We start from the raw sequence: 57,548 nt of genomic DNA, 5'->3' as shown, positions 1-57,548 counted from the left end.
CTGCAGATCGTCCCCGTCGGCAGCGACACCGCGGTGAGCGTTACGCAGATTCTTACCTTCGCCAATATTGGCTCGACGGGCATTTTCGCCGGGGTGCTGATTGGGCTAATCTCGGCGGAGATCTTTATCGCCATCTCCCGGCTAAAAGCGCTGCACATTTCGCTGGGGGATAATGTCCCTCCGGCGGTGAGCAAATCCTTTACCGCGCTCATTCCCACCATCATTACGCTCTCGCTGTTCGCGGTGCTTGCGGCCTTGCTGGCAAACGTGCTGCACACCGATTTGATTCACCTGATCACCACTTTTATCCAGCAGCCGCTGCGGCTGATTAATACCAGCTTGCCGGGAACGCTCTTTATCTACAGCTTTGGCAACTTCCTGTTTACGCTTGGCATTCATCAGTCAGTGGTTAACAGTGTGATTCTGGAACCCTTCCTGCTGATTAATACCAATGAAAATATGCTGGCCTTCGCCAATGGACAGCCCATCCCGCATATCATCAACAGTATCTTTGTCCCCACCTTCGGCATGGTGGGGGGGACCGGGAGCACCCTCTCACTGCTGATCGCCATCTTTATCTTCTCGCGTCAGCAGTCGGCGAAACAGGTGGCTCGCCTGTCGCTGGCGCCGGGGCTGTTTAACATTAATGAACCGGTGATATTCGGCCTGCCCATTGTCTTCAACCTGCCGCTGATGATCCCCTTTGTGCTTCTTCCGGCGCTGGGGATCTGGTTTGCCTGGCTCTGCACCACGCTGGGATTTATGTCGCGCTGTGTTGTCATGATCCCCTGGACCACGCCACCCATACTCAGCGCCTGGCTGGCCACGGCCGGCGACTGGCGAGCGGTAGTGGTACAGTTGGCAATCATCGTATTTGGTGTATTCTTCTACCTGCCTTTCCTCAAGGTTGCCGAGCGAGTGGCATTGAAAAACAGTGAGATAGCGAACTAAACATAAGGAAACGGCGATGGCGGCGAAGTACATCACCATAGCGCGGGAAATTAAAAAACGCATTATTAGTCAGCAGTATGCCGCCAACGAACCGCTGCCCGACCAGTTTGCGCTGGCTGCGGAGTTCAGCTCCAGCCGCATGACCATCCAGCAGGCAATGCGTCAGCTTATTGTCGAAGGGCTGGTCTATACCCGGCAGGGGCAAGGCACTTTTATCCGCAAGAATTTTCTACAGCTCTCTCAGTGGGATCTCTCCGGCAGCGACTACTTTGGCGCCACCAAAACCTGGGAGCATCTTGGTACGGTCTCCAGTCAGGTCGTCCATTTCGAACTGCGCTTTCCCAACGAAAAAGAGCAGGCCTCACTGATGATAAACGCCGATGCCCCGGTGTATGACTTTATCCGCCTGCGCCTGCTTAATGGCGAGCCGATGTCGCTGGACGCTACCGTCATGCCGCTCAACCTGGTGCCGGGGCTGAACAAAAGCCATCTCGAAAGCTCGGTGTTCCGCTACGTGCAGGAGACGCTGGGGCTAAAAATCATGGGGTCATATCGGGTCGTCAGAGCCCTGAAACCCAGCGCGCTGGATATGCAGCATCTGGTCTGCGAGCAGTCCGATCCGGTGCTGGAGGTGGAGCAGGTGATCTATCTGGAGGATGGCACGCCGCTGGAGTACGCCCACTGTCACTACCGGTACGACCACGGCGGGATTGTTATTGTGAATAACGGATAAAAAAAAGCGGGCCCCGGGCCCGCTTTTTTATGTCGCTGGTTTATCAGTTCAGGCGAACTGGCATACCGGAGCGGTTCTGAATAGCCTGGTCAACAACGGAGGCATCTACGTCAGCCTGGCTGGTGATCGCCTGCACGTTGCTCTTCAGGGTGATCGGCACGGTAACGTTGTTATCGATCTGATCTTCGCTGGTGGAGAGCGGGTTATGCACTTCCAGATAACGGCTGCCATCTGGCTCGGTGGTCGCTTTTACAGGTTCGTTGATGAACTGTACGCGGGTACCGACCGGCACGTTTTCGAACAGGAATTTGATATCGTCATTACGCAGACGCACACAGCCGTGGCTTACGCGCAGGCCGATACCAAAGTTGGCATTGGTGCCGTGAATAGCATAAAGGCGGCCAATGTAGAGCGCGTACAGACCCATCGGGTTATCCGGGCCAGCCGGAACAACAGCCGGCAGCGGCTCGCCAGCGGCAATATACTCCGCGTGCATCTTGGCGGTTGGCGTCCAGGTTGGGCCCGCTTTCTTACGCTCAACTTTGGTGGTCCAGTTCATTGGGGTGTCTTTACCCAACTGGCCGATACCGATTGGCAGAACGATGACGGTATTGGTCCCTTTCGGATAGTAGTAGAGACGCATTTCAGCACTGTTGATGATAATACCTTCATGCACGGTATCGGGCAGGATCAGCTGCTGAGGAATATTCAGCACAGTACCGCCTTTCGGCAGGTACGGATCGACGCCAGGGTTAGCTTCCATCATGTTGGAGAGACCCAACTGATATTCAGCAGCAAAATATTCCAGCGGCTGCGTGTTACCTTCTTCGATGGTCACAACCTGATTCTGACCGACCAGACGGCTACCGTCAGTGGGCAGAGGATAGGTGACAGCAGAAGCGGTCTTGCAAAACCCTACGACGGCAAACGCCGCTGCTAATAGCGATGTTAATTTCATATTCATGTTATGCGAGGTATCTGTGCCACTGTGGCATGTAGTTAAAAGGGCTGAATGGTATAGGGAGCGCATTATATGTCCATTACCCCATTCAGGGAATTCAGATGTGTACGAAATCACATTTTTTTCGACATTGTTAAAGTTTAGCGTCTCGTCGCAACATCGGGATCTCAATTCGGAATTGTGGCATAATGCCGCGTTTATCACACTTTTCGCAGGAATCTCCCCGTGTTAGTTACCAGCAACGTCACTATGCAGTTTGGCAGTAAGCCGCTGTTCGAAAATATTTCCGTCAAATTTGGCGGCGGCAACCGTTACGGCCTGATTGGTGCCAACGGTAGCGGCAAATCCACCTTCATGAAGATCCTCGGCAGCGATTTAGAGCCGACGCTGGGCAATGTCTCAATGGACCCCAACGAGCGCATCGGTAAGCTGCGTCAGGATCAGTTCGCCTTTGAAGAGTTCACCGTGCTCGACACCGTGATCATGGGACACGGAGAGCTGTGGGAAGTGAAGCAGGAGCGTGACCGTATCTACGCCCTGGCCGAAATGAGCGAAGAAGATGGCTACAAAGTGGCCGATCTGGAGACGCAGTATGGCGAAATGGACGGTTACTCTGCCGAAGCGCGCGCGGGTGAATTGCTGCTCGGCGTGGGCATTCCTGTAGAACAGCACTACGGCCCGATGAGCGAAGTCGCGCCAGGCTGGAAACTGCGTGTGCTGCTGGCACAGGCGCTGTTCTCTAACCCTGACATTCTGCTGCTCGATGAACCGACGAACAACCTGGACATCGATACCATCCGCTGGCTGGAGCAGACGCTGAACGACCGCGACAGCACCATGATCATTATTTCGCACGACCGTCACTTCCTGAATATGGTCTGTACGCACATGGCGGATCTGGACTACGGCGAGCTGCGCGTTTACCCGGGCAACTACGACGAGTATATGACGGCCGCAACCCAGGCGCGTGAACGTCTGCTGGCGGACAATGCCAAGAAGAAAGCGCAGATTGCGGACCTACAGTCCTTCGTTAGCCGCTTCAGCGCCAACGCCTCTAAATCGCGTCAGGCAACCTCGCGTGCCCGTCAGATTGACAAAATCAAGCTCGACGAAGTCAAAGCGTCAAGCCGTCAGAACCCGTTCATTCGCTTCGAACAGGACAAGAAACTGTTCCGTAACGCGCTGGAAGTGGAAGCCCTGGCTAAAGGCTTTGAAAACGGTCCGCTGTTTAAAAACTTTAACCTGCTGCTGGAAGTGGGCGAGAAAATTGCCATTCTGGGTGCCAACGGCGTGGGTAAATCTACCCTGTTGAAAACGCTGGTGGGCGAACTGCAGCCGGACAACGGCACCGTGAAGTGGTCCGAAAACGCGCAGATCGGTTACTACGCGCAGGACCACGAGTACGAGTTCGAAAACGACCTGACGGTCTTCGACTGGATGAGCCAGTGGAAGCAAGAAGGCGATGACGAGCAGGCGGTACGCAGCATTCTGGGGCGTCTGCTGTTCAGCCAGGACGACATCAAAAAGCCTGCCAAAGTGCTCTCCGGTGGTGAAAAAGGCCGCATGCTGTTCGGTAAGCTGATGATGGAAAAACCAAATATCCTGGTGATGGATGAACCTACCAACCACCTGGATATGGAATCTATCGAATCGCTGAACATGGCGCTGGAGATGTATCAGGGCACCCTGATCTTCGTCTCTCACGACCGTGAGTTCGTCAGCTCGCTGGCGACCCGCGTGATCGAGATTACCCCAGAGCGCGTGGTGGACTTCACCGGCAACTACGAAGATTACCTGCGCAGCAAAGGTATCGACGGCTAATTTCCCGTGGTCTTCCACGCTGCAGATGCGTTGGCTGCACCTGCTCACCCCGGTTACTTATTTATGTAAGCTTCCGGGGATCCACAGGTTTACCGCCTTCCTGCAGCGCGAAATACTCAGGGAAGGTGTCGTGCTTTTATTCCCGCTCCCTGCGGGAGAGGGGTAGGGTGAGGACATCAGACCGCACTACGACGTTACCTCTCTCTTCCCTCTCCCCGTGGGAGAGGGTTAGGGTGAGGGCATCAGACCGCACTACGATGTTACCTCTCTATTCCCTCTCCCTGTGGGAGAGGGTTAGGGTGAGGGCAACAAGCCGCACTACACCTCCCACTCACCCCCTTCGACACCGTTCACCCGCAGCTTACGTGTTTCCCCTGCCGGTAACGACACCTTCAGCACCTTCCACGCCGGGCGATAATCCCCCCGCGCATTCACCTTCAGATTAATGCTCGCCCCGTCGCAGACCATCTCCCATTCCACCCACAGCGCATTGCCCTGCTGATAACCCCAGCTCTCGCCGTCGTCCTCAAACAGCAGGCCAGACGTGGTACCCACGCCTTTTAACGGGAACAGCTTCAGCTCGCGAGCATCATCTTTTTCAGCATTCACGTGCGTGATGCGCTCGCTCAGCGGCAGACCGGCACCGGCACGCACCAGCAGCGGCAGCTTCTCCAGCGGCGCGTCGCGCACAATCCACTGGCCGCCAGCAAACCACTCGTGGGTATAAAAATCGTACCAGCCGGCTTCGTTATCCGGCAGCCAGAGGCGGCGCGCACGCTGCCCGGCTTCGACCACGCTTGCCACCAGCAGGTCGCGGCCCAGCAGGAAGTCGTCGCACTCTTCAAAGGTCTGCGCATCATGCTCATGATCGAGGAAAGTAGGACGCAGCATCGGTTCGTCGTCGGCATGCGCCTGCCAGAGCAGCGTATAGAGATAAGGCAGCAGGCGATAGCGCAGCTCAATTGCGCTGCGAATGGCCGGCGTCACGCCGGGATACATCCACGGCTCGTTAACGGTCTGGTCATCATTCCATGAATGGATGGTAAACCGCGGATGCATCACGCCGTTCTGTACCCAGCGCACAAACAGCTCGGCATCCGGCTTATCGCCAGAAAAACCGCCGACGTCATGCCCGACGTTAAAGAGCCCGGAGAGGCTCATCCCCAGCCCCATACGAATGTTATAGCGCAGGGTCTCCCAGTTGGTGCGGTTATCACCGCTCCAGGTCTGGACGTAGCGCTGCATCCCCGCGCAGCCGGAGCGGGAGATCAGGTACGGGCGTTTTTCCGGGGCGAAGCGCTGCTGCGCCTCCAGCGAGGCGCGCATCATCAGCAGCGGCATCACCGGGCGAATATGCTTGATGGCGATCGGCTGGCCGAAGCCATAGCAGCGCGCTTCGCCGTCCCAGACTTCATACTCGTTGTTATCGTTCCAGGTGGAGTCGATCCCCATCTCCAGCAACTGCGTGGTCACGCCTTCCTGCCACCACTGCACCGTCTGCGGGTTGGTAAAGTCGAGGTGCGAGCCTTCGTCATCCCAGAAGCTGGAACGTTCTGGCGCATTGGTTTCTGAATCACGAATGAACAGACCTCTTTCTGCCACCTCGTTATAGCGCGGGTGATCCTGTAGCAGGCACGGCTTGATGTTGGCCGCCAGTTTTAACCCGGCGTCGTGGAATGCCTGAGTCATCACCTTCGGCTGCGGCACTTTGTCATGGTTCCAGTTGAAGACGTAGCGCTTGCCGTTGATCGAGGTATAGCCGGACGAGAGCTGGAAGGAGTCGCACGGAATCGCGTGTTCTTCGCACAGGCGAATAAAGTGCATCAGCTGATTCTGCGCGTCCGGCGCGTCGGTATAGTGCATGGTCGATCCGCTGTAACCCAGGCTCCATTTCGGACCGAACAACGTCTTCCCGGTGAGGCGCACAAAGGCTTTGGTGACATCCAGCACCCGTTTCCCGGTAAACATGTAGTAATCGATGTCACCCGCTTCTGCCTGCCAGCGGCGGTAGGCGGTGTGGTAGTTATCAATTTCGTTGCCCAGATCCAGCCAGCAGCTGCTCAGGTTGTCGTAAAACAGGCCATAGCTCACGTCATCCCGGCGGGTGAGGGTGAACGGAATGTGTTTGTACAGTGGATCGGTGCTGGCGGCGTTGTAGCCCATCGCGTCGAGGTTACGCATCTCGTAGCGTTTACCGTTGCGCTGCAGATCGCCGGCTTTCTCGCCCAGGCCGTAAAAACGCTCATCCTTGCGGCGGCTCAGGTAGTGTGCCACGCCGTCGCCGTGGGCATTCAGCAGGTAGGCGCTGGTCGGACGGTCATTCACCAGCGGCTGCCACTCGCCCGCGTCATCGCAATAGTGCCACTCCAGCCACAGCGGCTGGTGGACCGTCACACGCAGCTGCTGGGTAGCAACCTTCAGCATGTCGCCCTGCTGCGTCAGCTGCCAGGCCGGGCAGGAGAAGCCGCTCAGATCGTCGCGATGGCGTCCTTCCCAGGGCACATCTTGCGCCGGGGCGATACTCCAGGTGCGGTCCAGCGCCAGTTCGCCTTTGCGCTTAATCAGCACGCGGAACAGGTTCTCTTCCAGCACATACAGACACAGCCGGTGCTGATTATCGACCAGCAGCTCAATATGGTTCGCCGACTCTGTTGCGACGGTCCAGTTTTTCAGGGTTTTCATATGCAATAGATCCACTATCAGGCGCGCTTGGCGCGACGTTCAGCAATAAATGCTACCAGGAAAACAGCGCCAATCAGGTCAAAGAAGCCCATGGCAATAAAGAGGGGGTTGAAGCCGATTTTGTCGGCGGTCACACCAATCAACAAAGAGAAGAAGAAGCTGGCGATCCATGCCGCCGAGCCGCGCATCCCGTTGACCGTCGCCATCTGGCCTTTATCAAACGACTCCACGACCAGTGCACTCAGCATGCAGGAGATGATCTGATGCCCGAAGCCGCCGATAGAGATCAGCACGATGGTGATATAGGGATCGCGGGTGATAGCCACCACGGCCAGCGAGATCATCAGAAATGCGCCGGTAACCGAGCTTGCCACCACGGAGTTGACGCGGGTGCAACCGAACAGGCGGGTGTAGAGGCGGGTCAGGTAGCCGCTTGCCACGCTGCCAAGGTCAGCGGCGAGGAACGGCAGCCAGGCAAACATCGCTATCTGCTTCAGGTCCATGCCGTGCTCTTTAGCGAGGTAGAGCGGCACCCAGAAGCTCAGCACAGCCCACGCCGGTTCCGCCATAAAGGCCGGGATGGCGATACCGTAGAAGCGTTTGTTCTTTGAGACGGTTTTCAGCGCAGTCAGGAAGGGCAGCTTCACCGCAGGTGGTTCGTTATCCTGCTTAATAAACGCCAGCTCATCTTTGCTCAGGTTCGGGTGCTGCTCCGGGTTGTGATAAAACGCCCACCAGAGGATCACCCACAACAGCGCCAGCACGCCGGTAAACATAAACGCCCCCTGCCAGCCAAAGGAGGCGTGGGCGAAGTAGATGATAGGCGGAGCCAGCATGGCGCCAATCGAGAAGCCTACCCCCGCCCAACCGGCGGCCACAGGACGTTCTGATTTTGGGAACCATTCGCCGATAGTTTTGGCGTTGGCTGGCGTCGCGGCTGCTTCCGAGGCACCCATAAAAAAGCGCAGGATCGCCAGGTGCAGCCAGCTACCGGCACCCGCATGGAAGATACACATCAGCGCCCAGATACCGGCGCAGACCATAAAGCCAATCTTCAGGCCAATCACGTCAATCAGCCAGCCGCACAAAGGCTGGAAAATGGTGTAGGCGATCTGGAAGGCACCCACGATCCAGGAGTATTGCTCGGTAGTGATCCCCAGGCTCTCTTTTAGCTCCGGAGCGAGAATGCCTAACGAGTTACGGGTGATGTAGTTGACGGTGACGCCCATTAAGAACAGTACCAGTACATACCAGCGCAGGTTCTTAATCACGCGACGGGTTTTGCTTGTCGCTACGGTGTTATTGATGTCCTGACTCATTTTACTCTCCACAAGACGGACGGTAGGGGACATAGGTTCAGGTGTCACACGGCGCTTTATGATGTTGATTGTTATCCGTTTACCAGTGCAAAGTTGCTATACAACTAGTATGGAAGTTGTGTGACAAGTTCACCTTAAGGGAGAAAATGAGAGGGCAATAGTGGATTTTGTGCAAAAATTCTCATTATTGACCGTAACCCTTTGGCATGATGGCCTCCAGGTCAGTTACAAACTGATAACAAGGCTATGAAAATTTTTTCATTTAGCAAATGGAGCCAGATCACAAAATGGATAAAAGGTTAAAAATCACCGAAATCGCCGCCCGCACGCAGCTCTCTATTAGCACAGTTTCACGGGTACTGGCGGGTAAAGCGAATACCAGCGAAAAAGCGCGTAACCGGGTGCTGGCGTGTGCGCGGGAGTTGGGGGTGATGGACGGTCTGGCGGCCGGGCGCCTGCTGCTGAATAGCCTTGTGGTCTTTGCGCCGCAGCGGGCGTTTGACGAGCGGTCCGATATCTTTTACTACCGGGTCATCCAGAGTGTAAGTAAAGGTCTGGCGTCGCATGATGTGCGCCTGCGTTACTGCGCCCTGGAGGAGAACGACAGCGATGCGCAGCTCTTTCTGACGCGAATGAATGAGACCGAGACCCAGGCCGCCATCTTGCTGGGTATCGACGATCCCCATATTCACGATCTGGCGGTGGACGTGGGTAAACCCTGCATGCTAATCAACTGTCGCGACCGCCATATGCGCTTGCCCGCCGTGGCACCCGACCACCGGGCAATTGGCGAACGGGCCGCTGAGTACCTGTTCGAAATGGGACACCGGGAGGTGCTAAACGTACTCTGTCTGCGGCGTTACACGATGGAGTTACGTCTGGCCGGGATACGCGATGCGTGGCAGTCTCACAACCTGACGTTCCGCGATAAACGCGATCTGCTGGTGGCGCCCAGCTTTAGCGCACGCGAAACAGAACAGCTCATCGGCGAGTGGCTCACGCAAATGCAGGGGAGGGATCTGCCCACCGCGTTTTTAGTGGGGGGGGATTTTATGGCGGCGGGCACCATCAGCGCCCTGCAAAAACAGGGGCTGCGGGTGCCGCAGGATATCTCGGTAATGAGCATTGACGGCTTCAATCTCGCCGCCATTCAGGATGTGCCGCTCACGGCGGTGCATGTTCCCCGCGATGAACTGGGAACCGAAGCGGTGCATATGCTTCAGCAGCGGCTGATGCGCCCGGAAGCACCGGTTGGCACTTTGCTGCTCAACGGCACGCTGGCCGTGCGGGAATCTGTCCGGCGGATACGTCAGGGGAAACGACGCACCGCCGTAGAACGTGAAGGACTTTACGATAACTAAGCCATGCCCAGCGCGCGCTTGCCGTGAATATTGAGATCGTTCAGGGTAAAGCGGTCTTGCCAGTCTGTTTCGTAATCTTCGCGTGGAAAATCTCCCGGTGATGCCCCGGTCTCCAGCGCGGCCTTAACTTTCTTCGCATAGGCGAGATTCTTTTCGCACATCGGCGCGGCCGGGATGTACATGACGTTGCCCCAGCCCTGCTGATTTTCTACCGGTGCGACGGCGTGGATCACATCGCAGTGCCACCAGACGGAATCGCCCGCTTCCAGCGCCGGTATGCTGGTCAGCGCCTCGATGAGCAGCGGATGCCACTTCTCTGAGATGGGCAGCACGCGACCCGGTGCGACACCGCAGAGTTCATCTTCCGGCACGTCGTCCAGCAGCGGACGCAGCAGAATGTAGGCCATTGCTTCCGGGATGGGGACCACGTGCAGCAGCCCCTGATCCGGGATCATGTCCGACAGCGCCGTCCAGCCCTGGAAGGTGCGGAACACAGAGCACTTGGTGGTGTTGTCCACGGTGTACTCCTCCACATCGGTGCGGTGCGCAGCGTTCCAGGGATCATACTCATCCACATTGCCATCAAATACGCGGGCAAAGGCCTGTTGATAGGCCGGCAGCAGCCAGCGCTCCAGCGCGCCGGAGTCGGTGTGCGCGCCCAGCCCTTTAGAGGTGGTTCCCGGTGGACGGCGGCGAATGCGATCCGGATAGATGACGCTTACGTCCGGGTTAAACCACTGCTTACCGTTGCTTTCGAATGTCCATAAACGGTTCAGGAATGACTGCACCTGCGCCATCTCTTCACTCTGGCGCGCCTGCATTTGCGCCTGAGACCAGTAGATCGGGTAAATCTCCGGGCGGGAGGCGGTGAGGGTGCCAAAGAAGTTATCCCCTGGCCCTTTGTACACCTCGTCGAAGTGATTACGATCCAGATAGTCGAGCATGGCATTATCCCATGCCAGCGCCTGCTCACGGGGGAAGTGGCCTTTAATCACTGCGCAGCCGCGGCGTTTCACTGCGGCACGCTGCGCCTCGCTAAGCGTCCCGTTTTTAACGTCGGCGAAGGGGATGACTGGCCAGACGGGAACGCCGCTCTTTTTCAACGCAGCGATCTCAGCCACGCGGTCGGCGATCTTAGCGTGCAGACGATCAAATACCGCCTGTACGTCGCCGATCTGTGCGCGCAGTTCACGCTTCATCTGACGGATTGCCGCTTTGTGGTCGGCGGGCAGGGTTTCACTGGTAAAGGTTAAGCTCATCACACCCTCTCTTTCTTTCATTCGAAAGTAAAAAACATTACAAGTGATACTTTAAGTTAAAAATAAGTTAATGCAAGTTGAAAAACTTGATCGGGTGCACAGGACGAGAATGAAGAGAAAGAGAAGACGTTTCGCCGGCAGGGCGCCGACGAAAGGGGAATCATTGACTGAACGGTGCGCTGTTATCGAGCACGGCCTGAATCACGTTCAGGGCACCCTGATGGTTATTGTCATCGGTCTGATAACGGGAAATCGCTTTGATCGCTTCCCCCGCATTGCCCATGGCGAAGGGGTAACCGACAAACTTCAGCATCTCGGCATCGTTGCCGCTGTCGCCGATAGCGACGCAGGCCTGCGGGGAGATAGCCCAGCGCTTCAGCAGGCGGCTAATGCCGTTCGCTTTATGCAGGCCAGGGATAATTAAATCCACAAAGCCAAAACCGCTGGTTACCGGTTTCATGATGCCGTCGAGAGAGACATGCAGCGCGTCGATCAGGTTCGGGATATCAGAGTCGGGCAGGTTCAGTGAGAATTTGAACAGCACATCGTCAATCTCGTGATAATCGCTGACGCGCTGGAGACGGTGGTAGTGCTTTGACATTAGCGCCACAAACGCGTCCGGGGCCTTATCGCTGACGTAAGCGCTCTGCAACCCGCAGGCCACGAAGTTCAGCTGTTGATCTTTCAGCAGTTCGCCAATCACGATCTGCGATTCATGACGGGTAAGCTCGCCGTGGAAAATCTGCTCGCCGTGATCAAAGACCAGCGCGCCGTTTTCCGCCACGAAAGAGATCTGCTCTTTGAGCTCCGGGAAGAAGGAGATGAGCTGGTAGTACTGGTTGCCGCTGGCGACAACGAACTCTATGCCACGGGCCTGAAGCTGTTCGAACTGTGCTTTGAAGCGGTCACGGTCGTACTGCTTGGCGTCATTGAGAAAAGTTCCGTCCATATCGGTGACGATAACTTTAACGGTCATAAATTGCGCTCCTGAATATTGCTGCGACCAGCAACATTCTAATAACAAGGTGACGGGGAGCACAAATTTAATTTCATTCGAAAGTCAAAAACACAACGGCAGCCGGAGCTGCCGCTTAGTGTTTTCTCCCTCTCCCCGTGGGAGAGGGCCGGGGTGAGGGCATCAGCGTGCGCACTTCCCTTCGCCCTCAGGGGAGAGAGGCCGCCGCGTTACAGCGTATGCTCCGTACGCGCAATGATATCGTCCTGGGCATCCGGCGACAGGGCGGTAAAGAACGCCGAATACCCCGCCACGCGCACCACCAGGTCGCGATACTGATCCGGATGTCTCTTCGCCTCCAGCAGCGTCTCGCGCGACACAATGTTGTACTGAATATGCCAGCCTTTATGTACCTCGAAGAAGGTGCGCAGCAGCACCATAAGCTTCTGGCGATCGCTGTCGTTATCAAGCGTGGCCGGGTTCAGCTTCTGGTTTAGCAGCACGCCGCCAAGGATCGCTTCGGTCGGTAACTTACCGACAGAGCCAATCACCGCCGTTGGGCCGAGGTGGTCGGTACCGGAAGCCGGGCTTGCCCCCTCCGCCAGCGGGGTATGCGCTTTACGCCCGTCCGGGGTGGCCATGGTGGCAGCGCCAAAGGGCACGTTCGCCGAGATGGACGAGGTCCCGGCATAGTACTTGCCGCCTATCGGACCGCGACCGTAGCGCGGATTGTGGTACTGCTTCAGTTCGTCGATATAAGTCTGGTATGCGCGCGTCAGCAGCAGATCCACGCTGTCGTCGTCATTGCCGTACTTCGGCGCGCCGTTGATAAGGCGCTGGCGCAGCTGTTCGTGCGTCAGCCCGTCGAAGTCGTCCGCCAGGGCGGCGGCAAGCTGCTGCTGCCCAAGGGTAGCCTGCTCGAAGACCAGTTTCTTCACCGCCGCCAGGCTGTTGCCGAGGTTCGCAATACCCACCTGCAGGCCCGAAACCCAGTCATATTTTGCGCCACCCTGCTTGATACTTTTCGCGCGCTCGATGCAGTCATCCACCAGCGCCGAGCAGAGAATATCGTGGACATTCTCTTCCAGCATGGTGTCCACCACGTACTCAATTTCGATAGATTTACGGGTGTAGTAACGTATCTGGCGATCCCAGGCGGCCATCACCTCGTCGAAATCGGTAAAGTTGCCGGCTGAGAGCGCCTTGACCTGGGGCAAGAACACCTTACCGCTGGTGGCGTCCCGGCCGCCTTCCATTGCCGCCAGCATTACGCGGGCGAAATTAATAAAGCTCATGCCGGTACAGCGGTAGCCCCATTTGCCGCCAACGGCGGTTTCGATACAGCCAATTGCCGCATAGTCGTAAGCATCCGCTTTTTCCACGCCGAGCTTGATAAACTCCGGAATGACGATTTCATCGTTGTTAAACGCCGGCATGCCAAAGCCGCAGCGGATCACCTGCACGCAGGCGTCGAGGAAGTCATTGCTCATGCCCGCGTGATAACGCACGCTGAGGTTTGGCTGGGTAGAGCGCAGACGGCCGCAGGATTCAAGAATCGCGTAGGAGAGCGGGTTCACCGCATCCATCGGTTCACCGTTGACCAGCTTCTGGCCGCCAATGGTCACGTTCTGATAGAGCGGACTCCCGGCCGAGGCTTTCGAGTGCGAGCCGGAGCGGATCTTGTTTACTTCCAGCAGTTTCAGCCAGCAGCTGTGCAGCAGCTCAATGGCGTGCTCGCGATCCAGACTCTGTTGCAGCTCCACGTCGCGACGGTAGAAGGGGTAGAGGTACTGGTCCATGCGGGCAAACGAGACCGAATGACCGTTTGACTCAATCTGCAGGATCAACTGGATGAAATAGCAGAGTTGCAGCGCCTGCCAGAAAGTCTCTGGCGGCTGGTGCGCAATCACATCGCAGTTTTCCGCCATCGCCAGCAGTTCATCGCGGCGGCTTTCGCGGGTTTCAGTGGCGGCCATCTCACGCGCCAGGGCGGCAAAGCGTTCAATATGCAGGCTGACCGCCTCCAGCACGATATCAATTGCCTTCAGGAACTGATCGCCGTGCAGGTCGTCAAGGCAGGTGAGGTTGATTCGCGAACGGCGTTCATCCACCTTATGGCGCAGACCATCCAGCCCTTTTTCCAGCAGCAGCGGGAAGTTCACCGCCAGGTGGGCATCGCCGGAGGTCATGTTACCTTCGGCCTTGATGATACCGCTCTCCAGTAACCCTTTTTGCTCATCGGTGAACATGCCGTAGCAGCGATCCTGCACCGTCTGACCACGCCACCACGGGCAGATCTCATGCAGCACGCGTTTGTTCTCATCGCTCACCGCAAAGCCTGCGCCAGGACGGTCGGCCAGGTCGTCGATCTCTTTCTCAATCCAGGCGACGGTATACTCCGGGAAGATGGGCGCGGCGCGGACTTCGCTCGCCTGGTTTCCGATAATCAGCTCATCGTGTTTGATCCAGATGGTCCGCTGCGCCAGATGGTGTGCCAGCGCCAGCGCGCGGCGCACCGGGATCGGTTTGTCCATATGCTGCTGGTACATCTCGGTATAGTGCTGAGCACGCTCGGTACAGACCGGCGGCTTGACGATATGAACCAGCGCGGTTTTATGGGCTTTAATGCGATCGCTCAGGGTAGTGAGATTCAGGGTCGTCATAACGTTATCCTCGTAGGGTCGCCGTTAACCCTTTCTGGCTGGCATACTGCTGTGCAAAGGCCAGTAAATCAGGGTTATCGAGCGGTTTATCAGGGGCAGAGTAGGGTTCGCCGAGCAGGCTGTACTTATTCATGCCCAGCGTGTGATAGGGTAAAAAATGGATATCGCGAACGTTGAGTTTGTCGGCGGCAAAATTAGTAATGGCGGTCACCGAGGCCTCATCGGCGTTAAAACCCGGGATCAGCGGTACGCGGATGGTAAGGGTTTTTCCCGCGGCGGCGAGCCGTTTCAGGTTGTCCAGTACGCGCTTCGCAGAGCCGTTGGTCCACTGTTTAAAGCGTGCGCTATCGACCTGTTTCAGGTCGGCCAGGAAGAGATCGACATAGGGTAATGAGGGTTCAATATTGTGCCAGGGAACATGCAGGCAGGTCTCCACGGCGGTGTGTATGCCTTGCTCCCGGCTGGCCTGAAACAACGCCTGCGCCAGCGCTGGGTTCATAAAAGGTTCGCCGCCGGAGAGAGTCATACCGCCGCCGCTGCGATCGTAAAAAGGCTTGTCGCGAACCACCCTGGCTATGATCTCCTCTACCGGCTGCGCTTCCCCGCAGACGGTGAGGGCCTGAGTTGGGCAGCAATCGGTCAGCGCGTTGAACGCGGCCTCATCCAGCTTTTCGCGATGAATGACCAGGCCATTTAACGCGCGTTCAATAACGTCTGGCGTCGCCTGCTGGCACAGCTCGCACGCCTCCATGCAAAGGCGCGCATCAAACAGCAGATCGCGGTGACGACGGCGGCTTTCAGGATTTTGACACCAGCGGCAGCTCAGGGAGCAGCCTTTCAGGAACACGACGGTACGGATACCGGGGCCGTCGTGGGTAGAGTAGCGCTGAATGTTGAAGATCATGATTATGCCTCTGGGTTGCGTATGAAGATTAAATTACTTTCGAATGAAAGTTATCTTGATGTGCGTCAACTCCAGGAAAGGTTTTGCCGTGCTAGGGTAAATGCAGATTCATTTTTGAGGACACTATCATGGAACTCTATCTCGACACTTCCGACGTCGCTGCCGTAAAAAGACTGGCGCGCGTCTTCCCGCTGGCGGGCGTGACCACGAACCCGAGCATCGTGGCGGCAGGAAAAACGCCGCTGGAGGTTCTGCTACCGGAACTGCACGACGCGCTGGGAGGCAAAGGGCGCTTATTTGCTCAGGTCATGGCATCACACGCGGAAGGGATGGTGGAAGAGGCCATTAAACTGCGCGGCATGATGGCGGACCTGGTAGTTAAAGTGCCGGTGACGGCAGAGGGGCTGGCGGCAATCAGGATGCTGAAAGCCGAGGGGATCCCGACGCTGGGTACCGCCGTGTATGGGGCAGCGCAGGGGATGTTATCTGCGCTGGCGGGAGCGGAATATGTCGCGCCGTATGTTAACCGCGTAGATGCGCAGGGCGGGGATGGGATCCAGACGGTGGTCGAACTTCAGCAACTGCTCACCCTGCATGCGCCGCAGGCGAAAGTGCTGGCGGCCAGTTTTAAAACGCCGCGCCAGGCGCTGGATTGCCTGCTGGCGGGCTGCGAATCGATTACCCTGCCGCTGGATGTGGCGCAGCAGTTGATTGCTTCTCCGGCGGTTGAGGCGGCGGTGGCGAAGTTCGAACACGACTGGCAGGAGGCGTTTGGCCGGACGTCGATTTGATTCTGTTGCCGGGTGGCGCTGGCGCTTATCCGGCCTACGGTTTTCTCCCTCTCCCTGTGGGAGAGGGCCGGGGTGAGGGGATCAGGCCACAACAAGGCTTAACCTCCGCACACCTCACATCCCGGGTTACGCATCAGCTTCATTTCGCGGAACTGGCAGGTCATGGCGTCATACATCACGATTTTTCCGGCGGCAGGCGTACCGTAGTGCGCCAGCACCTTGATCGCCTCCATCGCCTGCAGCGACCCGATGATACCGACCAGGGGGGCCATCACCCCCGCCTCCACGCAGGTGAGCGCGTTTTCACCGAACAGACGGCTCAGGCAGCGATAGCAGGGCTCACCCTCGGTCCAGGTGAAAACGCTGATTTGCCCTTCCATGCGAATGGCCGCGCCGGAGACCAGCGGCGTTTTGTGGGCGAAGCAGCCGGCGTTTAGCTGGTGGCGAATGGCGACGTTATCGGTGCAGTCGAGCACCAGATCGTGCCGGGCAATCAGGGCAGAGAGCGCTTCGTCATCCAGCATCGCGTCAAGGAGGGTGAACTGAACGTTGGGATTAATACGTGCCAGCGCCGCGTGGGCAGAGGCCACTTTGGGCTGGCCGAGCGTGGCGTCGCTGTGCAGCGTCTGGCGCTGCAGGTTTGAAACCGAGACAGTATCGAAGTCCAGCAGCGTCATCTGGCCAACCCCCGCCGCGGCCAGGTATTGCGCCGCCGCGCAGCCCAGGCCACCGAGTCCGACCACCAGCACGCTGGCCGCCTTCAGCGCTTCCTGACCCTCAAAGTCAAAACCGCGCAGCACAATCTGGCGGTTGTAACGCATCATCTCCTGGTCGCTCAGCTCAGCCGTCATATCAGCCTCCGAACAGGTGGTTAAAGCGTTCGACCTCAACCCATTCGCCCGCCTCTACGTTGCCGCGCTCACGCTCAAGCACGATAAAGCAGTTGCCCTGGCTGAAGGAGCTAAAGATATGCGACCCCTGATGCCCGGTGGAACTCACTTCCAGCTCGCCGTTTGCGTTGTGCGCCAGGATGCCGCGCTGGAAATCGAGGCGACCAGGGGATTTCTTGAGCCGCGTTGCGGTGCGTACCCGCTGGCGAACCGGCAGCGGACTGGCATTGCTGCCGGAGAGCTTCGCCAACAGCGGGATCACCAACTGATAGAAGGTGAGGGCGGCCGAAACCGGGTTGCCCGGCAGCCCGCAGAACCAGCTCTGTTGCAGTTTGCCGAAGGCGAAAGGTTTGCCCGGCTTGATCGCCAGCTTCCAGAAAGCAATCTCTCCCAGCTCGTCGAGTATGGTTTTGGTGTAATCCGCTTCGCCTACCGATACGCCGCCGGAGCTGATCACCACGTCTGCAACGCGGTCTGCTTCCATAAAGGTGGCGCGCAGTTTTTCCGGATCGTCCGGAATAATGCCGAGATTTATGACGTCACACCCGAGCTGCTCCAGCATCAGATGGACCGCCAGCCGGTTGGTGTCATAGATTTGACCCTCCTGCAGCGGCTGGCCCGGAAGCTGTAATTCATCGCCGGTGGAGAAGAGCGCCACGCGCACTTTGCGTACTACCGCCACCTCGGCGATACCGAGAGAGGCCAGCACCGGCAGCTCAGCCACCGTCAGCGTCGTCCCGGCGGCAAACACCGTTGCCCCGAGGGCGATATCTTCTCCGCTGCGGCGAATGTTCTGACCCGCTTTTACCGGCGCGGTAAAACGTACGCCGCTCTCCGTCTGCTCGGTCTCTTCCTGCATGACCACCGCGTCGCAGCCTTCCGGCACCGGCGCGCCGGTCATGATGCGAATACAGCTTCCTACTGGCCACTCGCCATGGAAGGGCTGCCCGGCAAAGGCTTTCCCGGCAACCGGAAGAGCGGTGCCTGCGGCCAGATCCGCCAGACGGACGGCGTAACCGTCCATCGCCGAGTTATCGAAACCCGGTACGTTCAGCGGCGAGACGATATCGGCTGCCGTTACGCGACCAAAACACTGCAACAGAGGCAGGGTTTCGGACGCCGTTAGCGGCGTCAAACGTTCAAGCATCTGCGTAAGTGCCGTCTCAAGCGGCATCAGTCCGGCGGTAAAATCCATAGGTAACTCCAGCGGGATGACAACGAAAGCGCCCATTATGGCAGAAAAGTGCCGCTAACTGTATGACACCATGGGCTTAGGCTTTACATCACTGTATCGTCTTTCTATATTCAAAAATTATCTGAAGCTCCATCAACGATAATGATATTTATAAAAAAAGCCGCGAACAGGTGATGTGAAATGAGCAAGGCAGTCATCGCAATTCATGGAGGCGCCGGGGCAATTACCCGATCGCAGCTAAGTATGGAGCAGGAGAGGTGCTATATCGAGGCGCTCTCCTCTATTGTGGAAACCGGCCAGCGGATGCTGGAAGCGGGAGAAAGCGCACTGGACGTGGTAACCGAAGCCGTGCGCCTGCTGGAGGAGTGCCCGCTGTTTAACGCCGGGATCGGGTCGGTTTTTACCCGCGATGAAACCCATGAGCTGGACGCCTGCGTGATGGATGGCGTCACCCTGAAAGCGGGGGCAGTGGCCGGCGTGAGCCGTCTGCGTAATCCGGTGCTGGCCGCACGACTGGTAATGGAGCAAAGCCCGCATGTCTTACTGGTGGGGGAAGGGGCGGAGAATTTTGCCTTTGTGCAGGGGATGGCGCCGGTTTCGCCCGAGCTCTTTTCAACGCCGGCGCGTTTCGAGCAACTGCTGGCCGCACGTGCCGAAGGTGAAACCCGTCTCGATCACCACGGCGCCCCGCTGGATGAGTCCACCAAAATGGGTACCGTCGGCGCCGTAGCGCTGGATAAAGCCGGCAACCTGGCGGCCGCCACCTCCACCGGGGGCATGACCAATAAACTGCCCGGCCGGGTGGGCGACAGCCCGCTCCCTGGCGCAGGGTGCTATGCCAATAACGCCAGCGTCGCCGTCTCCTGCACCGGTACGGGCGAAGTATTTATCCGCACGCTGGCGGCCTATGACATCGCGGCCTTAATGGATTACGGCGGCTTAAGCCTCGCAGAAGCCTGCGAACGGGTAGTGATGGAAAAACTGCCGGCGCTGGAGGGCAGCGGCGGGCTGATTGCGGTCGATCGTGAAGGTAACGTGGCGTTGCCGTTTAACAGCGAAGGCATGTACCGCGCCTGGGGCTACGCTGGCGATGCGCCATCGACCGGTATTTATCGTGAATAAGGGGGTATCAGGTGCCGCACAGTGATGAACTGGATCAGCAGCAGGTGCTGTCCGTTCGCAACCTGAATGTCGCGTTTCCTGAAGAGCGGCAGCTGATCCCGGCAGTTAAAAACCTCTCGTTAACGCTGAAACGCGGCGAGACGCTGGCCATTGTAGGGGAGTCGGGCTCGGGAAAATCGGTTTCCGCCCTCTCGTTAATGCGCCTGATTGAGCAGGCCGGCGGCGTGCTGACCTGCGACCAACTGCAGCTTCGCCGCCGTAATGGCCTGGTGAGCGATCTCGCCGGGCTGAGCCAGTCGCAGATGCGCGACGTGCGCGGTGCGGATATGGCCATGATTTTTCAGGAACCGATGACCTCTCTCAATCCGGTGTTCCCGGTCGGGGAACAGATTGCCGAGTCCATTCGCCTGCACCAGGGGCTGAATGGCGAGCAGGCGCTGGAAGAGGCCAGACGGATGTTAGAACAGGTGCGTATTCCGCAGGCGCAGACTATTCTCTCCCGCTATCCGCATCAGCTCTCTGGCGGTATGCGCCAGCGCGTGATGATCGCGATGGCTCTCTCGTGTCGCCCGGCGGTGCTCATTGCCGACGAGCCGACCACGGCGCTGGATGTCACCATTCAGGCGCAAATTCTGCAGCTGATTAAAGTGTTGCAGCAAGAGATGGCGATGGGGGTGATCTTCATCACCCACGATATGGGCGTGGTGGCCGATATTGCCGATCGCGTGCTGGTGATGTATCAGGGCGAGGCGGTGGAGACCGGCAGCGTAGAGCAAATTTTTCATGATCCTCAGCACCCTTATACCCGTGCCCTGCTGACAGCGGTACCGCGCCTTGGGGCGATGAACGGCAGCAATCTGCCACGCCGTTTTCCGCTGATTTCCCTGAAAAACGGAGGCCAGCAGGAGGCTGAAACCGAGCAGGACACCGTGATGCCAGGGGACCCCATTCTGCAGGTGCGCGATCTGGTAACCCGCTTCCCCCTGCGCGGAGGGCTCTTCAACCGCGTCAAACGCGAAGTGCACGCGGTCGAAAACGTGAGCTTCGATCTCTGGCCTGGCGAAACCTTATCGCTGGTGGGAGAGTCCGGCAGCGGCAAATCAACCACTGGCCGGGCATTGCTGCGGCTGGTGGAGGCGCAGGAGGGGACCATCACGTTCAACGGTGAGCGAATCGATACCCTGGAAGCGAGCAGGCTGCAGCCGCTGCGCCGGGATATTCAGTATATTTTTCAGGATCCCTACGCCTCGCTCGATCCCCGCCAGACGGTGGGCTATTCGATCATGGAGCCGCTGCGGGTGCATAAGATGCTTGAGGGGGAGGCCGCGCAGCGGCGGGTGGCCTGGCTGCTGGAGCGGGTGGGTCTTAAGCCCGAACATGCCTGGCGGTACCCACATGAGTTTTCAGGCGGACAGCGACAGCGAATCTGCATCGCGCGTGCGCTGGCGCTCAACCCGAAGGTGGTGATTGCCGACGAGGCGGTTTCGGCGCTGGATGTCTCTATTCGGGCGCAGATTATTAACCTGCTGCTCGACCTGCAGCGAGAGATGGGCATCGCTTTTCTCTTTATTTCGCATGACATGGCGGTCGTAGAGCGCATCAGCCACCGGGTGGCGGTGATGTATCTCGGACAGATTGTGGAGATTGGGCCGCGTCGGGCAGTGTTTGAAAATCCGCAGCACCCCTATACCCGCAAACTGATGGCGGCGGTGCCGGTGGCCGATCCGGCCCATCGTCGCCCGCAGCGGGTACTGCTGCAAGATGAGCTACCCGGCAATATTCGCAAGCGGGGAGAGTTCACCGAGCGGGTGACATTGCGCGAGGTGAGCCCCGGCCATTTTGTGGCGTTACCGCCGCAGGGTAATGCGGTTTCACGGTTATAACAGACGACAGACAGCAGGGAACAACAGGAGAATACCATGACCAAATTTGTTGCTCGCACATGGCTGTTAGCCGCGAGCGTAACGGCAGCGCTGGCTGCCGCGCCAGCCTGGGCGGCTAAAGATGTAGTGGTGGCCGTGGCCTCCAATTTTACGACGCTTGATCCCTATGACGCTAACGACACCCTGTCGCAGGCGGTAGCGAAGTCGTTTTATCAGGGGTTGTTTGGCCTGGATAAAGAGATGAAGCTAAAAAACGTCCTGGCAGAGGGCTATACCGTCTCTGACGACGGGCTGGTCTACACCATCAAGCTGCGCAGCGGCGTGAAGTTTCAGGACGGCACTGATTTTAACGCTGAGGCGGTGAAGGCGAACCTCGATCGCGCCAGCGATCCGGCTAACAGCCTGAAGCGCTACAACCTGTACAAGAATATCGCCAGCACCGAGGCGGTGGATGCCACCACGGTGAAAATCACCCTTAAAGAGCCGTTCTCAGCCTTTATCAATATTCTGGCGCACCCGGCGACGGCGATGATCTCTCCGGCCGCGCTGAAGAAATATGGCAAAGAGATCGGTTTTCACCCGGTGGGTACCGGCCCGTATGAGCTGGACACCTGGAACCAGACCGATTTCGTGAAGGTGAAGAAATTCGCCGGATACTGGCAGAAAGGGCTACCGAAGCTGGACACCATTACCTGGCGTCCGGTGGTGGATAACAACACCCGTGCGGCGATGCTGCAAACCGGTGAAGCGCAGTTTGCTTTCCCGATCCCTTATGAGCAGGCGGCGATCCTCGCAAAAAACAGCAAACTGGCGCTGGTGGCCAGCCCGTCAATCATGCAGCGCTATATCAGCATGAACGTGACGCAAAAGCCGTTCGACAACCCCAAAGTGCGTGAAGCCATCAACTATGCCATCAACCGTCAGGCGTTGGTGAAGGTCGCCTTTGCCGGTTATGCCACGCCGGCAACCGGCGTGCTGCCTCCGTCGATCGCCTTTTCCCAAAGCTATCAGCCCTGGCCATACGATCCGGCAAAAGCGCGGGAGCTGCTGAAAGAGGCCGGTTATCCGAACGGCTTTAGCACCACCCTCTGGTCCTCGCATAATCACAGTACCGCGCAGAAGGTGTTGCAGTTTACTCAGCAGCAGCTGGCGCAGGTGGGCATTAAAGTCCAGGTTACCGCCATGGACGCCGGACAGCGTGCGGCAGAAGTGGAAGGTAAAGGGCAGAAAGAGAGCGGCGTGAGAATGTTCTACACCGGCTGGTCTGCTTCTACCGGCGAGGCTGACTGGGCGTTATCACCGCTGTTTGCTTCACAAAACTGGCCGCCGACCCTCTTCAATACGGCGTTTTACAGTAATCCGCAGGTGGATAAAGATCTGACCGATGCGCTGAAAACGACCAACGCAGAAGAGAAAGCCCGCCTCTACAAGGATGCGCAGGATACCATCTGGAAAGAGTCGCCTTGGGTACCGCTGGTGGTAGAGAAACTGGTCTCGGCGCATAACAAGGCGCTGACCGGGTTCTATATCATGCCGGATACCGGGTTTAGCTTTGACGACGCCGATTTAAAATAAAGCACTCACTCCTGCGGGCGTTGCGCCCGCAGGATGAGAGGAATGTGCATGCTGAATTATGTGATTAAACGCTTGCTGGGTCTGCTGCCTACGCTACTGATCGTGGCGGTACTGGTCTTTTTATTCGTGCATATCCTGCCGGGCGATCCGGCGCGATTGATTGCCGGACCCGAGGCAGATGCCACGGTGATTGACCTGGTGCGTAAACAGCTGGGGCTGGATCAACCGCTGTATGTGCAGTTCTGGCACTACATGGTGAATGTACTGCAGGGGGATTTTGGCACCTCGATGGTGTCACGGCGTCCGGTTGTCGACGAGATTGCCAGCCGCTTTATGCCCACCTTCTGGCTGACTATCACCAGCATGCTGTGGGCGATGCTATTCGGGCTGGGCGCCGGTATTGTCGCTGCCGTCTGGCGTAACCGCTGGCCAGACAGGCTGGGAATGGCGCTGGCAGTCACCGGTATCTCGTTTCCGGCGTTTGCGCTGGGGATGCTGTTGATGCAGATTTTCTCCGTTGAGTTGGGCTGGTTGCCTACCGTGGGCGCCGATACCTGGAAACATTACGTTCTGCCTTCCGTTACGCTCGGGGCAGCGGTAGCGGCGGTGATGGCGCGCTTTACCCGCGCCTCGTTCGTCGATGTCCTTAACGAAGACTATATGCGTACAGCGCGGGCCAAAGGGGTAAGCGAAAAGTGGGTTATCCTCAAGCACGGACTGCGCAACGCCATGATCCCGGTGGTGACCATGATGGGGCTGCAGTTCGGCTTCCTGCTGGGCGGCTCAATTGTGGTTGAAAAAGTCTTCAACTGGCCAGGGTTAGGACGCCTGCTGGTCGATTCGGTGGAGATGCGTGACTACCCGGTGATTCAGGCGGAAGTGCTGCTCTTTTCCCTGGAGTTTATCCTCATTAACTTAGTGGTGGACGTGCTCTACGCCGCCATTAATCCGGCTATCAGGTACAAATAAGATGCGATTGTTAAACTGGCGCCGACAGGCCGTTCTGAACGCAATGCCTGGGCTGAAGCCAGACCGGATCCGCACCCCGTGGTTTGAATTCTGGCGTCGTTTTCGCCGCCAGCCGGTGGCGATGATCGCCGGGCTGTTTGTGCTGCTGCTGATTGCCGTGGCGGTGCTGGCGCCGTGGATTGCCCCTTTCGATGCGGAAAACTACTTCGATTACGATCGCCTTAACGATGGTCCGTCGATGATGCATTGGTTCGGTGTGGATTCGCTCGGGCGCGATATTTTTAGCCGCGTGCTGCTCGGGGCGCAGATCTCTCTGGCAGCGGGGGTCTTCGCGGTACTGATTGGCGCGGCGATCGGCACCGTACTGGGGCTGCTGGCAGGGTATTACGAAGGCTGGTGGGATCGGCTCATCATGCGCATTTGCGACGTGTTGTTTGCTTTCCCCGGCATTCTGCTGGCGATTGCGGTGGTGGCGGTGATGGGCAGCGGTATGGCTAATGTCATTATTGCCGTGGCGGTATTCTCCATACCGGCCTTTGCCCGACTGGTGCGCGGTAATACGCTGGTATTGAAGCAGCAGACATTTATCGAATCGGCGCGCAGCATGGGCGCCAGCGATGCCAATATCCTCTTCAATCACATCCTGCCGGGCACCGTCTCGTCGATCGTGGTCTACTTCACCATGCGTATCGGGGTATCGATTATCTCGGCGGCCAGCTTGTCGTTCCTCGGACTGGGTGCGCAACCGCCTACCCCGGAGTGGGGGGCGATGCTGAATGAAGCGCGGGCAGATATGGTGATTGCGCCCCACGTTGCGCTCTTCCCCAGTATGGCTATTTTTCTCACCGTGCTGGCGTTCAACCTGCTGGGCGATGGGCTGCGCGACGCGCTGGATCCGAGGATTAAGGGTTAATCTGTAAGTAAAATGCGGGATTTGTGCCAGGCTAAATACTTTTCACTGTAATGAAAGGAGACCCGTTATGAAAATCTGGATCGTGCTTAGCCTCGCGGCAGCGGTAAGTTGCTCTGTTATGGCCTCGAAAGGGGGATTTGAATCCCAGCCCCAGACGCAGGTTGCCGACACGCGCTAAGCCTTCAGTTAACGTCAGTCTCTGTACGAAAAAGCCATCCCGTCGGGATGGCTTTTTGTTTATTTATCGACGCCGAAGCCTTGCTTCACAATCGCCTGCAGCACATCCGGGAAGTAGATATGCTTGTAATAACCGCTCACGCTTTCGCTCCAGGTTTCACCGTCGGGGCGGTTGATGGCCTGCCAGTGCGCCGTCATCTGTTGGTTATACTGCGCGATCTTCTCTTCCAGTCCTGCGGTAACGTAAGCTTCATCGTGACGGAAGGTCTCGAGCGGAAGTCGTGGCTTGTGATGGGAGGGAACATCAACATGGCCAATCACCACGCCCGCCACCGGGAAGGTGTGTTCTGGCAGTTCGAGCAGATCAATCAATGCCTGCGGACGCAGACGGATACCGCCAATAGGGACAATACCCAGCCCTTCAGAGCGAGCCGCCGCCATGACTGAGCCCAGCGCGATGCCTACGTCGGTTGCGCCAGCGACGAGGCTCTCGATACTCTGATGTGCCACCTGTTCGTGGCCTGCCAGCTGCATGCCCACCTGCGTTTTATACATATCCAGCACGAAGGTGATAAACACCGGCGCTTTAGCTATCCACGGCTGGCCGCCCGCAATCTGGGCAATTTGCGCACGTTTTTGCGCATCGCGCGTCACGACAACGGAAACCTGCTGGGAATGTACGGAAGTGGGCGCACGGTATGCGGTGCTGATAATGCGCTCGAGCGTGGCGTCATCAACGGCCTGGTCGGTGAAGCTGCGTTCGCTTTTATGGTCGTTAAAGAGATCGATAATCGTATTCATAGTGTCTCCGGTGTGAAGAGCAAGAGACTACCAGCCCGCTGAGGTTTTCCCTTTAACACTCTTTGCGGTATGCAGGCCCAGCCCTCCCCGCAGGGAGGGCTGGGGTTACCAGTTACGGCAGTTTATAAGCAATCACATAGTCGCCGCGATCCGGCGAGTTACGTGCGCCGCCTGCGGTGATCAGCAGATACTGCTTACCGTCTACCGGCGATTTATAGCTGATAGGGGTGCTCTGGCTGCCAACCGGCAGACGGGCTTTCCACACCTCTTTACCGTTGGCGGTATCGAACGCACGCAGGTAGTAATCCTGCGTTGATGCGATAAATACCAGACCTCCCTGGGTCGCCAGGGTACCACCAATGGTTGGCATGCCGATGGGGATTGGCAGCCCCATCTTCACGCCAAACGGACCGGTGTCCTTCACGGTACCTACCGGCACCTGCCAGGCGATCTTCTGGGTTTTCAGGTCGACAGCGGTCAGGGTACCGAACGGCGGTTTCTGGCACGGGATCTCAATAGGCGACATAAAACGTACTTTGGCGTTAATGGCGTAAGGCGTGCCCGCCAGCGGCACCGGACGGCTGATGGCGGCCGCTTCGTTACCGTCGTTTTTCGCGCCCTGAATTTCAGGGGAGGCCGGGATCAGTTGCACTTCCAGCCCGACGCGCATGTCATTAATAAAGAGATATTGGTTCACCGGATCGAGAGACAATCCGCCCCAGTTCATTCCCCCCAGAGAGCCTGGCAAGTTCAGGGAGGGGTCATCACCCGGCGGCGTGAACAGGCCGTTGTAACGCTTCGATTTAAACTGAATACGGCACAGCAGCTGATCGAACGGCGTGGCGCCCCACATGTCAGACTCTTTCAGCACATCCGCGCCGATGGACGGCATGCCCACGGAGAAGGGCTGAGTCGGAGAGTAGTTCTCTTTCGGGATCTGGCCCTGGGTGACCTTACGCTCTTCAACTTTGGTCAGCGGCTTGCCGGTTGCGCGATCAAGCACAAACAGCTGCCCGGATTTGGTGCCGAAAATCAGCGCCGGAGTGGTTTTACCTTCGCCGGTAGGGAAGTCAGAAAAGGTAGGCTGCATCGGGACATCAAAGTCCCACAGGTCGTTATGAACGGTCTGATAAACCCATTTCACCTTGCCGGTGCTGGCGTCGACGGCCACCATCGAGGCACCAAACTTACGATCCAGCGCGTTATGTTTCACGCCCCACAGATCAACCGCCGCGCTGCCGGTAGGCATAAATACGGTGTTGGACTGCGGATCGTAAGACATCGGCGCCCAGACGTTCGGGGTTGAGCGGGTGAACGTTTCGCCCGCAGCAGGCGCCTGCTGGTCATCCGGCTTACCGGGATCGAATGCCCAGCGCAGCTGGCCGGTGATCACGTCGAAGCCGCGCACCACACCGCCTGGCATATCGGTCGCCACGTTATCGGCCACACGGCCGCCCACCACGATGGTGGTTCCGGCCAACGTTGGGGCTGAGGTAGGGTAGTACTGACCGGTATCGGCACCTTTACCCATCTGCGCGCTTAAGCTCACGCGACCATGGTGACCAAAATCTTCGCAGAACGCGCCGGTGTCAGCATCCAGCGCAATTAGCTCTGGCGTCACGCTGTTCATGATAATACGGCGTTGACACTGGGCATCGGCATGCAGGGAGACGGTAGCAACCGGCGAGGAGTCTGGCAGCGTAGGCTGCTGCAGCGGGGCGTTGGCATCAAAGTACGCCAGGCCGCGACAACGCATCCACTTCTTCTGCGTGGCGTTGATTTCGGTTTTCCATAACGCTTTGCCGGTGGTTGCGTCTACGGCAATCACGTTGTTGTGCGGCGTACAGAGGAAGAGTTTATTGCCAATCTGCAGCGGGGTGTGCTGATCTTCAGCGCCGCCGCCGTTCGGGCTCAGCGGAATATCCCCCGTACGGTACGTCCAGGCCACCTGCAGATTTTTTACGTTATCACGGGTGATCTGGTCCAGGGCCACAAAGCGCGATGCGCCCGGCGTGTTGCCATAATTTGCCCAGTTAACCTGTTCTTCACCGGGTTTCACTTTCGTCAGCGGCAGTGTCGCGCCCGATGCGCTCACCGGATCGTGGGGAACAAACATGCCCCCAACGGTACCGGCGAAGGCCACCACCAGAACGGCGGTGATGGCGGCCGTCCCTTTCCAGCACGGCTTTTTGCCTGCCCGGCGTAACAGCAACGGCAAAGAGAGCGCCACCAGGATGGCGATACCGGTCAGGGTCAACAGGCGTGATACCAGCGGCCAGAAGTCGATGCCCACGTCCGCTAATGCCCAGATGAGGGTTCCTGCCAGAACCACAAAATAGAGAAGGGCACCGCTGAGGCGCTGGCGGACAATCTGGATAGCCGAGAGTATCAGGCCGCACCCGGCGATAAGGAAGTAAGGGCTCCCTTTTAAACTGACCAGTTCCCAGCCATACCAGACGAAGAAAAGCCCCATCGCCAGAATGATGAGACCTAAAACCCCTAACCAGGCCGCACCAGGTTTGGGAATATTTTGCACGGACATACTTTTACCCTGTTGGTTATAAAAAAGAGGGACCAAAAAAACGCGTGACACAAATGCTCATTGTGTGAGTGATTTTAATCAAAAGTGAGGTTTTATAATCGAAAGCGCGAAATTGTACAACAGTGAAATAACAATGTGGTTACCAGAATTCGCTTTCATTCAAAAGTTTCGCCGCTGTTTACCTACCGTTTAAGCTGGCAGTATCATGGCCCTCTCTTTGGCACAGCAGGAACAGAAAACGATGGTGAAGGTACGCGAAGCGAAGGCGGAAGATTACGCAGCATGGTTATCGCTCTGGAAGGGCTATCTGGCGTTTTACGGATCTGAGCTGGATGACGCCGTGACGCTGGCGACCTGGCGTCGAGTACTTTCCGCTGAGTCGGGCATGATCTGCCGGATCGCCGAAAGCGAAAGTCGGGTAGTGGGGTTCGCTATTTGCGTGCTGCATGAAGGCACCTGGGTCACTACACCGCTGTGCTATCTGGAAGATCTCTATGTTGATGCGTCAATGCGCGGTCAGGGTGCGGGCAGGGCATTGATCGAGGCAATCATTGACGAAGCGCGGGAAAAAGGGTGGTCGAAGGTCTACTGGGTCACGCGAGAGGGTAATCCGGCGAGGGCGCTGTACGACAAGCTGGCCACGGTGGATGACTACGTGCGCTACCGGATAACGATTTAAGAGTGATTAATGGCCCTCTCCCGGCAGGAGAGGGCAAGAACAAGGGTTAAACCCGGCTACCCCACAGGTCATACTCGTCCGCGTTTTCAACTTTAACGCGAATAATATCACCCGGTTTCACCTTCGTTTCACCGTTCAGATAGACCGCACCGTCGATTTCCGGTGCATCGGCCATGCTGCGGCCAATGGCACCTTCTTCGTCCACTTCGTCAATGATGACCATGATTTCGCGGCCCACTTTCTCCTGCAGGCGCTCGGCAGAGATCTGCTGTTGCAACTGCATAAAGCGATTCCAGCGCTCCTCTTTCACCTCTTCCGGCACCTGATCCGCCAGCTCGTTAGCCGTTGCGCCTTCGACCGGGCTGTACTTGAAGCAGCCTACGCGATCCAGACGGGCCTCTTTCAGGAAGTCGAGCAGCATCTGGAAATCTTCTTCGGTTTCACCCGGGAAGCCCACGATAAAGGTCGAGCGCAGGGTCAGTTCCGGACAGATTTCGCGCCACTGTTTGATGCGCGCCAGCTGACGGTCAACGGAGCCAGGGCGTTTCATCAGCTTCAGGATACGCGGGCTGGCGTGCTGCAGCGGAATATCCAGATACGGCAGGATTTTGCCTTCGGCCATCAGCGGGATCACGTCATCGACGTGCGGGTAAGGATAGACATAGTGCAGACGCGTCCAGATACCCAGTTTTGCCAGCTGTTCGCACAGACCCACCATGCTGGTCTTCACCGGCTCGCCGTTATGGAAGCCCGAACGGTGCTTCACATCCACGCCGTAGGCGGAGGTATCCTGCGAGATCACCAGCAGCTCTTTCACGCCCGCATCGGCCAGACGCTTCGCTTCCGCCAGCACTTCGCCAATCGGGCGGCTCACCAGATCGCCACGCATGGACGGGATGATGCAGAACGTGCAGCGGTGGTTGCAGCCTTCGGAAATCTTCAGGTAGGCGTAGTGACGCGGGGTCAGCTTCACCCCCTGTTCCGGCACCAGGCTCAGGAACGGGTTGTGCTTCGGTTTCGGCACGTAGTGGTGAACGTGCTCCAGCACCTGCTCATAGCTGTGCGGCCCGGTGATCTCCAGAACCTTTGGATGCACTTCGCGGATCTGGTCCACTTTGGCGCCCAGGCAGCCGGTCACGATCACTTTGCCGTTTTCGGTCAGGGCTTCACCGATGGCTTCGAGGGATTCCTGCACGGCGCTGTCAATGAAGCCACAGGTATTCACGATAACCATATCGGCATTGTCATAGCTCGGCACCACATCATAGCCTTCGGTACGAAGCTCAGTGAGGATGCGTTCTGAATCCACCAGGTTTTTTGGGCAGCCCAGGGAGACGAAGCCGATTTTCGGCGGGTGGCTAACATTGCTCATAGATTAAAAAGTAGTCAGTTATAGGATTCTCAGGGCAGGGATTGTACAGCGTTCCACAGGCTATTTATAGCGATCTGTGCAGGCTGCTTATCGGCCAGGTTGTAACATTGTAAATAATGTTAATCCGTTAATATTTATTGACCTGAAACATTAATTTGTACAAAAAACAGCCATAATCTAACTGGGTACATAGCTGACAAAGGGGGGAAAAGCATGTCCGTTGACAGACTCAAACGCGATCTTCTGAGCAAACTGATTAACGCCCGCATCGATCTGGACACCTATTTGACGCTAAGGAAAGCGAAAGGGTATATGTCAGTCAGCGAAAGCGACCATCTGCGAGATAACTTCTTCGAACTTTGTAATTACATGCGTGAGAAAGCGCCTCTTTTGCGTGAGCACTGCAGCGCTGAGGAGCAGGCGGTACTGTACCGCGCTGCGCAGTCGCTCTCCGCCGTAGGCGTTTGCATGATGACCGGGGGACACGACTGCCCCACTTTTATCGCCGTTAACGCAGAGAAGCTGGAAGTCTGTTTGACAGATTTAACCCGCTGTATTCAGTCTCTGAAGACGCAGCAACCGCTCAATCAGAATTAAGCCCCGGGGGAGGCCACTCCCCCTTATGTTTAAGTTTATGTAAAAGTGTTAACGCCCCTGCGCTATCTGGCTAATCTTTAAGCCATACGTCGAAAAGGAGTGCGTTATGCGTCGATCTTCGCTTATTTTCCTGCCATTCATGCTGGTCTCCACCGCTGTGCTTGCCGCGCCTGCTGAAGTGAAAGTGGATGTGCTGCAAAACAAACTCGATCACCCCTGGTCGCTCGCTTTCTTGCCCCAGAATCAGGGCATGTTAATCACCCTGAAGGATGGTCAGCTTAAACGCTGGCAGGCCGGAAAAGGCCTCTCCGACCCGATTGTTGGCGTGCCTGACGTCTGGGCTAATGGGCAGGGCGGCCTGCTGGATGTGGTGCTGGCGCCGGACTTCGAAAGCTCGCGCCGGGTGTGGCTCAGCTATGCCGAGGCCGGGAGCGACGGTAAAGCCGGAACCGCCGTAGGCTACGGGCGCTTAAGCGACGATTTCTCTCGTCTGGAGGCCTTTAAGGTGGTCTTCCGCCAGCAGCCGAAGCTCTCGACGGGCAACCACTTTGGCGGCAGGCTGGTCTTTGATGGCAAAGGCTATCTCTTTATCGGTCTGGGCGAGAACAACCAGCGTCCCACGGCGCAAGAGCTGGATAAATTGCAGGGTAAGGTTGTGCGGCTCACCGACGAGGGCGAGATCCCCAATGACAACCCCTTCGTAAATACCTCGGGTGCGCGTCCGGAGATCTGGTCTTACGGTATCCGCAACCCGCAGGGCATGGCGATGAACCCCTGGAGCGACACGCTATGGCTCAATGAGCATGGCCCGCGCGGCGGCGATGAGATCAACATTCCAGAGAGGGGTAAAAACTACGGCTGGCCGCTGGCGACCCACGGTATTAATTACAGCGGCCTGAAGATCCCCGAGGCGAAGGGTGAGCACGTCGAGGGTACTGAGCCGCCGCTGTTTGTCTGGAAAAAATCCCCGGCCCTGAGCGGGATGGCTTTCTACAACAGCGATGTTTTCCCGCAATGGAAAAACAAACTCTTTATTGGTGCGCTGAAAGAGAAAGACGTGATTGTCATGACGGTGAATGGCAACAAGGTCACGGAAGAGGGGCGGATTCTGGGGGAGAGGGATCAACGCATTCGTGATGTGCGGGTCGGCCCGGACGGCTACCTATATGTGCTGACGGATGAAACGGACGGGCAACTGCTGAAAGTCAGCCCGTCCGGTACCTGATTAGCTCACCGGGATCATGACCACTTTACGGTAGGCGGGTCGTTCACTCAGGGCGGCCATCCAGCGTTCGAGGTGGGGGCGCGGCGTCCAGCTAAGGCCGATGTTGGTCAGGTTCCAGACGAAAGGCGCGACGGCAATATCCCCCAGACCGAAGGCGTCACCGGAGAGCCATGGCCCGGCGGCCAGCGTCTCATCCAGCATGGCAAACAGTCCTTCGAGGGTCTGCTTCGCCGCCTCAATGGCAGCGTGGTCGCGCTCAGCTTCTGGCGTTCTCACCAGCCCCATCAGCACCACCCGGTGTGCAGGGGAGAGGGTCTGGTTGGCCCAGTCCATCCATTTCTCGCCGATCGCGCGGTCGGCCGGGGCATCAATCCATAGCCGGTTAAGCCCATACTGTGCGGCCAGATAGCGGACGATGGTGTTTGACTCCCACAGCGTGACGTGGGTTTCGTCGTCTCGCAGCAGCGGCACCAGCCCGTTTGGGTTCATCGCCAGGTACTCCGCCTCCTGATTCACGCCATACTGCAAACCGGCCATGATCTGGTTGAACGGTAAATCGAGCTCCTCCAGCGTCCAGAGCACTTTTTTGACGTTGGTTGAGTTATTTCTGCCCCACAGCGTAATCATAATCACCCCTTTAAATGACAAACAACCGGCGGTTGCGATTCAATGTCCAGGGGGCATAGAGTGAGATAATCCAAACAATTACGCAACAAAAGAGAAAAAAATCGACAGCGTCAAAGCGTATCGGGGGGTTATTGCATAAACTTTAAAAACTTTACCAGGATTTGGTTTTATTGAACGCATTAGTACGTTATTACTCATCGTTTCTTGCGACGCGGTGACGTGGCGTGATTTTTGAATGGAAACTCGGGTGGCATTATGACGCGAAAAACAACTTCTCTGCGCAGTCTGGCGGCAGGCTCAGCGCTTCTTTTTCTTTTTGCACCCACGCTCTATGCAGCAGAACAGGCGGCACCGGAAGCCCCGCCGGTGGATGCTCGCGCGTGGATCCTGATGGATTACGCCAGCGGCAAAGTGCTGGCAGAAGGGAATGCAGATGAAAAACTCGACCCGGCCAGCCTGACAAAAATCATGACCAGCTATGTCGTTGGTCAGGCGTTGAAAGCAGGAAAGATCAAGCTGACCGATATGGTCACCATCGGTAAAGACGCCTGGGCCACCGGTAACCCGGCGCTTCGCGGCTCGTCGGTCATGTTCCTGAAGCCGGGCGACCAGGTGGCGGTCTCGGATCTGAATAAAGGCGTCATTATCCAGTCGGGCAACGATGCCTGCATCGCGCTGGCGGATTACGTGGCGGGCAGCCAGGATTCGTTTATTGGTCTGATGAACGGCTATGCGCAAAAGCTCGGCTTAACCAATACCACCTTTAAAACCGTGCACGGCCTTGATGCCCCAGGGCAGTTCAGTACCGCCCGCGATATGGCGCTGCTGGGTAAGGCGCTGATTCACGACGTGCCGGAAGAGTATGCCATCCATAAAGAGAAAGAGTTTACCTTCAACAAGATCCGCCAGCCGAACCGCAACCGCCTGCTCTGGAGCAGCAATATCAATGTCGACGGGATGAAAACCGGTACGACCGCCGGTGCCGGGTATAACCTGGTGGCCTCGGCAACGCAGGGGGATATGCGCCTGATCTCGGTGGTGCTGGGCACCAAAACCGACCGCATCCGCTTTAATGAATCGGAAAAACTGCTGACGTGGGGCTTCCGCTTCTTCGAAACGGTCACCCCGATTAAGCCGGATGCGACGTTCGTTAGCCAGCGCGTCTGGTTCGGCGACAAAAGCGAAGTGAACCTTGGTGCCGGTGACGCCGGTTCGGTGACCATCCCACGTGGTCAGCTTAAAAATCTGAAAGCCAGCTTCACCCTGACCGATCCTCAGTTGACCGCCCCGCTGAAAAAGGGCCAGGTGGTAGGCACTATCGATTTCCAGCTGAACGGGAAATCTATCGAGCAGCGCCCGCTTATCGTGATGGAAGCGGTGGAAGAGGGCGGTTTCTTTAGCCGGATGTGGGATTTCGTCATGATGAAATTCCACCAGTGGTTTGGCAGCTGGTTCTCTTAAGCAAACGCAAACGGCAACCCGAAGGTTGCCGTTTTCATATCTACTGTTCTTAAGTGGGCGAAGGATTAATACATCAGCTTAATCTGCTGCGCCTTCGCCAGCGCCACCATCTCATCGTCCGGACGGCAATTACTGACAATCACGTCAAATTGCCCTAAATCCCCCATCCGCGCCGGGCGTACTTTGCCAAATTTACTGTGGTCGGCCACCAGAACATGCTGCTGCGCCATACTCAGCGCCCAGTGTTTCACCGGTAACTCATCCAGATTGAAGCAGGTCGCCCCGTGACGGGGATGCAGGCCTGCCGCGGAGTAGAAGGCGATATCCGGACAGAGGTTGTTTAAGGTGTCATGCAGATTCAGCGGTTTGAAAATCGCATTACTGGCATGGAACTCGCCGCCGCAGAGAATCACCCGGCACGCCGGTTTTTCCTGAAGCGCGAGAAAAGTATTCAGCGAGTAGCAGACCCCGGTAAAAGGCAGGGCGTTGTCGATAGCGTCGATAATCCAGGGGGTGGTCGTACCGCAGTCGAAAAAGAGCGTCTGATGAGGCTGCACCAGGGTGGCGGCCAGCCGCGCCGCCTTGCGCTTCTCTTCTACCAGCCGGGTCTTCTGGTCACTCAGTAAGTAGTGGCTGGCGCTGCGTGGCTCCAGCACGATATAGCCACCGAGAAGCACAACCGGACCGCTCTCACTATTAAGATCGCGCCGCACCGTCATCTCCGAGACGCCAAGCAGGGCGGCGGCCTCTTTCAGATGCAGTTTATCGCTGCGCTTGAGTGCGTTAATCAGTTGAGCCAGACGTTCTTCGCGACGTGTTTCCATAGGTCCTCGGCAGTTGGTAAGCCCCCGCTACGCTGGGGGCTCAAGTGTAACCTGCCGAACGAGGGTTAGTCACGTATCCAGCCTTTACGGATGGGGAGGGCGAAACAGATGCGGTACAGCTGAGAGAGGGCGCGATAAAGCGTCTCGCCAAAAAGGTTCCACAGGATCTGCGCGCTGAGGCAGCCCATCATCCCCACCATCAGTCCGCCGAGCATATCCAGCGGCCAGTGAACGCCGAGGTAGACGCGAGACCAGGCGATAGCGAGGGCCACCGCCATCAAGATGATTCCGGACCAGAGGCGATGCCAGAGGACGAAGGCCAGGGCAAAGGTGAAGATCACCGTGCCATGGTCGCTCGGGAAAGAGTCATCGGCGGCATGGTGCAGGAAGTTATAGCCAATATGATCAACGAACGGACGATCGTGCGGGAAGGTGTGGCCCAGCCCCCAGGAGGCCAGCAAGCTCACGCCCAGCGCCATCGCAATCTTGATGACCAGTTGACGCTGGGCACCTACCTGTTTGCGGGGTCCCCACAGCCAGAGAATGACCACCAACGCCGGGACGATATTAATTAAGTCTTTTGCCACAAAGGTGGCGAAGTCGATCATCCACGCCGGCGAAGTGGGGGTGGCATTGATCCAGTAAAACAGTCCATAGTTCAGATTTTCTAACATACCCTCGTCACTCTTTTGCAAACCAGCGGGTCATCAGCGCATAGGCTGCCAGCTGGGAAAACCAAACCCACCAACCCGCCCACAGGTTGTGTGAGAAAAAATGTGCGCCACGCATCACCTGGCCGTACCCCATCACCAGCCCGAGCACCACCCCGAGTGCCATCATTCCCCAGGCGAGGCGGGGGCGATCGTGCCAGAAGGCAAAAAACAGCCCCATGACCATAAAGCCGCTCGACGAATGGCCGCCGGGGAAGCAGCGCCCGGGGCCGCTGTTCAACGGCGTGGTGCCAAATAGCGGAAACGAGACGGCATCACCGCCGTACTCCACCAGATCCCAGGGGCAGCTATGATGGCTAACCGCTTTCAGCGCGCCCACCACCAGCGTGCCCAGCCCCATCAGTAGCGCCCCGACGACCAGCTGCGGATTACGTCTCCAGACCCCGTAGAGCAGCGTGACGGCCGCCAGGGTGATGGTGAGATATTTCGCAAGCCGATGGTTAAGCACATCCAGCAAGACATTCTGCTTGAGCGGAAAGGTGTGCAACGCGGCGTCGTACCAGTAACCGGTCATTAGCCTGTCCAGGGTTTCATCCCGGCCTAACCAGCTAAAAAGCGCGGCCAGAATCAGTAGCGCAATAAGCTGATAACCATAAAAACGGTTCGGCAAGGGGTAAAGTCTTTTTGTCTTAGTTGTCTTTAACTTAGACAATTCTGAAGCCGGGGTAATCTGTGTCATAATAAAGGTCAATGACGGAAAAACCTCAAGCATACGGATGCCAACTTAAGGAAACCTTAAACGACAGCGAAATGTGCGCAATTTCGGCTGCGTCTGGTTAATTTGCTACCGCTGGGGCGGCCATTTCATTACACTCAGCGCGATTTTTATCTAAGAAAGAGACTCCATGTTAAACCGTTCTTCTTCCGGCAACCGTCTGGGTCGTCAGGCGTTGCTGTTTCCTCTGTGTCTGGTGCTGTACGAATTTTCGACCTATATCGGCAACGATATGATTCAGCCGGGTATGCTGGCGGTCGTCGAGCAGTACAACGCGGGGATTGAGTGGGTACCCACGTCCATGACCGCCTATCTGGCCGGCGGGATGTTTTTGCAGTGGCTACTGGGGCCGCTGTCGGATCGCATTGGCCGCCGCCCGGTGATGCTCACCGGGGTGGTCTGGTTTATTGTTACCTGTCTCGCCATCCTGCTGGCGCAGAACATTGAGCAGTTTACTTTCCTGCGTTTCTTGCAGGGGGTAAGCCTCTGCTTTATCGGTGCCGTGGGCTATGCCGCAATTCAGGAGTCGTTTGAGGAGGCGGTCTGTATCAAGATCACCGCGCTGATGGCGAACGTCGCGCTGATTGCGCCGCTGCTCGGTCCGCTGGTGGGCGCCGCCTGGGTCCACGTGGCGCCCTGGGAAGGGATGTTTATTCTGTTTGCGTTGCTGGCGGCCATCTCATTCTTTGGCCTCTGGAAAGCCATGCCCGAAACGGCGACCCGGCTGGGTGAGACGCTTTCCATGCGGGAGCTGGGACGCGACTATAAAGCGGTGATGAAAAATGTGCGCTTCGTGGCGGGGGCGCTGGCGACCGGCTTTGTTAGCCTGCCGCTGCTGGCGTGGATTGCCCAATCGCCGGTGATTATCATCAGCGGCGAGCAGCTCAGCAGCTATGAGTATGGTCAGCTGCAGGTACCGATCTTTGGCGCGCTGATTATCGGCAACCTGGTGCTGGCGCGGCTCACCTCGCGTCGTACCGTGCGTTCTCTCATCATTATGGGGGGATGGCCAATTATGCTGGGCCTGCTGCTGGCCGCAGTGGCAACGGTCGTTTCTTCGCACGCTTACCTGTGGATGACCGCCGGGCTAAGCCTCTATGCGTTCGGTATTGGCCTGGCCAACGCCGGGCTGGTTCGTCTGACCCTCTTCGCCAGCGACATGAGCAAGGGTACCGTCTCGGCGGCGATGGGAATGTTACAGATGCTGATCTTTACGGTGGGTATCGAGGTGAGTAAGCATGCGTTCAGCTTCGGTGGCAATGGTCTGTTCAGCCTCTTCAATCTGGCAAACGGTCTGCTGTGGCTGGTCCTGATGGTGATATTCCTGAAAGATAAACGGGTCGGAAACGCACTTCAGCCCGATTAACCAGCAGGCCGGGCGATGGCCCGGCCTGTCAGTAGTTAATTAAACGGCGCTTCGCGTTTTAACACTTTATCAATCACCTGCAGCACGCCCTCTTCGTTGTTGTGCGGCGCTTCAAAGCGGGCTACCGCTTTGATGTGATCCCCGGCGTTAGCCATCGCAAAACCAAAGCCTGCCTGTTTGAGCATCTCTACGTCATTCCCGCTATCGCCAAACGCCACCACTTCATGATCTTCAATGCCCCACAGCGCCTGCAGCAGGCGCAGGCCATTGGCTTTATGCACGCCGGGAATAATCAGGTCGATGCTGCCGTTGCCGGTATGAACGGGCACCATGATGTCGCCCAGTTCGTCGTGGATCAGCGCCTGAATGCGCGGGATCTCTTCATCCGAGACATTGAGGCCAAACTTGAAGAAAATGTCGTTGAAGTTATCGAAATTCTCTACCTTTTCCAGGCGGTGATAATATTTTGCCGCAATCTCGTGAAAGGCATCGCCATAGTGTTTCAGGGTGTAGGCGCTGTTCTTACCGCAGGCGATCACCTCTATCCCCGGCAGGGTGCAGAGATAGCGTGAGACGGTGGCGAAGTGCGATTGCGTCAATTCGCCGTTAAACACATCCTCCCCGGCATTCACTACCCAGCCGCCGTTTTCGGCGACAAAAGCGATCTCATGGGCAATCTCCGGGAAGAAAGAGATGAGCTGGTAATACTGATTGCCGCTGGCAACCACAAAACGTATTCCCTGTTCCTTCATTTGCGCGTACTGCTGCAAAAAGCGCTCGCGATTGTACTGCTTGCTATCGCTTAAAAAGGTGCCATCCATATCCACTGCAATCAGTTTGATGCTCATTATCCATTCTCCGTGGCAGATTCTGCCTGAGGCGCCGGTTTTGCCACCGCTCGCGCCACCAGCGCAGCAATAATCACTAACCCTAACACGACCAGCATTGCACTACGTAACCCGTAATGCTCGCCCAGGAATCCTAACAGCGGCGGGCCTACCAGAAACGCAAGGTAGCCGGTTGTCGCCACTACGCTGACGCGGGTTGGCGCATCCGGACCGGTATCGCTGGCCGCAGAGATAGTGAGCGGGAATCCCAGCGAGGCGCCCAGTCCCCAGAGGATCACCGAGACGCCGGCTACCCAGTCCACATCTACAAAGATAATCAGCGCGATGCCCAGGCCACCCAGCAGGGCGCTGGCGCGCACTACGCTGACGCGGCTGTAACGGTCGATGAACCAGCCGCCGGTGAAACGTCCTACGGTCATACCCAGCGTAAACCCGGCATAAATCAGCGAGCCGGAGGTAGGGCTAAAGCCGTGGCCGTCCACCATCAACAGCGGCAGCCAGTCGTTGGCAGACCCTTCGGCAAAGGCCATGGCCAGCACCACGACGCCAATCAACATCAGCTGAATATCGCGATAGAAGGGCAGCCCTTTTTCGCCCCCGCTGGACTCTTCGCCGGCATTTTTTCCGGTGCCGTCAGGAATGGCGGTTATGCCAAGCAGGATCGGCGCGATACAGACCAGCGCAGCAAAAAGAATGTGCAGATTTGCGGCCACGCCAGAGGCGGTGAGTGCCATGCCCACCCCTGCGCCCGCCAGGGTACCGAGACTGTAAAAACCGTGCATCATGGGCAATACCGTTTTGCCCATCTCGCGCTCGACCGCCGCCCCTTCAACGTTGATGGCCACTTCCGCCGCCCCGAAGCTGCCGCCGAAGACGGTAAGTCCCAGGGCAAACATCAGCGGTGACGTGAACCAGAGCGCCGTGCTGAGGATCACCATTCCTACCACTGCGCAGCACATAGTCGTGCGAATCACTTGTCGCGTACCAAAACGCTTCACCAGCCAGGCAGAGCAGAGAATGCCGCTCATCGAACCGACGGAGAGGCCAAACAAGACGATCCCCATCTCTGCCGTCGATACCGATAAAATATCGCGGATAGCGGGGGTACGCGTGGCCCACGAGGCCATGAGCAGCCCGGGAATAAAGAAGAACATAAAGAGCGCCCACATACGGCGCTGCAGAACTCTGCGAGGCGAAATGGCAGTCATGTTTTGTTCACCAGAGGGAGATTACTGACGACAACAGTAGCAAGCTTGTGTACATTTGTACACAAACTGGCAGAGGGTAAAATGAGCAGACGACCAAACGATCCGCAGCGCAGGGAGCGTATTCTTCAGGCGACGCTGGACACCATCGCCGAACACGGTATTCATGCCGTTACCCATCGTAAAATTGCCAGCTGCGCAGGCGTGCCGCTGGGTTCGATGACCTACTATTTTGCGGGCAAAGATGCGCTGCTCGAAGAGGCATTTACCTGGTTTACCCAGCAACAGATGTCCGTGCAGTACCGTGACTTCTTCGCTGGCGTCACCGGGCCCGAGATGGCGTGCGAGGCGATCACCACCCTGATATACAGTTCCCAGGTCACCACACCGCACAATATGGAGCTGATGTACCAGCTCTATGCGTTTATGAATCGCAGCGCTCCGCTAAAAAGCGTCATGCAGGACTGGATGAAGACCAGCCAGACGACGCTTGAGCAGTGGTTCGACCCGGTCACTGCCCGGGGGCTGGATGCCTTTATCGAAGGGATGACGTTGCACTTCGTCACGGACAGAAAACCGCTCACGCGGGAGGAGTTGCGTGCCATGGTGGGGAGAATTGCGGGGGAGGGGGGCTAAACGGGGCGCGCCACGTTAATACTGAAATAACACCCTAAATAAAAATAAATAACGCAGTTTCCCCCCTCGTCCTCTATTTTGCGCGTCTGACGGATATATTCATGGACGCCCGCCCTCTTAATTTGCATATTTGTGCGACTCTGGTGTCAGGATAATAATGACCCAGCCCTCGTTTAACATTTGTTTAGAAAGCAGAGGCGATCATTATTCATATAAGGAGAAATATGATGATGAACCTGCATAAAACAATTGGACGTGGCCGACACCGCATTTGCTATCAACATCCGCAGGATAGTAGTAAGTGCATTAAAATTCTCTACAATCCGGACGACGGCGGAGTAAAAGAGGTACGCCGCGAGGTTGGCTACTACCGCAAGCGCTTAACGCAAATTCAGCACTGCCGCGCGATCCCTGATTTTCACGGTAAAGTGGAAACGGCGCTTGGCGAAGGGTACGTTTTTGATCTGATAAGAGATTATGACGGCGAAATATCCAAAACGCTGGGGCACTACATTAAAAACGATTTACTGAGCGCCGAGGAAATTGACAACCTCCTCTATGAACTGCGCAATGATTTAATTGCCCATCGCATCGCGACCATGAACCTGAAGGATTATAATATCCTCTATCGCCGTACCTCAGAAAAAGACGGCTACCTGGTGGTCATCGATAATATTGGCGAATCCGAATTTATCCCGGTTGCTTCGTTATTTAGCAGCCTGCATCGCCGCAAAATTGACAGAATTTTCGCGCGTTTTATGGATACGCTCCCTCTGGCACCCGCCTGTGCTTCGCGATCCTGATCACTGATGCCGGCATGTCCCTCCTGCCGGCAGCGTTTTTTGTTCGCTCTAAATCTATACAAATGTAAATTCTTGTGTAATTTTAGGTTGTCCATTCCTGTTAACTATTTGATTTAAAATATCTAATTTCGTTTCCCATAATTCTTTTTCGCTCGCTAAAAACAAAACGCAAAAGGATGCGCTACGCTTTCTACATCCTCCCCGGGATCCGTTTACCCATCTTCTGCGGAGCTCGCCATAACAATAACGGGAAAGCGACTATGACTCTCAGCCATGAAGATGAAGCAAAGATACTTCTGTCTGCGTTTGAACAACGCCTTGAGCAGCTTCTCCCTGCCGGTGAACAGGTAGGGCAGGTCTATGCGGCAATGCGCGATGCAACGCTTATAGCCGGCAAGCGGATGCGTCCGTTATTGCTGGTGTTGGCCGCCACAGACATGGGGTGCAAACGCGAGCAGCCGGGCCTACTGGATCTGGCCTGTGCCATCGAAATGGTCCATGTTGCCTCGCTTATCCTGGATGATATGCCCTGCATGGATAATGCGCAGATGCGCCGTGGGCGGCCGACCATTCACTGTCAGTATGGCGAAAACGTCGCCATACTTTCTGCGGTCGCGCTCCTGAGTCACGCCTTTAACGTTATCTCACGCGCGCCCGCGCTCACGCATGAGGCGAAAGCCCGCGCCATTGCCGAACTCTCTATGTCCGTCGGGCATATGGGGCTGGTGCAGGGGCAATTTCGCGATCTCAACGAAGCCCGGCAGGCGCAAAATGTAGATGAGATCCTGCTGACCAACGAGCTGAAGACCAGCAGCCTGTTTAACGCGACGTTGCAGCTGGCGGCGATTGCGGCCCAGGCTCCGCCTGCGGTTAATGAGCGGCTACGTTTTTTTGCCCGCGATCTGGGGCAAGCATTTCAGCTGATTGACGATCTTACTGACGGCTCCAATACCACCGGTAAAGATCCCCATCAGGATGAGGATAAATCCACACTGGTGGCGGTCCTTGGCGCCCAGACCGTTTTTCAGCGGCTGCTTGAGCATGTCAACAGCGCCGACCAACACCTGGCGACAGCCTGTCAGCACGGAAGTGCCGCCCGCCGCTATATTCGTGCATGGTTTGATAAACAGTTGTCGCACATCAGCCAGAGTCTTTCCCTTTCGGAGTGTCAATGACCAGTCTGTCGCAACGGAAAAGCGATCATCTCGATATCGTCCTCAGGAATACCGCAGGTGTCAGGAAATGCACCAGCGGCTTTGAACGCTGGCGGTTTGAACACTGCGCCCTGCCAGAGCTGCACCTTGATGAGGTTGATCTTTCAACCTCCCTGTTTAGCCGAACCCTGCAGGCACCGCTGCTCATCAGCTCCATGACCGGGGGCACGCAGCGGGCGACCCTGATTAATCAAAACCTGGCCAGGGCTGCCCAGACGCTGGGGCTGGCAATGGGGGTGGGATCGCAGCGCGTAGCGCTTGAAAGCCCCGCAACCCAGGGATTGACCCGTTCCCTCCGGGACGCGGCACCGGATATTGTCCTGCTGGCGAATCTGGGCGCGGCGCAAATTGCCGGTCCTCAGGGACGCGATTTCGCGCAGCGTGCGGTAGAGACCCTGGCGGCTGACGCACTGATCATTCATCTCAACCCTCTGCAGGAGGCCTTGCAGCACGGCGGTGACCGCAACTGGTGCGGCGTGCTTAATGCCATTCAGCAGACGGTAGAAGCGCTGCCGGTACCGGTGGTGGTGAAAGAGGTGGGCAATGGTTTATCGGTGCCGGTTGCGCTCCAGCTGGCAGAGGCGGGGGTCGCCATGCTCGATGTGGCCGGTGCCGGCGGAACCAGCTGGGCCGCCGTAGAGGGTGAACGCGCCATCTCGGCGCACGACCGTGCGGTGGCCATGGCGTTCACCGACTGGGGGATTCCTACTGCGGTGGCCTTAAAAGATCTTCACCAGGCGCTGCCGGAGATGCCGCTCATCGCCTCGGGCGGTATCGCTAACGGCGTGGAGGCGGCGAAGGCGCTCTGCCTGGGGGCCAGCCTGGTCGGACAGGCGGCTGGCGTTCTGCAAAGCGCGCTGATCTCCAGCGATGCGGTCATCGCCCATTTTGAGACCATGATTGCCCAGCTTCGGGTTGCCTGCTTCTGTACGGGCAGCGACAGCCTGGCGGCGCTTCGCAAGGCCACCCTGGTAGCCGGGACCCCATGACAACACGCCGATGGGATCTGATTCTGGCGGGAGGCGGGCTGGCCAACGGGCTGATCGCCTGGCATCTATCGCACCGTCGTCCTGAACTTCGCGTGCTGATGCTTGAAGCGCAGACGCGTCCCGGCGGGAATCATACCTGGTCCTTCCACCAGGACGATCTGACCCCTGGCCAGCACCGCTGGCTGGCTCCGCTCGTCAGTTACCGCTGGCCGGGTTACGACGTCCGCTTTCCGGCGCTGACGCGTACGCTGCGAAGCGACTATCTCACGCTCACTTCAGACCATTTTGCCGATGTGCTCAGCCAGGATCTGGGCGATAGCCTGCAAACCGGGGTGAGCATCGCCTCCCTCACGCCGACGAGCGTTACGCTGACGGACGGTACCTTACTGGAGGCCGCGGCGGTGATTGATGGCAGGGGCTATCAGCCAGAGACGCATTTACGTACCGGCAGCCAGTCTTTTCTCGGCCAGCAGTGGCGGCTCAAGAAGCCGCACGGCCTGACGCGCCCGATCCTGATGGATGCGACGGTCGACCAGCAGGGCGGGTATCGCTTTGTCTATACTCTCCCTTTTTCAGCCACTGAGCTGCTGATCGAAGACACTCACTATATTGATGATGCGCGGCTTGAGAGCGTCGATGCGCGGCAACATATCGCTGACTATGCCCGCCAGCAGGGCTGGCAGTTAGAGACGCTGGTGCGCGAGGAGCAGGGGCATCTGCCGATTATGCTCTCAGGTGATATTCACGCTTTTTGGCGGGCACGTGAGGGACAGCCCTGCAGTGGCCTGCGGGCGGGGCTTTTTCATGCCACCACCGGCTACTCCCTGCCGCACGCGGTTGCCCTTGCCGAAGTCATTGCCGACGCGAAGGATATCAACGCACAAGCCTTGTCCCGGCTGATTCACCGATATGCCCTGCGCCAGTGGCGCGCTCAACGTTTTTTCCGCGTCCTCAACCGCATGCTTTTTCTGGCGGGAGAGCCGGATAACCGCTGGCGGGTGATGCAGCGATTTTACGCCCTGAATGAAGGGCTGATAGGCCGTTTTTACGCCGGGCAGCTTACGCCCGGTGATAAAGCACGAATTCTGGCAGGCAAACCGCCTGTTCCGGTCGGCGAAGCGATGCTCGCCATTTTGCAACTTACTCCCCGGCTGCGAGCCTTTTATCATGACTAAAACCATTATTATCGGCGCCGGATTCGGCGGCTTAGCGCTCGCCATCCGGCTACAGGCGCAAGGGATTGACACGCTGCTGCTGGAGCAGCGCGATAAGCCTGGCGGGCGTGCTTACGTCTACCAGGAAAAGGGGTTTACGTTCGACGCAGGGCCGACGGTCATCACCGATCCCAGCGCCATTGAAGCGCTCTTTACCCTCGCCGGAAAGCGGATGGAAGATTACGTCGAGCTGCTGCCGGTGACCCCGTTCTACCGCCTGTGCTGGGAGACGGGGGAGGTATTTGATTATGACAACGTCCAGGACAAACTGGAGGCGCAAATCGCGCGCTTCAATCCGCGCGACGTCGAAGGCTACCGCAAATTTCACGCCTATTCGCGGGAGGTCTTTAAAGAGGGGTATCTGAAGCTCGGCACCGTTCCTTTTTTATCATTCCGCGATATGCTGCGGGCCGGCCCCCAGTTAACCCGCCTGCAGGCCTGGCGCAGCGTTTACAGCATGGTCTCCCGCTTCATTGAGAACGAACAGCTTCGCCAGGCATTCTCCTTCCACTCGCTGCTGGTAGGGGGGAATCCCTTCGCCACCTCCTCTATTTATACCCTTATTCATGCCCTGGAGCGGGAGTGGGGGGTCTGGTTCGCCCGTGGCGGCACGGGCGCGTTGGTGCAGGGGCTGGTGAAGCTCTATCAGGATCTCGGGGGCGAGATCAGGCTGAACGCTGAGGTGACCCGGCTGATTGCCGACGACAACCGCATCCGCGCCGTTGAGCTAAAGAACGGGGAAACTATCCAGACCGCGGCGGTGGCGTCTAACGCCGACGTGGTGCACACCTACGAAAAGCTGCTCGGCCATCATCCTGCCGGCGCGGCGCGTGCGGCCTCTCTGAAGCGTAAGCGGATGAGCAACTCGTTGTTTGTGCTCTATTTTGGTCTCAATAAGCAGCACGATCTGGCGCACCATACCGTCTGCTTTGGCCCGCGCTATAAAGCCCTGATCGATGATATTTTCAATAAAAACACCCTGGCAGAGGACTTTTCGCTCTATCTGCATGCCCCCTGTGTGACCGACCCTTCCCTGGCGCCGCCCGGCTGCGGCAGTTATTACGTGCTGGCGCCAGTGCCCCATCTGGGTACTGCCGATCTCGACTGGCACACAGAGGGGCCGCGCCTGCGCGACAGGATCTTTGACTATCTTGAGCAGCACTACATGCCGGGCCTGCGTAGCCAGCTGGTGACCCATCGCATCTTTACCCCCTTTGATTTTCGTGACCAGCTGGGCGCGCACCTCGGTTCGGCCTTCTCCATTGAGCCCATACTGCGCCAGAGCGCGTGGTTCAGGCCGCACAATCGCGACAGCAAAATCGAGAACCTTTATCTGGTGGGCGCAGGTACCCACCCAGGCGCGGGGATCCCGGGAGTGATCGGTTCGGCAAAAGCGACCGCGGGGCTGATGCTGGAGGCGCTTTCCGGATGAATAACACCCTGATGGAGCACGCTGACCAGACTATCGCCGTCGGCTCGAAAAGCTTTGCCACCGCGGCGAAACTGTTCGATGCCCCCACCCGACGCGGCGTGCTGATGCTCTACGCCTGGTGTCGTCATTGCGATGATGTGATAGACGGGCAGGCGCTGGGGTTCAATATTGAGACCCCGGAAGCGACGCCGGCGGAGCAGCGCCTGGAGACGCTCAAAAGCGAAACCCGCCGTGCCTGGGAAGGGGCCGTGATGACGGAACCGGCCTTTGCCGCTTTTCAGGAGGTGGCGCTGGGCCACAATATCCCCTTGCCGCTGGCACTGGCCCACCTTGAGGGTTTTGCCATGGACGTGCGCGAAACCCGCTACGAATCCTTCGAGGATACGCTGCTCTATTGCTACCGGGTCGCGGGGGTGGTGGGGTTGATGATGGCAAGGATCATGGGGGTGCGCGACGAAGCGGTGCTCGATCGCGCCTGTGATTTGGGTCTGGCATTTCAGCTAACGAATATAGCCCGGGATATCGTTGAAGATGCCCGCGTGGGCCGCTGCTATCTTCCTGCCCGCTGGCTGGCGGAGGTAGGCCTTACACCGGAGCAGGTCGCCGACCCTGGAAAGCGTCAGCAGGTTGCCCGCCTGGCACAGCGGCTGGTGGCCGAGGCCGAGCCTTATTATGCGTCAGCCCGGGCGGGACTGGCCGGTCTGCCTTTGCGCTCGGCGTGGGCGATTGCCTCCGCGCACGGCGTTTACCGGGAGATTGGCGTGAAGGTTAGCGCAGCAGGAGAGCAGGCCTGGGATAAACGCCAGGGCACCAACGCCCTGGAGAAATCCGCATTGTTGATGAAGGGCGCCGCCCTGGCGCTCACTTCTCGTTTCGGCTCGCAGGCGCCGCGGCCGGCTGGTCTGTGGCAGCGTCCGCTTTTGGCGAGCGCGTAGCCTGCGCATCGGCCTTACGCTGACGTAAGGTCGCCTGCAACTTCTCCACCGGCGGGGCATAGAGAAAGCCAAAGGAGACGCAGCCCTCTTTTCCCCGCACCGCATGGTGCAGACGATGGGCCAGGTAGAGTCGCTTCAGATAACCACGGCGCGGTATATAGCGGAACGGCCAGCGCTGGTGCACCAGCCCGTCATGGACCATAAAGTACAGCGCGCCGTAGAGCGTCATGCCTGCGCCAATCCACTGCAGCGGCCACATCCCCCAGGTTCCCCATGCAATCAAGCCAATCGCTAACAGCGCAAAGACGACGGCATAAAGGTCGTTCACTTCAAACCAGCCCGTGCGGGGTTCATGGTGAGAGAGATGCCATCCCCATCCCCAGTCGTGCATGATGTACTTATGCGCAAGCGCCGCGACAAGCTCCATGGCGGCAACGGTCAGGAGTACGATCAAGGTGTTGTAAAGCGCGAGCATGCTTGCTCCTGTTTATTAGTCCTGGTGATTAAGCGTAACACCTAATTGCGGGAGTGGAGGGGGAGAGGAGAGATTTGTTGGGGGATTTTAGACAACAAAAAACCCATCAACCTTGAACCAAAACGGCGGGGTTGATGGGCTCCACAAATTGGGGACATCAAAGAAAAGCAGTGGCAATAGTTATGACTGACGTCTGGAGGAAAAGTTCTGTGCAGAGCGAAAATATTTTCATCTTTACGCAAATTTTCCGTTAGCCCAGTCCCGGCCAGATAATGATAATCAAGGTCCCCGCCAGCGTTAACAGGACGTTAGCGATAGCATAGGTGCCCGCGTAGCCCAGCGCTGGAATGTTGCTGCGGGCGGTATCGCTGATAATCTCCATTGCCGGGGCGCAGGTGCGTGCCCCCATCAGCGCGCCGAACAACAGGGCGCGGTTCATGCGCAGCACCCACACGCCGAACAGGAAGCTTAAAACTACCGGCACCAGACTGACGATAAGGCCTGCGCCGAGCATCTGCCAGCCGACAGACCCCAGGCTGTGGCCAATGCCGCTGCCCGCGCTCAGGCCCACGCCGGCCATAAACACCATCAGGCCAAACTCTTTCACCATATTCAGCGCACCCTGCGGGATATAGCCAAACGTCGGGTGGTTCGCACGTAAAAAGCCGAGCATGATCCCGGCAAACAGCAGGCCAGCGGCATTGCCGATGCCAAAACTAAAGTTGCTGAACTGGAAAGTGATCATCCCAATCATCAGGCCAACGATAAAGAAGGCGCAAAACGCCAGCAGGTCGGTCACCTGGCTGTGAATAGAGATAAAGCCCACGCGGTCAGCCACGGTCTTAACGCGGCGCGCGTCACCGCTCACCTGCAACACATCGCCTTTGTTCAGCACCACGTTGTCGTCGATCGGCATCTCGATCTGGCTGCGGATCACCCGGTTCAGGAAACAGCCGTGATCGGTCAGCTTAAGCTGCGACAGACGGCGACCAACGGCGTTGTGGTTTTTCACTACGATCTCTTCGGTCACAATACGCATGTCCAGCAGATCGCGGTCAAACACCTCTTTACCGTTACGGAAGCTCGGATCAAGGCGGGCGTGAGCATCCGGATAGCCTACCAGGGCGATATCGTCCCCCATCTGCAATACCGCGTCTCCATCGGGGTTCGCCAGAATGCCGTTACGCCGAATACGCTCGATATAGCAGCCGGTCTGACGATAAATGCCCAGCTCGCGCAGGTTCTTACCGTCGGCCCAGGCGACCAGCTCTGGCCCTACGCGATAGGCGCGGATGACTGGCAGATAAACTTTGCGTTTGCTGTCTGTATCCAGACCACGTTCGCGCGCAATCTGCTGCGCGCTGGTCTGTAAGTCCTGATGCTGTAATTTAGGCAGGTAGCGGGCGCCGACGATCAAACTCACCAGGCCAATCAGGTAGGTGAGGGCATAGCCCAGGCTGAGGTGATCCAGTGCAAGAGAGAGCTGGGCATTATCCATGCCGAGATGACGTAGCGTATCCCCCGCGCCCACCAGTACCGGCGTGGAGGTCATCGAACCCGCAAGCATGCCCGCGGTTAACCCGATATCCCAGCCAAACAGCTTCCCTAAGCCCAGCGCGATCAGCAGGGCACTGCCGACCATAACCAGCGCGAGCATCAGATAATTCTTACCGTCGCGAAAGAAAATAGAAAAAAAGTTGGGTCCGGCTTCCACGCCAACACAAAAAATAAACAGCATAAAACCGAGATTCAGGGCGTCGGTGTTAATGCTGAAATGTTGTTGGCCTAATAATAAAGAGACCACTAAAACGCCAATGGAATTACCAAGTTGTACTGAACCGAGGCGTAATTTCCCGAGGCAAAGACCCAGCGCCAGTACGACAAATAATAACAGGATGTAATTCCCGTTTAACAAATCTGCGACGTTTATATTCACGGAGGATAACTTCTTGTTTACCAGTAAGTGGTTGAATAGATGGGGTATTTAGGCTACTGTTTCTGCTATCAGAAGAGAGGCTAACAACGCCTTTTTTCGCAACATAATATATCCCAAACAATAATATCAGACCATTAGTTTAATCGTTACGGTGCACTGCCACCGACAACGGTTAGGCAACCATGCAGCGTGTTTTGGCAAGGAATGCCGCATATCGTATCAAATTGGGCGTCCGGGGGACGATAAATTTATTTGAATGAAGAGAGGCAGGGGGGTTGTTTGGATATTAAACGTCACTGGCCAGGAGTTGCTCGCTGTTTTTTACTGTACACGGCAGTCTGTCTCTGCCTGACATTAAATGTTAAAGGGGCATTTCTTGCTGGCAGGCATCCTGAGTTAGGGCTGCTGTTCTTTATCATACCCGGTGCCGTTGCCAGTGCGCTTACGCGCAGCGGAGAGGTGGTGAAGCCGTTGCTGGGGGCGACGCTGGCGGCGCCGTTCTGCCTGCTGGTGATGCGTCTGTTTACTGTCTCTGGGCGCTCCTTCTTTCAGGAGCTGGCGTGGTTGCTAAGCGGCGTCTTCTGGTTTGCGCTCGGCGCGCTGGTCGTTATGTTTGTGCGGCGGGCGCTCATCCATCCGCGCCGCAAAATAAAAACGCCCTCAAAGTGAGGGCGCTTTAACATTACTGAGCGGCAAACAGGCCCAGGTTCTCTTTGGCGTAGGCTTCAAAATCGGTAAAGCCGCCAATGTGGGTCTGGTCAAGGAAGATTTGCGGCACGGTTTCAACCGGTTTACCCACGGTCTTTTCCAGATCCGCTTTGGTAATACCTTCCGCGTGGATATCAACATAACGGTAGTTGAAATCGTCACGCTCGGCGGTCAGTTTCTCTGCCAGCTCTTTAGCACGTACACAGTACGGGCAGCCCGGACGTCCAAAAATAACTGCAAACATGGTTCTCTCCTGAATTGAAAGCCTGACGGCGAATAACGCTATATTGCCGATAACTTACGGTAATAGAAAGCAGGTTTCGCCTGTTGCATTAATATCTTCAGGCTATGTTTCGCCAATTACAGCGCCAGATTCTTTGCCTATACTGGCTCCATTGCTGTTTTTAGCCAGGAGAAGAGAGACACTATGACCCCGACGATTGACCTGTTACGCGCTCACCGTTCCATTCGCCATTTTACCGACCAGCCCATTACTGATGCTCAGCGCGACGCAATCATTGCCGGGGCGCAGGGGGCCTCCAGTTCCAGTTTTCTGCAGTGCACCTCAATAATCCGCGTTACCAATCCGGCGATGCGTGAACAGCTGGTTGGCCTGACGGGCGGGCAGAAGCATGTGGCCCAGGCGGCGGAGTTCTGGGTCTTTTGCGCCGATTTTAACCGCCATCTGCAGATCTGCCCGGACGCGCAGCTCGGTCTGGCGGAGCAACTGCTGTTAGGCGTGGTGGATACGGCGATGCTGGCGCAGAACGCGCTTACGGCGGCGGAGTCACTTGGGCTGGGTGGCGTCTACATCGGCGGCATTCGCAACAGTATCGAGGCGGTAACGGAGCTGTTAGCGCTGCCCAAACATGTGTTGCCGCTGTTTGGCCTGTGCCTGGGCTGGCCCGCAGATAACCCGGACGTGAAGCCGCGCCTGCCCGCCGCGCTGGTGGTACATGAGAATCACTACCAGCCGGTTGATAAAGCGATTCTGGCCCAGTACGACGACGAGCTGGCCCACTACTATATGACGCGCGGCAGTAATAACCGTCGCGACACCTGGAGTGACCATATCCAGCGCACCATCATTAAAGAGAATCGTCCGTTCATCCTCGATTATTTGCACAAACAGGGCTGGGCAACGCGATAACCCCATTTTTCCTGCGCCTGCCTGCGTGTATGATACGCAGGCTTTTACCAGATCATGTCTGAGAGGTGCAGGGTGAAAATTGCCATATTGTCCCGGGATGGAACGCTCTATTCGTGTAAACGCCTGCGCGAAGCGGCGGCAAAACGCGGCCATCTGGTGGAAGTTCTCGATCCGCTGTCCTGTTATATGAATATCAGCCCGGCGGCATCCTCCATTCACTACAAAGGGCGCCAGCTGCCGCACTTTGACGCGGTGATCCCCCGCATTGGCTCAGCCATCACCTTTTACGGTACCGCCGCGCTGCGTCAGTTTGAGCTACTGGGTAGCTATCCGCTCAATGAGTCTGTCGCCATTACCCGCGCCCGGGATAAACTTCGGTCCCTGCAACTGCTTGCCCGTCAGGGAATCGATCTGCCCGTGACGGGCATTGCCCACTCCCCGGATGATACCAGCGACCTGATCGACATGGTCGGCGGCGCCCCGCTGGTGGTGAAGCTGGTTGAAGGCACGCAGGGCATCGGCGTGGTGCTGGCCGAGACCCGCCAGGCCGCAGAGAGCGTTATCGACGCCTTTCGCGGCCTGAATGCCCACATCCTGGTGCAGGAGTATATCGAAGAGGCCAAAGGCCGCGATATCCGCTGCCTGGTGGTGGGCGATGAAGTGGTGGCCGCCATTGAACGCCAGGCCAAAGAGGGCGATTTTCGCTCTAATCTGCACCGGGGCGGCGTCGCCAGGGTAGCCAATATCACCCTGCGTGAGCGGGAGATCGCGCTGAAAGCCGCCCATACGCTGGGGCTCGATATTGCGGGGGTGGATATTCTCCGCGCCAACCGCGGTCCGCTGGTGATGGAAGTGAACGCATCGCCAGGCCTTGAGGGGATCGAAAAAACCACCGGCGTGGATATTGCCGGTAAAATGATCGCCTGGATCGAACGTCAGGCAACGCCTGGCTTCTGCCTGAAAACGGGCGGATAAATAGATTGCCGCGCACATATTGCGTAAGCTATGCGAATTACAGTTAAGAGGCTCAACCTTTATGGAAACTCTCGTCGTACCCACGTTGGATACGCTACGTCAATGGCTCGACGATATGGGCATCAGCTTTTTTGAATGCGATACCTGTCAGGCATTACACATTCCCCACATGCAGAATTTTGATGGCGTGTTTGATGCCAAGCTCGATCTGATTAACGATGTGGTGCTGTTTTCTGCCCTCGCAGAGGTCAAACCCTCGGCGCTGCTGGCGCTGGCATCCGATCTCTCGGCCATCAACGCCAGCTCGTTGACGGTGAAAGCCTTCCTCGACATTCAGGACGATAACCTGCCGAAGCTGGTCGTGTGCCAGTCTTTATGCGTGGGGGCCGGTGTGACCTATCAGCAGTTCGCCGGGTTCTTACGCCAGAGCGAAGAGCAAATTTCGATGGTGATGATGGAAGCCAGCGCACACCACCTGCTCTATAACGCGGAAGAAGATCCAGAGAATAACGATTCATCCTCCCATTTTCTGCACTAACCTCGCCTGAGTAATACGCAGCCGCCACCAGCGTGGCTGCGTAACGCCATTTTTTCTGCTGCTTTTTCCCCTCATTGATAGCGTTAATCACTTCGTAATGACTCTTTTGGCTTACCACATAGACATTTACCGCGCGAAAAATTGATAAAAGGCGTTTTTTAATCTGGGCTATAGCCGCAGGAACGAACTACATTTATTCTTGCGAAGCTTTTTTTACTGTGAGCAAACCTGCCACCAGAGTTTTTTCTTCTGATCCCGGCAGAGCGACAAAATATGCATGATTCTTGCATAAGTGAGAATGCACATTTTAAGTTCGTTTTAATGAACTCCTGGAAGGAATAAAGCTATGACCGTCTTAAATAAAAAATGGTTATCGGGTCTGGTTGCGGGGGCCTTGATGGCGATCTCCGCCGGTACGCTCGCCGCGGAACAGAAAACGCTGCATGTTTATAACTGGTCTGACTATATCGCGCCGGACACCGTCGCGAATTTTGAGAAAGAGACCGGCATCAAAGTGGTTTACGACGTTTTCGACTCCAACGAAGTGCTGGAAGGAAAACTGATGGCGGGCAGCACCGGCTTCGACCTGGTGGTACCGTCCGCCAGCTTCCTGGAGCGTCAGCTTAGCGCGGGTGTCTTCCAGCCGCTGGATAAAAGCAAGCTGCCGAACTGGAAAAACCTCGATCCTGAAGTGCTGAAACTGGTCGCAAAACACGATCCGGAGAATAAATACGCCTTCCCGTATCTCTGGGCTACCACCGGTATTGGCTACAACGTGGATAAAGTAAAAGCGGTGCTTGGCAAAGATGTGCCTCTCAACAGCTGGGATCTGGTCCTGAAGCCAGAGAACCTCGAAAAGCTGAAAAGTTGCGGCGTCTCATTCCTGGATGCACCAGAAGAGATTTTTGCCACCGTGCTTAACTACCTGGGCAAAGATCCAAACAGTAGCAAAGCGGACGACTACACCGGTGCGGCGACTGACCTGCTGCTGAAGCTGCGTCCAAATATTCGCTATTTCCACTCCTCACAGTACATTAACGACCTGGCGAACGGCGATATCTGCGTGGCAGTCGGCTGGGCGGGCGACGTCTGGCAGGCGGCTAACCGCGCGAAAGAGGCGAAAAACGGCGTGAATGTCTCTTACTTCATTCCGAAAGAGGGGGCGCTGGCCTTCTTTGACGTCTTTGCGATGCCTGCCGACGCGAAAAATAAAGACGAAGCCTATCAGTTCCTCAATTACCTGATGCGCCCAGAGGTGATTGCCCACATTAGCGATCATGTCTTCTATGCCAACGGCAACAAGGCCTCGGTACCGATGATCAGCGCGGAAGTGCGTGACAATCCGGCTATCTATCCGCCAGCAGATGTCTTTGCCAAGCTCTTCACCCTGAAAGTGCAGGAACCGAAAATCGACCGCGTACGTACCCGTGCGTGGACGAAAGTGAAAAGCGGTAAATAACGTCTGACGTCCTTGCCGGGCAGCCCGTAGCTGCCCGGCCACTGCACGTTGTTAGTGCAGTGGCACTGTTTTAGTTTATGCCGGAGAGCACCCCGTGAACGACGCGACCCCCCGCCCACAGGCGAAAACCCGTAAAGCGCTGACCCCGCTGCTGGAAATCCGTAATCTGACCAAATCTTTCGACGGCCAGCACGCCGTGGATGACGTCAGCCTCACTATCTATAAAGGCGAAATTTTTGCGCTGCTTGGTGCGTCGGGCTGCGGCAAGTCGACGCTGTTGCGAATGCTGGCGGGCTTTGAGCAACCCACCGCCGGGCAGATTATGCTCGACGGGGTAGACCTCTCTCAGGTGCCGCCTTATCAGCGTCCAATCAATATGATGTTCCAGTCTTACGCGCTGTTCCCGCATATGACCGTGGAGCAGAACATCGCCTTCGGCCTGAAGCAGGACAAGCTGCCGAAAGCGGAAATCGCCAGCCGCGTCGCGGAGATGCTCAGCCTGGTACACATGCAGGAGTTCGCGAAACGTAAGCCGCATCAGCTGTCGGGTGGGCAACGCCAGCGTGTCGCGCTCGCCCGTAGCCTGGCAAAACGCCCCAAGCTGCTGCTGCTGGATGAACCCATGGGCGCGCTGGATAAAAAGCTGCGCGATCGCATGCAGCTAGAGGTGGTGGATATCCTGGAGCGCGTGGGGGCCACCTGCGTCATGGTGACCCACGACCAGGAAGAGGCGATGACCATGGCCGGGCGTATCGCCATCATGAATCGCGGCAAGTTCGTGCAGATTGGCGAGCCGGAAGAGATTTACGAACACCCGACAACCCGCTACAGCGCCGAATTTATCGGCTCGGTTAACGTCTTCGAGGGGCTACTGAAAACCCGCGAAGAAGACGGGCTGGTGATTGACTCGCACGGGCTGGTCCACCCGCTGAAGGTCGACCCGGATGCCTCGGTCGTGGATAACGTGCCGGTTTACGTGGCCCTGCGCCCCGAAAAAATCATGCTCTGCGACGACGTCCCGGCCGATGGCTACAACTTTGCCGTGGGTGAGGTGGTACATATTGCCTATCTCGGCGATCTGTCGATCTATCACGTGCGTCTGAAGAGCGGACAGATGATCAGCGCCCAGCTGCAAAACGAACACCGTTACCGGAAAGGCCTCCCGACCTGGGGCGACGAAGTTCGCCTCTGCTGGGATGCTGACAGCTGCGTTGTGCTGACGGTATAAGGAGTGGCCATGAGTAAAATTGACTCACCGATGCCCGCGCGCGCTGCGGGCGGGACCCGCTGGCTGACGCGCCTGCAGATGGCGCACGGGCGCAAGCTGGTGATCGCGCTGCCTTATCTGTGGCTGGTTCTGCTGTTTTTACTCCCTTTCCTGATCGTCTTTAAGATCAGCCTCGCCGAGATGGCGCGGGCGATCCCGCCCTATACCGATCTGATGGAGTGGGCAGACGATCAGCTCTCGATCACCCTGAATATCGCCAACTACCTGCAGCTGACGGACGATCCCCTCTATTTCGAGGCCTACCTGCAATCGCTGCAGATTGCCGGGGTATCCACCCTCTGCTGTTTACTGCTGGGGTATCCGCTGGCCTGGGCAGTGGCGCACAGCAAGCCCTCGACGCGCAATATCCTGCTGCTGCTGGTTATCTTGCCCTCGTGGACCTCTTTCCTGATCCGCGTGTACGCCTGGATGGGGATCCTGAAGAACAACGGGGTACTGAATAACTTCCTGATGTGGCTTGGGGTCATCGACCAGCCGCTGGTGATCCTGCATACCAATCTCGCGGTCTATATCGGGGTGGTGTATGCCTATCTGCCGTTTATGGTGCTGCCTATCTATACCGCACTGACGCGCATTGATTACTCGCTGGTAGAAGCCTCGCTGGACCTCGGCGCCCGCCCGCTGAAAACTTTCTTCAGCATCATCGTGCCGCTCACCAAAGGGGGGATCATTGCCGGCTCGATGCTGGTCTTTATCCCGGCCGTGGGAGAGTTCGTGATCCCGGAACTGCTCGGCGGGCCGGACAGCATCATGATTGGCCGCGTGCTGTGGCAGGAGTTCTTCAATAACCGCGACTGGCCGGTGGCCTCGGCGGTAGCGATTGTGATGTTACTGCTGCTGATCGTGCCGATCATGTGGTTCCACAAACATCAGCAGAAACAGATGGGAGACCACGGATGAACAACTTACCGGTCGTGCGCTCGCCGTGGCGCATCCTGATCCTCATCATCGGCTTTACCTTTTTATATGCGCCGATGCTGATGCTGGTCATCTACTCTTTCAACAGCTCGAAGCTGGTGACGGTGTGGGCGGGCTGGTCGACGCGCTGGTACAGCGAACTCTTCCATGATGACGCCATGATGAGCGCGGTGGGGTTGAGCCTGACGATTGCCGCCTGTGCGGCGACGATGGCGGCCATTCTCGGCACCATTGCGGCGGTGGTGATGGTGCGCTTTGGCCGTTTCCGCGGGGCCAACGGCTTTGCCTTTATGATCACCGCCCCGCTGGTAATGCCTGACGTGATTACTGGCCTGTCGCTGCTGCTGCTGTTTGTGGCCATGGGGCATGCCATTGGCTGGCCTTCGGATCGCGGTATGCTCACCATCTGGCTGGCGCATGTCACCTTCTGCACCGCTTACGTGGCGGTAGTGATCTCATCGCGCCTGCGCGAACTGGATCACTCCATCGAAGAGGCGGCGATGGATCTCGGCGCGACCCCGCTGAAGGTCTTTTTTGTGATTACCTTGCCGATGATCATGCCTGCCGTCGTCTCGGGCTGGCTGCTGGCCTTCACCCTGTCGCTGGATGACCTGGTCATCGCCAGCTTCGTATCGGGCCCGGGCGCCACGACCTTGCCGATGCTGGTCTTCTCCAGCGTGCGTATGGGGGTGAACCCGGAGATCAACGCCCTGGCGACGCTGATTCTGGGCGTGGTAGGTATTGTTGGCCTGATCGCCTGG

General features: G+C 57.3%; 51 protein-coding genes (2 of these 51 cut by a window edge). 30 read left to right on the top strand and 21 right to left on the bottom strand.

From position 1 onward, the window contains the following. Both B3B59_RS08240 and B3B59_RS08235 read left to right on the top strand, forming a co-directional pair. Positions 1-951, top strand: the 3' portion of a protein-coding gene (locus B3B59_RS08240; RefSeq protein ID WP_286777728.1) for a PTS sugar transporter subunit IIC. Its footprint begins 372 nt before the window's first position; 951 of the gene's 1,323 nt are visible here — the last part of the coding sequence; its start codon lies beyond the left edge, outside the window; its stop codon occupies positions 949-951. 16 nt (positions 952-967) lie between these two features. Continuing rightward, positions 968-1,684 (top strand): GntR family transcriptional regulator, encoded by a 717-nt coding sequence (locus B3B59_RS08235; RefSeq protein ID WP_040076440.1) that lies wholly within the window; start codon positions 968-970, stop codon positions 1,682-1,684. A gap of 43 nt (positions 1,685-1,727) precedes the next feature. Here the strand turns inward: B3B59_RS08235 and ldtB are convergent, their stop codons facing one another. Further along, entirely contained in the window at positions 1,728-2,648 is a 921-nt protein-coding gene (gene ldtB / locus B3B59_RS08230; protein ID WP_040076439.1) for a L,D-transpeptidase, read from the bottom strand. Between the two features lie 222 nt (positions 2,649-2,870). Here ldtB and B3B59_RS08225 point away from each other — a divergent pair, with 222 nt between their 5' ends. Continuing rightward, positions 2,871-4,466, top strand: coding sequence for an ABC-F family ATPase (locus B3B59_RS08225; RefSeq protein ID WP_040076438.1), 1,596 nt, complete (start codon positions 2,871-2,873; stop codon positions 4,464-4,466). A gap of 318 nt (positions 4,467-4,784) precedes the next feature. On the opposite strand, the gene B3B59_RS08220 is transcribed toward B3B59_RS08225, so the two are convergent. Continuing rightward, positions 4,785-7,148, bottom strand: coding sequence for a glycoside hydrolase family 31 protein (locus tag B3B59_RS08220; protein WP_286808676.1), 2,364 nt, complete (start codon positions 7,146-7,148; stop codon positions 4,785-4,787). Between the two features lie 17 nt (positions 7,149-7,165). Continuing rightward, positions 7,166-8,467, bottom strand: coding sequence for an MFS transporter (locus B3B59_RS08215; RefSeq protein WP_046886910.1), 1,302 nt, complete (start codon positions 8,465-8,467; stop codon positions 7,166-7,168). A gap of 287 nt (positions 8,468-8,754) precedes the next feature. On the opposite strand from B3B59_RS08215, the gene B3B59_RS08210 reads away from it, so the two are divergent. After that, positions 8,755-9,828, top strand: a complete 1,074-nt coding sequence (locus B3B59_RS08210; RefSeq protein WP_040076435.1) for a LacI family DNA-binding transcriptional regulator — start codon at positions 8,755-8,757, stop codon at positions 9,826-9,828. Here the strand turns inward: B3B59_RS08210 and B3B59_RS08205 are convergent. The 4 genes from B3B59_RS08205 to B3B59_RS08190 all read right to left on the bottom strand — a co-directional run bounded on the left by B3B59_RS08205 (position 9,825) and on the right by B3B59_RS08190 (position 15,609). Then, a complete protein-coding gene (locus B3B59_RS08205) occupies positions 9,825-11,087 on the bottom strand; it encodes a DUF1479 domain-containing protein (RefSeq protein WP_286808674.1) in 1,263 nt (420 codons plus the stop codon). The genes B3B59_RS08210 and B3B59_RS08205 overlap by 4 nt on opposite strands. Before the next feature lie 160 nt (positions 11,088-11,247). Then, positions 11,248-12,063, bottom strand: a complete 816-nt coding sequence (locus tag B3B59_RS08200; RefSeq protein ID WP_046886908.1) for a Cof-type HAD-IIB family hydrolase — start codon at positions 12,061-12,063, stop codon at positions 11,248-11,250. Positions 12,064-12,272: 209 nt separating this feature from the next. Next, complete coding sequence (locus B3B59_RS08195) at positions 12,273-14,705, bottom strand: formate C-acetyltransferase/glycerol dehydratase family glycyl radical enzyme (RefSeq protein WP_286808672.1); 2,433 nt, start codon at positions 14,703-14,705, stop codon at positions 12,273-12,275. A 4-nt stretch (positions 14,706-14,709) separates the two neighbouring features. After that, the gene (locus B3B59_RS08190) at positions 14,710-15,609 is read right to left on the bottom strand and encodes a glycyl-radical enzyme activating protein (RefSeq protein WP_286808670.1); all 900 of its coding nucleotides are present in this window, start codon (positions 15,607-15,609) and stop codon (positions 14,710-14,712) included. A gap of 128 nt (positions 15,610-15,737) precedes the next feature. Between B3B59_RS08190 and fsa the strand changes: the two genes are divergently transcribed. Next, the gene (fsa, locus tag B3B59_RS08185; protein ID WP_286808668.1) at positions 15,738-16,400 is read left to right on the top strand and encodes a fructose-6-phosphate aldolase; all 663 of its coding nucleotides are present in this window, start codon (positions 15,738-15,740) and stop codon (positions 16,398-16,400) included. Between the two features lie 98 nt (positions 16,401-16,498). Here the strand turns inward: fsa and moeB are convergent, their stop codons facing one another. Both moeB and moeA read right to left on the bottom strand, forming a co-directional pair. Beyond that, complete coding sequence (moeB, locus tag B3B59_RS08180; RefSeq protein ID WP_046886904.1) at positions 16,499-17,251, bottom strand: molybdopterin-synthase adenylyltransferase MoeB; 753 nt, start codon at positions 17,249-17,251, stop codon at positions 16,499-16,501. Position 17,252: 1 nt separating this feature from the next. Continuing rightward, positions 17,253-18,485 carry a molybdopterin molybdotransferase MoeA gene (gene moeA / locus B3B59_RS08175; RefSeq protein WP_046886903.1) on the bottom strand — a complete coding sequence of 411 codons (1,233 nt, stop codon included), beginning with the start codon at positions 18,483-18,485 and terminating at the stop codon, positions 17,253-17,255. 180 nt (positions 18,486-18,665) lie between these two features. Between moeA and iaaA the strand changes: the two genes are divergently transcribed. From iaaA to gsiD, 5 genes are read left to right on the top strand one after another with little or no spacing between them, the layout of a single operon-like run. Further along, positions 18,666-19,607: a beta-aspartyl-peptidase gene (gene iaaA / locus B3B59_RS08170; RefSeq protein WP_286808664.1), complete on the top strand. Its 942-nt coding sequence runs from the start codon at positions 18,666-18,668 to the stop codon at positions 19,605-19,607. 11 nt (positions 19,608-19,618) lie between these two features. Then, positions 19,619-21,490, top strand: coding sequence for a glutathione ABC transporter ATP-binding protein GsiA (gene gsiA / locus B3B59_RS08165; protein ID WP_233801328.1), 1,872 nt, complete (start codon positions 19,619-19,621; stop codon positions 21,488-21,490). Between the two features lie 36 nt (positions 21,491-21,526). Next, positions 21,527-23,065, top strand: a complete 1,539-nt coding sequence (gene gsiB, locus B3B59_RS08160; protein WP_212477427.1) for a glutathione ABC transporter substrate-binding protein GsiB — start codon at positions 21,527-21,529, stop codon at positions 23,063-23,065. Between the two features lie 48 nt (positions 23,066-23,113). Next, positions 23,114-24,034, top strand: coding sequence for a glutathione ABC transporter permease GsiC (gene gsiC, locus B3B59_RS08155; protein ID WP_040076424.1), 921 nt, complete (start codon positions 23,114-23,116; stop codon positions 24,032-24,034). A gap of 1 nt (position 24,035) precedes the next feature. Further along, the gene (gene gsiD / locus B3B59_RS08150) at positions 24,036-24,947 is read left to right on the top strand and encodes a glutathione ABC transporter permease GsiD (RefSeq protein WP_040076423.1); all 912 of its coding nucleotides are present in this window, start codon (positions 24,036-24,038) and stop codon (positions 24,945-24,947) included. Between the two features lie 237 nt (positions 24,948-25,184). Here the strand turns inward: gsiD and B3B59_RS08145 are convergent, their stop codons facing one another. Then, positions 25,185-25,925, bottom strand: a complete 741-nt coding sequence (locus tag B3B59_RS08145; protein ID WP_286808660.1) for a nitroreductase family protein — start codon at positions 25,923-25,925, stop codon at positions 25,185-25,187. Positions 25,926-26,037: 112 nt separating this feature from the next. Further along, complete coding sequence (locus B3B59_RS08140; protein WP_286808658.1) at positions 26,038-28,467, bottom strand: membrane-bound PQQ-dependent dehydrogenase, glucose/quinate/shikimate family; 2,430 nt, start codon at positions 28,465-28,467, stop codon at positions 26,038-26,040. A gap of 241 nt (positions 28,468-28,708) precedes the next feature. On the opposite strand from B3B59_RS08140, the gene B3B59_RS08135 reads away from it, so the two are divergent. Beyond that, positions 28,709-29,146 (top strand): GNAT family N-acetyltransferase, encoded by a 438-nt coding sequence (locus B3B59_RS08135; protein ID WP_286808683.1) that lies wholly within the window; start codon positions 28,709-28,711, stop codon positions 29,144-29,146. A gap of 46 nt (positions 29,147-29,192) precedes the next feature. Here B3B59_RS08135 and rimO read toward each other — a convergent pair whose 3' ends face one another. Beyond that, positions 29,193-30,518 (bottom strand): 30S ribosomal protein S12 methylthiotransferase RimO, encoded by a 1,326-nt coding sequence (gene rimO, locus B3B59_RS08130; protein WP_040076420.1) that lies wholly within the window; start codon positions 30,516-30,518, stop codon positions 29,193-29,195. A gap of 213 nt (positions 30,519-30,731) precedes the next feature. Between rimO and bssR the strand changes: the two genes are divergently transcribed. Next, complete coding sequence (bssR, locus tag B3B59_RS08125) at positions 30,732-31,115, top strand: biofilm formation regulator BssR (protein ID WP_212477434.1); 384 nt, start codon at positions 30,732-30,734, stop codon at positions 31,113-31,115. A gap of 106 nt (positions 31,116-31,221) precedes the next feature. Further along, complete coding sequence (locus tag B3B59_RS08120; RefSeq protein WP_286808656.1) at positions 31,222-32,340, top strand: PQQ-dependent sugar dehydrogenase; 1,119 nt, start codon at positions 31,222-31,224, stop codon at positions 32,338-32,340. Here B3B59_RS08120 and B3B59_RS08115 read toward each other — a convergent pair whose 3' ends face one another. Continuing rightward, positions 32,341-32,967: a glutathione S-transferase family protein gene (locus B3B59_RS08115; protein WP_286808654.1), complete on the bottom strand. Its 627-nt coding sequence runs from the start codon at positions 32,965-32,967 to the stop codon at positions 32,341-32,343. A 255-nt stretch (positions 32,968-33,222) separates the two neighbouring features. On the opposite strand from B3B59_RS08115, the gene dacC reads away from it, so the two are divergent. Further along, positions 33,223-34,428 carry a serine-type D-Ala-D-Ala carboxypeptidase gene (gene dacC / locus B3B59_RS08110; protein WP_286808652.1) on the top strand — a complete coding sequence of 402 codons (1,206 nt, stop codon included), beginning with the start codon at positions 33,223-33,225 and terminating at the stop codon, positions 34,426-34,428. A gap of 65 nt (positions 34,429-34,493) precedes the next feature. Here dacC and deoR read toward each other — a convergent pair whose 3' ends face one another. From deoR to B3B59_RS08095, 3 genes are all read right to left on the bottom strand, one after another. Then, the gene (gene deoR / locus B3B59_RS08105) at positions 34,494-35,252 is read right to left on the bottom strand and encodes a DNA-binding transcriptional repressor DeoR (protein ID WP_040076415.1); all 759 of its coding nucleotides are present in this window, start codon (positions 35,250-35,252) and stop codon (positions 34,494-34,496) included. Positions 35,253-35,317: 65 nt separating this feature from the next. After that, positions 35,318-35,926, bottom strand: coding sequence for an undecaprenyl-diphosphate phosphatase (gene ybjG / locus B3B59_RS08100; protein ID WP_286808651.1), 609 nt, complete (start codon positions 35,924-35,926; stop codon positions 35,318-35,320). Positions 35,927-35,933: 7 nt separating this feature from the next. Further along, the gene (locus B3B59_RS08095) at positions 35,934-36,662 is read right to left on the bottom strand and encodes a phosphatase PAP2 family protein (protein ID WP_286808650.1); all 729 of its coding nucleotides are present in this window, start codon (positions 36,660-36,662) and stop codon (positions 35,934-35,936) included. A 166-nt stretch (positions 36,663-36,828) separates the two neighbouring features. Here B3B59_RS08095 and B3B59_RS08090 point away from each other — a divergent pair, with 166 nt between their 5' ends. Next, positions 36,829-38,064, top strand: a complete 1,236-nt coding sequence (locus B3B59_RS08090; RefSeq protein WP_286808648.1) for an MFS transporter — start codon at positions 36,829-36,831, stop codon at positions 38,062-38,064. Positions 38,065-38,099: 35 nt separating this feature from the next. Here B3B59_RS08090 and B3B59_RS08085 read toward each other — a convergent pair whose 3' ends face one another. Together B3B59_RS08085 and B3B59_RS08080 are read right to left on the bottom strand one after the other, a co-directional pair. Continuing rightward, complete coding sequence (locus B3B59_RS08085; protein ID WP_040076412.1) at positions 38,100-38,912, bottom strand: Cof-type HAD-IIB family hydrolase; 813 nt, start codon at positions 38,910-38,912, stop codon at positions 38,100-38,102. Beyond that, positions 38,912-40,120: an MFS transporter gene (locus B3B59_RS08080; RefSeq protein WP_046886891.1), complete on the bottom strand. Its 1,209-nt coding sequence runs from the start codon at positions 40,118-40,120 to the stop codon at positions 38,912-38,914. The genes B3B59_RS08085 and B3B59_RS08080 overlap by 1 nt, the downstream gene beginning before the upstream one ends. Positions 40,121-40,201: 81 nt before the next feature. Between B3B59_RS08080 and B3B59_RS08075 the strand changes: the two genes are divergently transcribed. The 7 genes from B3B59_RS08075 to crtB all read left to right on the top strand — a co-directional run bounded on the left by B3B59_RS08075 (position 40,202) and on the right by crtB (position 47,340). Further along, positions 40,202-40,753 (top strand): TetR/AcrR family transcriptional regulator, encoded by a 552-nt coding sequence (locus B3B59_RS08075; protein ID WP_207293317.1) that lies wholly within the window; start codon positions 40,202-40,204, stop codon positions 40,751-40,753. 224 nt (positions 40,754-40,977) lie between these two features. After that, the gene (locus tag B3B59_RS08070; protein WP_286808647.1) at positions 40,978-41,556 is read left to right on the top strand and encodes a YrbL family protein; all 579 of its coding nucleotides are present in this window, start codon (positions 40,978-40,980) and stop codon (positions 41,554-41,556) included. Between the two features lie 260 nt (positions 41,557-41,816). Further along, entirely contained in the window at positions 41,817-42,731 is a 915-nt protein-coding gene (locus tag B3B59_RS08065) for a polyprenyl synthetase family protein (RefSeq protein WP_040076409.1), read from the top strand. Then, on the top strand, positions 42,728-43,759 hold the full coding sequence (fni, locus tag B3B59_RS08060; protein ID WP_286808645.1) for a type 2 isopentenyl-diphosphate Delta-isomerase: 1,032 nt from the start codon (positions 42,728-42,730) through the stop codon (positions 43,757-43,759). Before B3B59_RS08065 ends, fni begins: the two co-directional genes overlap by 4 nt. Then, positions 43,756-44,934, top strand: coding sequence for a lycopene beta-cyclase CrtY (gene crtY, locus B3B59_RS08055; protein ID WP_286808643.1), 1,179 nt, complete (start codon positions 43,756-43,758; stop codon positions 44,932-44,934). Before fni ends, crtY begins: the two co-directional genes overlap by 4 nt. Then, positions 44,927-46,405 carry a phytoene desaturase gene (locus tag B3B59_RS08050; RefSeq protein WP_046886885.1) on the top strand — a complete coding sequence of 493 codons (1,479 nt, stop codon included), beginning with the start codon at positions 44,927-44,929 and terminating at the stop codon, positions 46,403-46,405. The genes crtY and B3B59_RS08050 overlap by 8 nt, the downstream gene beginning before the upstream one ends. After that, positions 46,402-47,340, top strand: coding sequence for a 15-cis-phytoene synthase CrtB (crtB, locus tag B3B59_RS08045; RefSeq protein WP_286808640.1), 939 nt, complete (start codon positions 46,402-46,404; stop codon positions 47,338-47,340). Before B3B59_RS08050 ends, crtB begins: the two co-directional genes overlap by 4 nt. On the opposite strand, the gene B3B59_RS08040 is transcribed toward crtB, so the two are convergent. Both B3B59_RS08040 and B3B59_RS08035 read right to left on the bottom strand, forming a co-directional pair. After that, positions 47,267-47,815 carry a sterol desaturase family protein gene (locus tag B3B59_RS08040; protein WP_286808639.1) on the bottom strand — a complete coding sequence of 183 codons (549 nt, stop codon included), beginning with the start codon at positions 47,813-47,815 and terminating at the stop codon, positions 47,267-47,269. The genes crtB and B3B59_RS08040 overlap by 74 nt on opposite strands. 250 nt (positions 47,816-48,065) lie before the next feature. Next, positions 48,066-49,751 (bottom strand): aspartate:alanine antiporter, encoded by a 1,686-nt coding sequence (locus B3B59_RS08035; protein WP_286808637.1) that lies wholly within the window; start codon positions 49,749-49,751, stop codon positions 48,066-48,068. A 279-nt stretch (positions 49,752-50,030) separates the two neighbouring features. Between B3B59_RS08035 and B3B59_RS08030 the strand changes: the two genes are divergently transcribed. Then, positions 50,031-50,420 carry an inner membrane protein YbjM gene (locus tag B3B59_RS08030; protein ID WP_040076400.1) on the top strand — a complete coding sequence of 130 codons (390 nt, stop codon included), beginning with the start codon at positions 50,031-50,033 and terminating at the stop codon, positions 50,418-50,420. Positions 50,421-50,433: 13 nt separating this feature from the next. Here the strand turns inward: B3B59_RS08030 and B3B59_RS08025 are convergent, their stop codons facing one another. Continuing rightward, entirely contained in the window at positions 50,434-50,703 is a 270-nt protein-coding gene (locus B3B59_RS08025; protein WP_040076399.1) for a GrxA family glutaredoxin, read from the bottom strand. A 183-nt stretch (positions 50,704-50,886) separates the two neighbouring features. Between B3B59_RS08025 and nfsA the strand changes: the two genes are divergently transcribed. The 7 genes from nfsA to potI all read left to right on the top strand — a co-directional run. Continuing rightward, a complete protein-coding gene (gene nfsA / locus B3B59_RS08020) occupies positions 50,887-51,609 on the top strand; it encodes an oxygen-insensitive NADPH nitroreductase (RefSeq protein ID WP_286808636.1) in 723 nt (240 codons plus the stop codon). Between the two features lie 72 nt (positions 51,610-51,681). Further along, positions 51,682-52,584 carry a 30S ribosomal protein S6--L-glutamate ligase gene (gene rimK / locus B3B59_RS08015; RefSeq protein ID WP_046886878.1) on the top strand — a complete coding sequence of 301 codons (903 nt, stop codon included), beginning with the start codon at positions 51,682-51,684 and terminating at the stop codon, positions 52,582-52,584. A 61-nt stretch (positions 52,585-52,645) separates the two neighbouring features. Further along, the gene (locus B3B59_RS08010) at positions 52,646-53,122 is read left to right on the top strand and encodes a YbjN domain-containing protein (protein ID WP_040076396.1); all 477 of its coding nucleotides are present in this window, start codon (positions 52,646-52,648) and stop codon (positions 53,120-53,122) included. A gap of 346 nt (positions 53,123-53,468) precedes the next feature. Further along, the gene (gene potF / locus B3B59_RS08005; protein ID WP_263617624.1) at positions 53,469-54,581 is read left to right on the top strand and encodes a spermidine/putrescine ABC transporter substrate-binding protein PotF; all 1,113 of its coding nucleotides are present in this window, start codon (positions 53,469-53,471) and stop codon (positions 54,579-54,581) included. Between the two features lie 94 nt (positions 54,582-54,675). Next, positions 54,676-55,809, top strand: a complete 1,134-nt coding sequence (gene potG / locus B3B59_RS08000) for a putrescine ABC transporter ATP-binding subunit PotG (RefSeq protein ID WP_286808633.1) — start codon at positions 54,676-54,678, stop codon at positions 55,807-55,809. Positions 55,810-55,818: 9 nt separating this feature from the next. Continuing rightward, positions 55,819-56,769, top strand: coding sequence for a putrescine ABC transporter permease PotH (gene potH, locus B3B59_RS07995; RefSeq protein ID WP_040076393.1), 951 nt, complete (start codon positions 55,819-55,821; stop codon positions 56,767-56,769). After that, on the top strand, positions 56,766-57,548 hold the 5' portion of the coding sequence (potI, locus tag B3B59_RS07990) for a putrescine ABC transporter permease PotI (RefSeq protein WP_040076392.1). The gene runs 63 nt beyond the window's last position; the window shows 783 of its 846 coding nt (coding positions 1-783); it begins with the start codon at positions 56,766-56,768; its stop codon lies beyond the right edge, outside the window. The genes potH and potI overlap by 4 nt, the downstream gene beginning before the upstream one ends.

The organism is Leclercia sp. UBA2479, from assembly GCF_002341985.1.
Classification (GTDB): Bacteria; Pseudomonadota; Gammaproteobacteria; order Enterobacterales; family Enterobacteriaceae; genus Enterobacter; species Enterobacter pneumoniae.
Note: the sequence above shows the minus strand (reverse complement) of the source record. Positions and strands in the feature narration are given on the sequence as shown.

What these genes read in the sequence shown, in the direction of transcription:
- B3B59_RS08235 (WP_040076440.1), top strand. Translation starts at nt 968, where the DNA reads ATGGCGGCGAAGTACATCACCATAGCGCGGGAAATTAAAAAACGCATT.
- ldtB (WP_040076439.1), bottom strand. Translation starts at nt 2,648, where the DNA reads ATGAATATGAAATTAACATCGCTATTAGCAGCGGCGTTTGCCGTCGTA.
- B3B59_RS08220 (WP_286808676.1), bottom strand. Translation starts at nt 7,148, where the DNA reads ATGAAAACCCTGAAAAACTGGACCGTCGCAACAGAGTCGGCGAACCAT.
- B3B59_RS08215 (WP_046886910.1), bottom strand. Translation starts at nt 8,467, where the DNA reads ATGAGTCAGGACATCAATAACACCGTAGCGACAAGCAAAACCCGTCGC.
- B3B59_RS08210 (WP_040076435.1), top strand. Translation starts at nt 8,755, where the DNA reads ATGGATAAAAGGTTAAAAATCACCGAAATCGCCGCCCGCACGCAGCTC.
- B3B59_RS08205 (WP_286808674.1), bottom strand. Translation starts at nt 11,087, where the DNA reads ATGAGCTTAACCTTTACCAGTGAAACCCTGCCCGCCGACCACAAAGCG.
- B3B59_RS08200 (WP_046886908.1), bottom strand. Translation starts at nt 12,063, where the DNA reads ATGACCGTTAAAGTTATCGTCACCGATATGGACGGAACTTTTCTCAAT.
- B3B59_RS08195 (WP_286808672.1), bottom strand. Translation starts at nt 14,705, where the DNA reads ATGACGACCCTGAATCTCACTACCCTGAGCGATCGCATTAAAGCCCAT.
- B3B59_RS08190 (WP_286808670.1), bottom strand. Translation starts at nt 15,609, where the DNA reads ATGATCTTCAACATTCAGCGCTACTCTACCCACGACGGCCCCGGTATC.
- fsa (WP_286808668.1), top strand. Translation starts at nt 15,738, where the DNA reads ATGGAACTCTATCTCGACACTTCCGACGTCGCTGCCGTAAAAAGACTG.
- moeB (WP_046886904.1), bottom strand. Translation starts at nt 17,251, where the DNA reads ATGACGGCTGAGCTGAGCGACCAGGAGATGATGCGTTACAACCGCCAG.
- moeA (WP_046886903.1), bottom strand. Translation starts at nt 18,485, where the DNA reads ATGGATTTTACCGCCGGACTGATGCCGCTTGAGACGGCACTTACGCAG.
- iaaA (WP_286808664.1), top strand. Translation starts at nt 18,666, where the DNA reads ATGAGCAAGGCAGTCATCGCAATTCATGGAGGCGCCGGGGCAATTACC.
- gsiB (WP_212477427.1), top strand. Translation starts at nt 21,527, where the DNA reads ATGACCAAATTTGTTGCTCGCACATGGCTGTTAGCCGCGAGCGTAACG.
- gsiC (WP_040076424.1), top strand. Translation starts at nt 23,114, where the DNA reads ATGCTGAATTATGTGATTAAACGCTTGCTGGGTCTGCTGCCTACGCTA.
- gsiD (WP_040076423.1), top strand. Translation starts at nt 24,036, where the DNA reads ATGCGATTGTTAAACTGGCGCCGACAGGCCGTTCTGAACGCAATGCCT.
- B3B59_RS08145 (WP_286808660.1), bottom strand. Translation starts at nt 25,925, where the DNA reads ATGAATACGATTATCGATCTCTTTAACGACCATAAAAGCGAACGCAGC.
- B3B59_RS08140 (WP_286808658.1), bottom strand. Translation starts at nt 28,467, where the DNA reads ATGTCCGTGCAAAATATTCCCAAACCTGGTGCGGCCTGGTTAGGGGTT.
- B3B59_RS08135 (WP_286808683.1), top strand. Translation starts at nt 28,709, where the DNA reads ATGGTGAAGGTACGCGAAGCGAAGGCGGAAGATTACGCAGCATGGTTA.
- rimO (WP_040076420.1), bottom strand. Translation starts at nt 30,518, where the DNA reads ATGAGCAATGTTAGCCACCCGCCGAAAATCGGCTTCGTCTCCCTGGGC.
- bssR (WP_212477434.1), top strand. Translation starts at nt 30,732, where the DNA reads ATGTCCGTTGACAGACTCAAACGCGATCTTCTGAGCAAACTGATTAAC.
- B3B59_RS08120 (WP_286808656.1), top strand. Translation starts at nt 31,222, where the DNA reads ATGCGTCGATCTTCGCTTATTTTCCTGCCATTCATGCTGGTCTCCACC.
- B3B59_RS08115 (WP_286808654.1), bottom strand. Translation starts at nt 32,967, where the DNA reads ATGATTACGCTGTGGGGCAGAAATAACTCAACCAACGTCAAAAAAGTG.
- dacC (WP_286808652.1), top strand. Translation starts at nt 33,223, where the DNA reads ATGACGCGAAAAACAACTTCTCTGCGCAGTCTGGCGGCAGGCTCAGCG.
- deoR (WP_040076415.1), bottom strand. Translation starts at nt 35,252, where the DNA reads ATGGAAACACGTCGCGAAGAACGTCTGGCTCAACTGATTAACGCACTC.
- ybjG (WP_286808651.1), bottom strand. Translation starts at nt 35,926, where the DNA reads ATGTTAGAAAATCTGAACTATGGACTGTTTTACTGGATCAATGCCACC.
- B3B59_RS08095 (WP_286808650.1), bottom strand. Translation starts at nt 36,662, where the DNA reads ATGACACAGATTACCCCGGCTTCAGAATTGTCTAAGTTAAAGACAACT.
- B3B59_RS08090 (WP_286808648.1), top strand. Translation starts at nt 36,829, where the DNA reads ATGTTAAACCGTTCTTCTTCCGGCAACCGTCTGGGTCGTCAGGCGTTG.
- B3B59_RS08085 (WP_040076412.1), bottom strand. Translation starts at nt 38,912, where the DNA reads ATGAGCATCAAACTGATTGCAGTGGATATGGATGGCACCTTTTTAAGC.
- B3B59_RS08080 (WP_046886891.1), bottom strand. Translation starts at nt 40,120, where the DNA reads ATGACTGCCATTTCGCCTCGCAGAGTTCTGCAGCGCCGTATGTGGGCG.
- B3B59_RS08075 (WP_207293317.1), top strand. Translation starts at nt 40,202, where the DNA reads ATGAGCAGACGACCAAACGATCCGCAGCGCAGGGAGCGTATTCTTCAG.
- B3B59_RS08070 (WP_286808647.1), top strand. Translation starts at nt 40,978, where the DNA reads ATGATGATGAACCTGCATAAAACAATTGGACGTGGCCGACACCGCATT.
- B3B59_RS08065 (WP_040076409.1), top strand. Translation starts at nt 41,817, where the DNA reads ATGACTCTCAGCCATGAAGATGAAGCAAAGATACTTCTGTCTGCGTTT.
- fni (WP_286808645.1), top strand. Translation starts at nt 42,728, where the DNA reads ATGACCAGTCTGTCGCAACGGAAAAGCGATCATCTCGATATCGTCCTC.
- crtY (WP_286808643.1), top strand. Translation starts at nt 43,756, where the DNA reads ATGACAACACGCCGATGGGATCTGATTCTGGCGGGAGGCGGGCTGGCC.
- B3B59_RS08050 (WP_046886885.1), top strand. Translation starts at nt 44,927, where the DNA reads ATGACTAAAACCATTATTATCGGCGCCGGATTCGGCGGCTTAGCGCTC.
- crtB (WP_286808640.1), top strand. Translation starts at nt 46,402, where the DNA reads ATGAATAACACCCTGATGGAGCACGCTGACCAGACTATCGCCGTCGGC.
- B3B59_RS08040 (WP_286808639.1), bottom strand. Translation starts at nt 47,815, where the DNA reads ATGCTCGCGCTTTACAACACCTTGATCGTACTCCTGACCGTTGCCGCC.
- B3B59_RS08025 (WP_040076399.1), bottom strand. Translation starts at nt 50,703, where the DNA reads ATGTTTGCAGTTATTTTTGGACGTCCGGGCTGCCCGTACTGTGTACGT.
- nfsA (WP_286808636.1), top strand. Translation starts at nt 50,887, where the DNA reads ATGACCCCGACGATTGACCTGTTACGCGCTCACCGTTCCATTCGCCAT.
- B3B59_RS08010 (WP_040076396.1), top strand. Translation starts at nt 52,646, where the DNA reads ATGGAAACTCTCGTCGTACCCACGTTGGATACGCTACGTCAATGGCTC.
- potF (WP_263617624.1), top strand. Translation starts at nt 53,469, where the DNA reads ATGACCGTCTTAAATAAAAAATGGTTATCGGGTCTGGTTGCGGGGGCC.
- potH (WP_040076393.1), top strand. Translation starts at nt 55,819, where the DNA reads ATGAGTAAAATTGACTCACCGATGCCCGCGCGCGCTGCGGGCGGGACC.